Source organism: Mycobacterium sp. SMC-19 (genome assembly GCF_045310815.1).
Lineage (GTDB): Bacteria > Actinomycetota > Actinomycetes > Mycobacteriales > Mycobacteriaceae > Mycobacterium.
In genome coordinates this window covers 403,097-460,767 of record NZ_JBJIAM010000004.1, presented here as the reverse complement: position 1 = coordinate 460,767, position 57,671 = coordinate 403,097, and the positions used below count along the sequence as shown (strand labels likewise).

Here is a 57,671-nt window from a genome sequence, read left to right as displayed (position 1 = left end):
CCTGCTGCAGCTGCGGGATCGGCTGGTCGAGACGGGCGGTGCGACGATCACTCCGTTCGTGCTGATGCTGCGCCTGCTGGTCATCGCCCTGACCCGCCACCCGGTGCTCAACGCGACATGGGTCGAAGCACCGGAGGGTCCGATGATCCGCACCCATCGCGGCGTACACTTGGGCTTCGGGGTGGCCGCGCCCCGCGGCCTGCTGGTGCCGGTGGTGTTCGACGCGCACCGCAAGACCACCCGCGAACTTGCCGACACCGTTGCGCGGCTGATCGCCGAGGCAAGGGCCGGCACACTCAAACCTGCCGAGATGCAGGGTTCGACCTTCACGGTCTCCAACTTCGGGGCGCTCGGCCTCGACGACGGGGTGCCGGTGATCAATTACCCGGAGGCGGCCATCCTGGGGATCGGTTCGCTCAAACCACGGCCGGTGGCGGTGGGCGATGCCGTCGTCGTACGTCCGCAGCTGACCTTGACGTGCGCGTTCGACCATCGCGTCGCCGACGGTGCGCAGACCGCCGAATTCCTGTGCGCGCTTCGCGATCTGATCGAACAACCGGAGATCGCGCTGCTGGATCTGTAGCCGGGTGCCGCTACTTGCGCTGCGCTGCGGCCAGCCGTGCGGCGAAGTCCGGCGACTCGACGGAGGCTGCCTGCGGGCCCAGCTCGGTCCGCTTGGCGAACTCGTGTTGGTCGCCCTCGATCGCCCCGGGGCTGGCGGTGGCGCGCAATGTTTCCTTGGTCGCCAAGACCACCTGCCGAGGCGCCGACGCCGGTCCGGCGGCCAGCTTCATCGCCGCGACGACCGGGTCGTCGTCGATCTGCAGCGCCAAGCCGTGCCGCACCGCGGCCTCGGCGTCGAAACGCATGCCGAACAACAGGGCGGCCCGCGCCACCTGAGGCCCCACCGCCCGGTGCAACATCCAGGTGGCGCCGCCGCCGGGATGCAGACCCAGCTGCTGGAACCGGGCATCGAACAGCGCCGCCGGACCGGCGATACGCACGTCGGCGGCCAGCGCCAGGTTCAAGCCCGCACCCACCGCGGCGCCGTTGACGGCGGCGATCGTGGGCAACGTGCACTGCGCGACCGCCATGAAACCGTCGTACAGCGCCAACAGTCCGTCCTCGGTCGCCACACCGAGGGCCGACAGGTCGGCTCCGGCGCAGAACGCCCGGCCCGCGCCGGTCACCACCACCGCGTGCACATCGGGGTCGGCTTCGGCCCGCTCCACAGCGGCCCGCAGCTGCACCGACATCGTGCCGGTGACGGCATTACGCCGGTCCGGATCGTTGACGGTGATCAGCGCCACGCGGTCGGTGACGCTGTATAAGACGAGGTCGGGAGGTGTCATAGGGCGATGACGCTACCGCGGTGGGGAGCGTTCAGCCGATCCAGGTGACGACCCCTGCGGTCACCCCCACCATCGCGATCATGAACATGGTGAAGAAGATGAGCGCCCGTTCGTGGCTCATGGATCTGCCTTTCGCGATTTGCCCGGTCTCCTTGTCGTTCCGCGCGACGGGGTGTCATGCGAACCGGGCTTCTGGCGTTCCGCTGCGGCTGACGCGCCGCTGTTCGGCGGCGGTCGATGCGTTGACGGATCGTCCTTGATTGATCGTTGACGCTCCAGAGTAGTGGCTAGCCCGGCTGCTTGCCGAATCCCCGGTGTTAATCGCCGAGGCGCAGTGCCCGCAAGATGGTCGCGTGGCGTAGCAGGAACGTGCGTTCGTCAAGCTTCTTGCGACGAAGCCACTCGGTGACCTCGCCGTTGTGTTTGCTTGCGTTGCAGGAAGCGCAGGCAGGGACCACGTTTTCGAGGGTGTAGCGGCCGCCACGCGAGATCGGAACAACGCAGTCGCGCTGCAATGCCGGGCTCGTCATTTGGCAATATGCGCACCCGCCCCACGCGTCGAGGAGGGTGTCCCACTGGGCTGCGGTGAGGTCATTGTCGACGCGAGCGAGCCGCCGTCGTCGTCGAGTCGCGTAACGCGCGCGAGCCGCCCCTGAGGTTTTGGCAGACGGAAACCTGCGTCGAGGTGGCATTGGAGTAACGGTAGCCGGGCCGATCGCCTCTGCTCGAGCGCTTCGCCCCGGGTTGACGCGCCCCCGGCAGGACTCGAACCTGCGACCACAAGATTAGAAGTCATGTGCTCTATCCACCTGAGCTACGGAGGCAATGCGGGTCCAGTTTATCCGCTGGTAGGGGTGGATCCGCGCCGACCGAGAAAAGCCGCAAGCCGGACTCATGCGGCGCTTCCAGCTTCGCCTGCCCTTCGTCGATCCTCGCTAAACCGCCGGTTTCCAATTCAACCGGCCAACACAGTATTTCGATTTGTCGGCAGGGATCCTGATCTGCGCCAATCGACACCCGTCGCCCTGGGCAAACAACTAGCGTTGAATGATGGCCGTGACGTCTGTGAATCAGGAGTGGTGTGTGGTGACAGCCGTGGTGTGCCGATCAGGGCGGGGCCGCGCTGCGGCATGGGGAGTTCGGCGTGGGTGACCTCGTCGACGCCGACGGCCTGCCCACCGAACTCGGTGCTCTCGACTACCTGTTGCACCGCGGGGAGGCCAATCCGCGTACCCGCTCGGGGATCATGGGCCTAGAGCTGCTCGACACCACACCGGACTGGGACCGCTTCCGGAACCTGTTCGAGAACGTCTCGCGGAAAGTGCTGCGGTTGCGCCAGAAGGTGGTGGTGCCCACGCTGCCGACGGCGGCGCCGCGGTGGGTGGTGGACCCCGACTTCAACCTCGATTTTCATGTCCGGAGGGTCCGGGTGCCCGAACCCGGGGGCTTGCGCGAGGTGCTCGATCTGGCCGAGGTCGCCCTGCAATCACCGATGGACATTCAGCGCCCGCTGTGGTCGGCGACGCTGGTGGAGGGGCTGGCCGACGGGCGTGCCGCCACCTTGATGCATCTGAGTCACGCGGTCACCGACGGCGTCGGCGGTGCCGCGATGTTCGGCCGGATCTACGACCTAGAGCGCGATCCGCCGGCCCGGTCGATGCCCCCGCAACCGGTACCGCAGGACCTGTCGGCCAACGATCTGATGCGCGACGGCATCAACCACCTGCCGATCGCGATGCTCGGCAGCACCCGCGATGTGCTGTTGGGAGCGCTGTCGATGGCGACCCGCACCGTGCGTGACCCGCTGTCGGCGGTCACCGGCGCCATCACCTACGCGCGGTCGGGCGCGCGAGTGATGAGTCAGGCCGCCGAACCCTCGCCACTGCTGCGCCGGCGCAGCCTGGCCAGCCGGACCCAGGCGATCGACGTGCGACTGTCGGATCTGCATCGGGCCGCCAAGGCCGGCGGCGGATCCATCAACGACGCCTACCTGGCAGCCGTGTCCGGTGCACTGGGGCGCTACCACCGGGCGCTGGGGGTGCCGATCGCGACGCTGCCGATGGCGATCCCGGTGAACCTGCGCGCCGACGCCGATCCCGCCGGCGGCAATCGGTTCACCGGGGTGAACCTGGCCGCCCCGGTCGGAGTCGCCGACCCGGTGGAGCGGATCAAGCGGATTCGGTCTCAAATGACCCAGCGCCGTGACGAGCCGGCGATGGACGTGCTCGGCTCCATCGCGCCGCTGCTGAGCGTCTTTCCGTCGCCGGTTCTGGAGAAGATGACCGAGTCGGTGGTCAGCGCCGACGTGCAGGCCAGCAACGTGGCGTTCTATCCCGGCGAAACCTACATCGCGGGAGCGAAGGTGCTGCGGCACTACGGAATCGGCCCGTTGCCGGGCGTCGCGATGATGGTGGTGCTGATTTCCCGTGGTGGTGAGTGCACCATCACGGTCCGCTATGACCGCGCAGCCGTCCGCGACGAAAAGCTGTTCACCACGTGTCTGGTGGAGGGCTTCGACGAAGTGCTCGCGCTCGCCGGTGACCCGGCGCCGCGCTGCGTGCCGGCTTCCTTTGCCACCGGTGGTGAGTCATGACCGACGACGCGAATTCGCGGCCGCCGCGCGACATGCGGTTGCCCGGCTCGGTGGCCGAGATCGCCGCCAGCCCGCCCGGACCCAAGATCGGCGCGTTCTTTGACCTCGACGGCACCCTGGTGGCCGGCTTTACCGCCGTCATCCTCACCCGGGAGCGCTTCCGCAGCCGCGATATGGGGCTGGGGGAGTTGTTCGGCATGATCCAGGCCGGACTCAACCATCAACTGGGCCGCATCGAGTTCGAACAGCTCATCACCACGGCGTCCTCGGCGCTGCGCGGCCGCTCGATCACTGATCTCGACGAGATCGGTGAGCGGCTGTTCGTTCAGAAGATCGCCAAACGCATCTACCCGGAGATGCGCGAAGTGGTGCGGGCGCACCAGGCGCGCGGACACACGGTGGTACTGAGTTCGTCGGCGCTGACCATCCAGGTCGAACCGGTGGCCCGTTTCCTGGGCATCACCAACACACTCACCAACGCTTTCGTGACCGATGAGGACGGGGCGCTCACCGGCGAGGTGGTCGAACCGATCCTGTGGGGGCCGGGCAAGGCGGCCGCGGTGCAGAAGTTCGCCGCCGAACACGACATCGACCTGCAGGACAGTTACTTCTATGCCGACGGGGACGAAGACGTCGCGCTGATGCACCTGGTCGGCAATCCGCGACCGACGAACCCCGAGGGCAAGATGGCCTCGGTGGCCCGCAAGCGCGGCTGGCCGATCCTGCAGTTCAGCAGCCGCGGCAGTGGCGTGGTCGGCCAACTGCGGAACCTGGCCGGACTCAGCTCGATCGTCCCGGTGGGCGCCGGAGCGATTGGGCTGGGCCTGTTGAGTGGCAGCCGCCGTCGGGGCGTCAACTTCTTCACCGCGCTGTTCCCGCAGGTGCTGTTGGGCCTCAATGGTGTGCGGCTCAACGTGATCGGCAAAGAGAACCTCACCGCAACCCGGCCGGCGGTGTTCATCTTCAACCACCGCAACCAGGTCGATCCGGTGATCACTGCCTCACTGGTGCGTGACAACTGGATCAGCGTCGGCAAACGGGAGCTGGAGAGAGACCCGATCGCCGGTCCGCTGGGGAAACTGACGGAGATGGTGTTCATCGACCGCGACGACGCGGCGGCGGCCGTGGAGTCCCTGCAACAGGTCGAGGAACGCGCCAAGCGGGGCCTGTCGGTGGTGATCGCACCGGAAGGCACTCGGGTGGACACCACCGGGGTGGGCCCCTTCAAGAAGGGGCCGTTCCGGCTCGCGATGGCGGCCGGGATTCCGATCGTGCCGGTGATCATCCGTAACGCCGAGGTGGTCGCCGCCCGGGACTCGATCAGCGCTCACCCCGGCACCGTGGACGTCGCGGTGTTCCCGGCCATCTCGGTCGAGGACTGGACGGTGGACTCGCTGCCCGAGCGGATTGCGGAGGTCCGCCAGCTGTATCTGGACACACTGGCCGACTGGCCGGTCGACGAGTTGCCGGCCTGGTCGCCCAAGCCGTCCGCCCCGGCCAAGAAGGCAGCGGCCAAGAAAGCCCCGGCCAAGAAAGCCCCGGCCAAGAAGGCACCGGCGAAGAAGGCTCCGGCGAAAAAGGTTCCGGCCAAGAAGGCGGCCGCCAAGAAAGCCCCGGCCAAGAAGGCACCGGCCAAGAAGCCGCCGGCCTCAAAGGAGGAGCAGTGACGACATCACCGGCCACTGGCGCCTCGGGGGCCACCACAACCACTGACACGCTGGTCTTGGCCTATGTGTCGTCGCCGGTGGAGGCCGACCTCGTTCACGAGTGGCTGGAACGGTACCGGGACGGCCGGCCCGGCGACCGTATCGAACTGCTGGAGCTCGACCCGTCGCAGCGCTCACCCGGGGCGATGGCTCGGCTGGTGGGGCATCTCGAACGCGACGAGCGGCGGTCGATCCTGCCGGTGCGGGTCTTCTGGATGCCCCGTGCCGAAGCCTCCGCCCTGAAGCGGGTGGCCGCCTTGCTGCCCGGCCGCAATCCCTATCGGCCCAGCGAACGCCAACAGCGCCAGATCCTGCGTACCGAGTCGTCGCTGGCCCGCGTGGTGGTCGGCGAGCCCGCCAGCGTCGCCGACCTGCGCAGTCAGTGGAGTGAGAACACCGTCGGTGAGAATCCCCGGGACTTCGCGCATTTCGTCACGCGCCGGGCGGTGCTGGCGCTGGAGCGCGCCGAGAACCGGATCCTGGGCCCGCAGTACAAGTCGCCACGGCTGGTGAAACCGGAGATCTTGGCGTCCACCCGGTTTCGCGAGGGACTGGAAGCCATCCCGGGCGCCACCGTCGACGAGGCCGGCAAGATGCTCGATGAGCTGTCCACCGGCTGGAGCCGGGTGTCGGTAGACATGGTCGCCGTCTTGACCAGGATGCTCAGCCGCGGTTTCGACCCCGAGATCGACTACGACGAGTACCAGGTCGCTGCGCTGCGCACCGCGCTGGAAAACCATCCCGCGGTGCTGCTGTTTTCGCACCGGTCCTACATCGACGGCGCCGTCATGCCGGTGGCGATGCAGGAGAACCGGCTGCCGCCGGTCCACGTCTTCGCCGGCATCAACTTGTCGTTCGGATTGATGGGGCCGTTGCTGCGCCGCTCGGGGGTCATCTTCATCCGCCGCAGCATCGGCAACAACCCGCTCTACAAATACGTGCTCAAGGAGTACGTCGGCTATGTGATGGAGAAGCGATTCAATCTGAGCTGGTCCATTGAGGGCACCCGGTCACGCACCGGCAAGATGCTGCCGCCCAAGCTCGGTCTGATGACCTACGTCGCCGACGCCTACCTGGACGACCGCACTGAAGATGTTCTCCTGCAGGGCGTTTCGATCAGCTTCGATCAGTTGCACGAGACCGACGAGTACGCCGCCTATGCCCGGGGCGGAGAGAAGACCCCGGAGGGCATCCGCTGGCTCTACCACTTCATCAAGGCGCAGGGCGAACGCAACTACGGCAAGATCTACGTTCGTTTTCCCGAGGCCGTGTCGATGCGCCAGTACCTTGGTGCCCCTGACAGTCAGACCGCGACCGATCCGGACGCCAAGCGGCTGGCCATGCAGAAGATGGCCATCGAGGTGGCCTGGCGGATCCAGCGCGTCACTCCGATCAGCGCGACCGGTCTGGTGTCGGCGTTGCTGTTGACCACGCACGGGCTGGCATTGACGCTGGACCAGATCCACCATTCGCTGCAGGCCGGCCTGGATTACCTGGAACGCAAGCAGACTCCGATCTCCACCAGCGCGTTGCGGCTGCGCAGCCGTGACGGGGTACGCGCGGCGGTGGATGCGCTGTCCAACGGGCATCCGGTCACCCGCGTCGACGGCGGGCGGGAGTCGGTGTGGCGAATCGCCCCCGAAGACGAGCACGCCGCGTCGTTCTACCGCAATTCGGTGATCCACGCCTTCCTGGAGACCTCGATCGTCGAACTGGCCCTGGCGCACGCCGGCCGCGGCGAAGGCGACCGGCTGGACGCGTTCTGGACGCAGGCGATGCGGCTACGGGACCTGCTGAAGTTCGACTTCTACTTCGCCGACTCCGCGTCGTTCCGCGACAACATCGCCGAAGAGATGTCCTGGTTCGGTGACTGGCAGACGCGGGTAGGCGCGGGTGGCGCCGAGATCGACGGGATCTTGTCCGAGAAGACTCCGGTGACCTCCGACGTCATGCTGCGGGTGTTCTTCGAGTCCTACGCGATCGTCGCCGACGTGCTCTGCGACGCGCCGGACGACATCGGTGAGAACGAACTGACGCAGTTGGCCCTGGGGGTCGGCCGCCAGTACGTGGCGCAGGGCCGCGTCCGCAGCAGCGAATCGGTGTCCACCCTGCTGTTCGCGACCGCATGTCAGGTGGTCGCCGACCAGGGTCTGCTGGAACCCGCGCCGGATCTGGCGGGACGCCGCAAGGCGTTCCGGGCTGAACTGCGAGCGATCCTGCAAGACTCCGACCACATCGCCCGCATCGCCCGGGAGGCGTTTGCCGCCCGGGACGTGGAGGTGCGGCGGCATTGGCGGGGATTGAACAGGTAGCGGGGCGGGCCGCGGCGTCGCCCGCCTGGTATGCGGCGCGGCGGGCACGCACCATACGCTGGAAGCCATGACGGCTCTTTCGGCGAACCGCGGCCGCGCGGCGATCTTGGTGCCGATGTTGGCCGGGTTGGCAATCCTGGCCGGGTGTATCGCCGCCGGGATCGGGGCGCTGTCGTTGGCCGACGCCCTGACCGCGACCGGTCTGCCTGACCCGGGACCAGTGACCACGCTGGGGCTGCCGTTCGTGCGGGCGGCCGGCGAGATGGCCGCGGTGCTGGCGGTGGGATCGTTTCTGCTCGCGGCGTTCCTGGTGCCGCCGCAGCAAAGCGGGGTACTCGACGCCGCCGGCTACCGCGCGCTGCGGTTGGGTACCGCGGCGTCGGGAGCCTGGGCGGTGTGCGCCGCGCTGCTGGTTCCGCTGACCATCTCCGACGTCTCCGGACACCCGTTGACCGAGTTCCTCGACCCGGCAACGGCCTGGTCGTTCGCCGGACTGGTCGACACCGCGTCGGCCTGGCGGTGGACCGCGCTGCTGGCCGCGGTGGTGACGCTGGTGAGCCTGCCCGTGCTGCGCTGGTCCTGGACACCGGTGCTGCTGGCGGGTTCGCTGCTGACCCTGATCCCGTTGGGGTTGACCGGGCATTCGGCCGCCGGCGGATCCCACGACCTGGCCACCAACAGCCTGCTCATCCACCTGATCGCCGCGGGCCTGTGGGCCGGTGGCCTGCTGGCGCTGCTGGTGCACGCGATTCGCGGCGGAGAACACGCTGACCTGGCAGCACGGCGATTCTCCACCGTGGCGCTGTGGTGCTTCGTGGCGATGGGCCTGTCGGGAGTGCTCAACGCGCTGGTTCGGCTGGCCCCCGCCGACCTGCTGACCACCCCCTACGGCCAACTGGTGGTGGCCAAGTTCGTCGCCCTGTGTGCGCTTGGCGCGCTCGGTGCCTGGCAGCGGCGCCGCGGGGTGGCCGCGCTGCAGGAAGACCCGAACAAGCGCGCCCCACTCATCCGGCTGGCGCTGACCGAGGCCGTCATCTTCGCGGCCACCTTCGGCGTCGCGGTCGGGCTGGGCCGCACCCCTCCACCGCCGCCGACGGTGCTCAACCCGTCGGTCCCCATGGTCAAGATCGGCTACGACTTCGCCGGCCCGCCGACGGTGGCGCGGATCCTGTTCGACTGGCGATTCGACGTCGTCTTCGGTACCGCCGCGATAGTCCTGGCCGGGGTGTACCTGGCCGGTGTGTTGCGGCTGCGGCGCCGCGGCGACGTCTGGCCGGCGGGCCGCACGACCGCCTGGATGCTGGGCTGTCTGACCTTGTTGTTCGCCACCTCGTCGGGAACCGGTCGCTACATGCCGGCGATGTTCAGCATGCACATGGCCGTGCACATGCTGCTGTCGATGCTGGTGCCGATCCTGCTGGTGCTCGGCGGGCCGACCACGCTGGCGCTACGCGCGCTGCCGGTCGCCGGTCGCGGCGAGCCTCCGGGCATGCGGGAATGGCTGCTCGCCGCGCTGCACAGCCGGGTCTCGCGGGTCCTCACCAACCCGATCATCGCGGCGGTGATCTTCGTCGTCGGCTTCTACGGGCTCTACTTCAGCAGCCTGTTCGACTCGATCGCCGGCAGCCACGCCGGACACCTCGCGATGAACATCCACTTCATCCTCAGCGGCTACCTCTTCTATTGGGTCGTGATCGGTGTGGATCCCACCCCCCGGCCCATCTCACCGCTGGCCAAACTGGCGGTGGTGTTCGCCTCGTTGCCGCTGCACGGCTTCTTCGGGGTCTTCCTGATGGGGATGCACAAGGTGCTCGGGGAGTGGTTCTACGGTGCGCTCGGTTTGCCCTGGCACACCGACTTAGCCGGCGACCAGCACCTGGGCGGCGGCATCACCTGGTCGGCAGGCGAATTGCCCCTGCTCATGGTGATGATCGCGCTGCTGGTGCAGTGGCATCGCAGTGACCGGCGCACCGCGAAGCGACTCGACCGCGCCGCCGACCGAGACGACGACGCCGACTTGGCCGCTTACAACGCGATGCTGGCCGAGATGGCCCGCCGCGACGGGACCGTGCAGCACTGAGCCCATCCCCGGCGGCCGGGCTAGGAGCTCTGACCGGCCGCGGCGCGTGAGTAAGCGCCGTTGACATCGGCGGCGTTATGGTGACGAATCGAAGGAGACCTTGCAGTGACCTCACCCCGAACGATCGTGATCACCGGCGCCAGTGACGGCATCGGCGCCGTCGCGGCGCGCGCCTTGGCTGGACCGGAGGTCAACCTCGTTGTCGTCGGCCGCTCGGCCCAGAAATTGGCGCCGGTCGCTGCCGATGCCGGTGCCACCGCACTGACCGCTGATTTCGCCGATCTGGACCAGCTTCGCGCGCTGGCGCAACAGATCCGCGAACAGGTCGGCGCCATCGACGTCCTGCTGAACAACGCAGGGGGCACGTTCGCGCCGGGTCTGCGTACTGCGCAGGGGCATGAACCCAACTTCGGGATCAACCACCTCGCGCCCTTCCTGCTTACCCACCTGCTGCGCGATCGGCTGGCCGCCGCTGGTGGCGCGTTGGTGCTGAACACCTCCAGCGTCGGCAACCGGTTCGGACACGTCGACCTCGATGACCTGGACTACCGGCGCCGGCGTGCCTTCGAGACGCGGGCCTATGGGACAAGCAAGCTGATGAACATCCTGTTCACCCGCGGCATCGCCCAGCGCTGGGCTGACGACGGGATCGTCTCGGCCGCAGTGCATCCCGGTCCGGTCGCGACCAGCTTCGGCCGGGACTCCTGGTTTGTCGGCCTGCTCTACCGCACGCCGCTGCGCCACCTCGCGACCATCACCCCGGCCCAGGGGGCCACGCCGTTGATCGAACTGGTCAACCGCGGCGCCGACCCCGAGATCAACGGCGTCTACTTCGACCGACACCGCGCCAACGGCCGCGAGAATCGGCAGGCCCACGACCCCAAGCTCATCGACGGGCTGTGGACCGCGTCCGTCGATCTCGTTGGCCTGGCCTGATCGCTGGGGCGGGCCGTATCGCAGGCGAGCCCACCCGATCGGGATGAGGCACACCGGCACCTGCTCGGGCGGCAGACGGCTATTCGGGTAGCCCCGCTTCGGCGATCGCCTCGGCCTCCTGCTCGGTGGCCACCGACGGCCCCGAACCGGGCAGGCGCTGGCCAGCGGTCTCCGGGGTGAACCACAGCGTGATCGCACCCACGATGCCCGCGCACATCAGGATGTAGGCCGGCAACATCACGTTGCCGGTGCCCGACACCAGGGTCTCGGCGACCAGGGGAGTGGTGCCTCCGAACACCGAGACCGAAATGTTGAATCCGATCGCCACCGCGAAAAAGCGAACTTTGGTGGGGAACAAGGCGGGCAGCGTCGAGGGTGTGGTGCTGTAGAAACACACCAGCATCACGCCGATCAGCAGCACGCCCAGGAGCCGTAGCGGATAGTTTCCGCCGTGCCGTATCAACAGGAACGCCGGCACGGAGCCGACAATCAGCAGGGCACTACCGGTCCACAGCAACGGTTTGCGGCCGATTCGATCGGACAGCTTGGCCAGTGGCATCACCGCGACCAGCATCACCACCAGTGCCACCACGATCATCGTCAGCCCGCGGCTGCCGCTGATGCCACCGACCTGCTTGAAGTAGGTGGGCAGATATCCGGTGAGCATGTAGTTGGTGACGTTCTCCGCCAAAACCAGGCCCATGCAGATCAACAGTCCTCGGCGCTGCCCCACCACGGTCTGCTGGAACTGCTGCCATCCGCTGCTGCGGGCCGTGTCCTCGCTCTCGTCGAGCTGTTCTAGCCCTTCAAAGGCCGGCGACTCATCGATGCGCAGCCGCAGGTACAGCGTGACGATCGCCAGCGGGACTCCCAGCAGGAAGGGTACGCGCCAGCCCCAGTCCAACATGTCCGAGACAGGCAGTTGGGACTTGAGCAGGGTCACCACACCGGCGCCGGTGATGTAGCCGCCTAGTGTGCCCAGCGGCAGGAATCCGGTCAGCGCGCCGCGGCTGCGGTCCGGGGCGTGTTCGCTGACGTAAGTCATGGCGCCGACGTATTCACCGCCGGTGGAGAAGCCCTGCATGATCTTGGTGACGATCAGCAGGACCGGAGCCCAGAATCCGATCTTCTCGTACGACGGCAGCAATCCAGTGATCGTGGTGCCTACCGCCATCAGCGTGACGGTCATGATCAAGACCCGCTTGCGACCGATCCGGTCACCGAGCGCGCCGAAAACGATGCCGCCCAACGGCCGCACAGCGAACGCGGCGGCCAGGGTGCCGAACGTCGCGATCAGGCCCACCGCGCTGGAGCTGTCACTGGGGTAGAACACCTGCGCGATGGTGGTGGCCAGGAAGCCGTAGATGCCGAAGTCGTACCACTCCATGAAGTTGCCGACAGCGGTGCCCGCGATCGACCGATGCATCGATTTGGGATCCGAGACCCGGATATCGTCACGTGCCCATGTTGTGCGGCTTGTGTGTTCACCGCTGCCGGGCCGGCCTTTGGTATCCACCGCAAGCAACGTATACCAATCGGCCGCCTACTTCTCGTTGTCGCAGCGGGACCTGCCCCGATTGATCGGGTGGCCCTCTACGATGGCGGGCATGCGCAGGCTCCCAGCCGTCCTGTCCGTTGTGAGCGCCGCCGCCCTGGTTGCCGGTTGCTCATCGGCCCCGTCTTCACCGGCCCCCTCGTCGACCACTGTTCCCTTGTCGAGCACCGCTCCGACGGTCTCCCCGTTACCCGCACCGGAGTCCCCGCCGCCGTCATCGACCGCATCCTCGTCGTCCACGGCGCCCACGTCGCCCAAGAAGTCCACCGAGCCCCTGCCGGACGCCGCGGCGATCTTGAAGGAGTCCAGCGCCACCACCGCCGAACTCGGCAGCGTGCACCTGTCGATGGCCGTGACCGGCAGCATGGAGAACATGCCGGTCACGGCGCTCGACGGGGACGTGACGGAGCAGCCTGGCCCCGCGGCGAAGGGCTACGCCAAGATCGCCTACCGGGGCGCTCCGGCTTATGTCGCGTTCATCGTGTTCGGCGGCGACTTCTACGTGTCGCAGGATCGCGGCCGTTGGGTCGACTATGGCCCCGCCTCGAAGTTCTATGACGCGGCGAGCATCCTGAGCCCCGACACCGGGCTGGCCGGCATCCTGACCGATTTCATCGATCCCGAGGTCGAGGGGCGCGAGACGATCGGCGAGGGTGACGACGCGGTGCACACCGTCCGGATCCGCGGCGAGGTGTCGGCCAACGAGGCAAAGAAGATCGTGCCGCAGCTGCAGGCCACCAAACGGACCGCGTGCACGGTCTGGATCGAGGAGACCGGCGATCACCATCTGGTCGCGCTCAAACTGGCCTCCGGCGACGACGACGCCGTGGACTTCACCTTCTCGAATTGGAATGCGCCGGTGACTGTCGGCAAGCCGCGGACCTAAGTAGCCGCCGGGGGTTATCCCCAATCCGCTGTTCTTCCCCAGTTGCCGTTGTGCGCGGCGGCCGGCTCGACGTCCGTGTCGGGCCCGCCGGGCCCAATGGGTGCAGCACCGGCGAGCCCGTCTGGCCCGCCGCAACCAGGAAGGAAACACCCCATGTTCGAGACAACGCTGACCGTGATCGGCAACATCGCCTCGGAACCGCTCCGCCGCCGGGTGGGCGACCACGAGCTGATCAAGTTCCGGGTCGCCAGCAATTCGCGCAAGCGCAATGCCGACGGCAGCTGGGAGAGCGGTAACTCCCTGTTCGTGACGGTCAACTGCTGGGACAGGTTGGTCACCGGAGTCGGGGCGTCACTGAGCAAGGGGCTGCCGGTGGTCGTGGTCGGGCACGTCTTCACCAGCGAGTATGAGGACAAGGACGGGGTCCGCCGGTCGTCGGTGGAGCTGCGCGCGACCGCGGTCGGACCCGATCTGGCGCGGTGCGCGGCCCGGGTGGAGAAGATCATCGCCGCCGGACCGGAAAATCCGCCGGTCGCCGCCGGTAGCGACGACGCCGATGGCCCGGACTGCGCGGACGGCGAATCCGACGCCAGCGACGATATGGCCGAGATGGCGTTGACGCCCTGACAGCAGCCGACAGCGCTGCCGGACGACCCCCTAGGATGGTTGGCGAGCAAATTCGCGAGACCAGGAGGCGACACCCCGGCATGGCTGAATTCATCTACACGATGAAGAAGGTGCGCAAAGCACACGGCGACAAAGTCATCCTCGACGACGTCACGCTGAACTTCCTGCCCGGCGCCAAGATCGGTGTCGTCGGCCCCAACGGTGCTGGTAAGTCCAGCGTCCTGCGGATCATGGCCGGGTTGGACAAGGCGAACAACGGCGACGCGTTCCTCGCGCCGGGCGCCTCGGTCGGCATCCTGCTGCAGGAGCCGCATCTGGACGAGACCAAGACCGTCCGGGAGAACGTCGAAGAGGGCGTGCCGATCAAGGCCAAGCTCAACCGGTACAACGAGGTCGCCGAGCTGATGGCCACCGACTACACCGACGAGCTGATGGAAGAGATGGGCAAGCTCCAGGAAGAGCTTGACTCCGCCGACGCCTGGGACATCGACTCGCAGCTCGAACAGGCGATGGACGCGCTGCGCTGCCCGCCGGCCGACGAGCCCGTCACCCACCTCTCCGGTGGCGAGCGCCGGCGGGTGGCGCTGTGCAAGCTGCTGCTGAGCAAGCCCGACCTGCTGCTCCTGGACGAGCCGACCAACCACCTGGACGCCGAGAGTGTGCTGTGGCTCGAGCAGCACCTGGCCTCCTACCCGGGCGCGATCCTGGCCGTCACCCACGACCGCTACTTCCTCGACAATGTGGCCGAGTGGATCCTCGAACTCGACCGGGGCCGCGCCTACCCCTACGAGGGCAACTACTCCACCTACCTGGAGAAGAAGGCCGACCGCCTCGAGGTGCAGGGCAAGAAGGACCAGAAGCTGCAGAAGCGGCTCAAGGACGAACTCGCCTGGGTGCGCTCGGGTGCCAAGGCCCGCCAAGCCAAGAACAAGGCCCGCCTGCAGCGCTACGAGGAAATGGTTGTCGAGGCGGAGAAGACCCGCAAACTCGACTTCGAGGAGATCCAGATCCCGGTCGGCCCACGCTTGGGCAACACCGTCGTCGAGGTGGAACACCTGGACAAGGGCTTCGACTCCCGCCAGCTGATCAAGGACCTGTCGTTCACGCTGCCGCGCAACGGCATCGTCGGCGTGATCGGCCCCAACGGCGTCGGCAAGACGACCCTGTTCAAGACGATCGTCGGTCTGGAGGAGCCGGACAGCGGCACGGTCAAGGTCGGCGAGACGGTCAAGTTGAGCTACGTCGACCAGAATCGCGCCGGCATCGACCCGAAGAAGACGGTTTGGGAAGTGGTCTCCGACGGCTTGGACTACATCGAGGTCGGACAGACCGAGATCCCGTCGCGGGCCTACGTCTCGGCGTTCGGGTTCAAAGGCCCCGATCAGCAGAAGCCCGCGGGGGTGCTCTCCGGTGGTGAGCGCAACCGGCTGAATCTGGCGTTGACTCTCAAGCAGGGCGGCAACCTGATCCTGCTGGACGAGCCGACCAACGACCTCGATGTCGAGACCCTCGGTTCGCTGGAGAACGCCCTCGAACAGTTCCCGGGCTGCGCCGTGGTCATCAGCCACGACCGCTGGTTCCTGGACCGCACCTGCACCCACATCCTGGCGTGGGAGGGCGACGACGACAACGAGGCCAAGTGGTTCTGGTTCGAGGGCAACTTCGGTGCCTACGAGGAGAACAAGGTGCAACGACTCGGTGCCGAAGCGGCGCGTCCGCATCGAGTGACCCACCGCAGGCTCACCCGCGACTAATGTTGGCCCGGTAGCGGCGCTGCCGGAGCTGACACACAGTCAGGAGGGGTGGGATGACGAAGTCCACCAAAGAAACGACCGCGTGGACAACATTTCCCGATCCCTCTGAGCCGCAAGGCATTCCTGCCTGGGTCTCGACCGCCTACATCGAGACCTATCGCGGCTCGCACAGCGACTCGCTGGTCAGCGACGAACCATCGGACGCCGATCCGGCCAGCCGGGCCGCCGCCACCGCCGTCGTGACCCCGGCGCTGCCGGCCGCGCATGCCCGGCTGGCGCGGCATCGGCTCGCCGGTGAGACCCGGGTTGCGGTGTATGCCGCCGACGACCCGGCTGGTTTCGGGCCGGCACTGCAGGTGGTCACCGAGCACGGCGGCATGCTGATGGACTCGGTGGCGGTGTTGCTGCACCGGCTCGGGGTGGCCTACGTCGGGATCATGTCGCCGGTGTTCACCGTCCAGCGCGATGCTGCCGGGGAACTACGCTCGGTGGAACCGAAATATTCGCACGTGGAGCCGGGATCCGCGGACGGCTCGGCCGGGACCGAGGCCTGGATTCATGTCCAGCTCTCACCGACGGTCAACCGCAACACCCTCGCCGAGACCGAACGCCTGCTACCCGATGTGATGGCCGACGTCCGCCAGGTCGCCCTCGATTCCACCGCGATGCGTGACGCCCTCAACGAGCTCGCCGCCGATGTTGAGGCCAATGCACAAGGCCACTACACCGCGCCGGATCGCCATGATGTCGCCGCGCTGCTGCACTGGCTGGCCGACGGGCATTTCGTGCTGCTGGGTTATCAGAGCGGGGTGGTGCGAGACGGGCAGGTTCACGTCGAAGACGCCGCCCGGCTGGGAGTGCTGCGCCTGCGTAAGTCCTTGCGGCCCCGGCTCACCGGTGACAATCTGCTGACCCTGGCGCAGGCCACCGTGCCAAGCTACATGCGGTTCAGCTCGCACACCTATGTGGTGGCGATCCGGGAGGACACCGGCGACAGCATCGTTGCGCACCGCTTCGTCGGGCTGTTCACCGCCGGCGCCATGAACGCCGACGTGTTTGAGATCCCGGTCATCTCGCACACCGTCCGCCACGCCTTGGCGCTGGCAGAGAAGGAGCCCGGCCACCCCGGCCAGCTGCTGCTCGACATCATCCAGACCGTCCCGCGCTCAGAGCTTTTCGCGATCGATGCCGAGCAGTTGTTGAACATGGCGATGGCGGTGTCCGATCTGGGTGCGCGGCGCGGAACCCTGCTGTTCCTGCGCGGCGACCGGACCGGGCGCTTCGTGTCCTGCCTGGTGTACCTGCCACGCGACCGTTACACCACCCCGGTGCGGTTGCACATGGAGGACATCCTGATCCACGAGTTCGGTGGGGTAGGACTGGAATACAGTGCCCGCGTCAGCGAAGCGCCCTGGGCGCTGCTGCATTTCATGGTCCGGATGTCCGACGATCCCGACGCCCGTCCGGCCGATACCGGCGAGGCCAACCGGGTGCGGATCCAGGCGCTGCTGGCCGAGGCCACCCGCACCTGGGGGGACCGGCTGCTCGAGACGGCGGCGCAGGACTCCATCGACGCCGAGGTGGCCGAACACTACGCCGTCGCATTCGACGAGATCTACAAGCAGGCCGTCCCTCCGGCGGAGGCGGTCGGCGACATCGCGATCATCGAGCGGCTCACCGCCGACTCGGTCAAATTGGTGTTCTCCGACTACGGCGCCGCCGACGGAAGTCAGTTGGCCTGGTTCCTGGGCGGGCACGGCGCGTCGCTGAGCCACCTACTGCCGATGCTGCAATGCATGGGAGTGGCAGTGCTCGAAGAGCGGCCGTTCACCGTCACCCGGGCGGACGGCCTGCAGGTGTGGATCTACAAGTTCAAGGTGTCCGCGCACCCCACCATCGAGATCCCGGCGAGCGGAGCCGAGCGCGAAGATGCGCAGCAGCGGTTCGCCGACGGTGTCACCGCGATCTGGGAGGGCCGCGTCGAGCCCGACCGATTCAACGAGCTGGTGCTGCGCGCCGGACTGAACTGGCAGCAGGTGGTGGTGCTGCGCGGCTACGCCAAATACCTGCGGCAGGCCCGGTTCCCCTACAGCGAGAACCACATCGCCTCGGTGCTCAACGACTATCCGAGCATCGCGCGGGCCCTGGTGGCACTGTTCGAGGCGCTGTTCGACCCGTCGCGCACACAGCGCAGCCGTGACGCACAGGCGGCGGCCGCGGACGTCGCGGCGGGCATCGACGCGGTGGTGAGCCTGGACACCGACCGAGTGCTGCGCGCGTTCGCCTCCCTGATTCAAGCCACCCTGCGTACCAATTACTTTGTCACCTGCGCTGATTCGGCTCGCGCACGTAATGTGCTGGCGCTCAAGCTGGATGCCGGCCTGATCGACGAGTTGCCGCTGCCCCGGCCGAAGTTCGAGATCTTCGTCTACTCACCCCGGGTCGAGGGCGTGCACCTGCGGTTCGGCTTCGTCTCGCGCGGCGGGCTGCGCTGGTCGGACCGCCGCGAGGACTACCGAACCGAGATCCTCGGACTGGTCAAGGCCCAAGAGGTCAAGAACGCTGTCATCGTCCCAACCGGAGCCAAAGGCGGGTTCGTGGTCAAACACCCACCGACGCCCACCGGCAACCCGATAGCCGACCGCGAGGCGGCCCGCGACGAGGGGATCGCCTGCTACACGCTGTTCATCTCCGGGCTGCTCGACGTCACCGACAACGTCGACCACGCCACCGGTGCGGTCAGCGCGCCGCTGCAGGTCGTGCGCCGGGACGGCGACGACGCCTATCTGGTGGTGGCCGCCGACAAGGGCACCGCCAGCTTCTCCGACATCGCCAACGGCGTGGCGAAGTCCTACGGCTACTGGCTGGGCGACGCGTTCGCGTCCGGCGGGTCGGTCGGCTACGACCACAAGGAGATGGGCATCACCGCCAAGGGTGCCTGGGAGTCGGTCAAGCGGCACTTCCGGGAGATGGGAATCGATACCCAGACACAGGATTTCGCCGTCGTCGGGGTCGGGGACATGAGTGGCGACGTGTTCGGCAACGGCATGCTGCGCAGCGAACACATCCGGCTGATGGCCGCCTTCGACCATCGGCACATCTTCCTCGATCCCGACCCCGATCCCGCCCGGTCCTTCGCCGAGCGTCAGCGGATGTTCGATCTGCCCCGATCCAGTTGGGACGACTACGACAAATCGCTGATCAGCGCCGGTGGTGGCGTCTACCCGCGGGACCTGAAATCCGTTCCGATCAGCCCTCAGGTCGCCGCCGTGCTGGGCCTCGACGAGGACGTCACGGAGCTCACGCCGCCGGTGCTGATCCGGGCGATCCTGCGGGCCCCCGTCGACCTGCTGTTCAACGGCGGCATCGGCACCTACGTCAAGGCCGAGTCCGAATCCGACGCCGATGTGGGCGACCGCGCCAACGACCAGGTCCGGGTCAATGGAAACCAGGTGCGCGCCAAGGTGATCGGCGAAGGAGGGAACCTGGGCGTCACGCCGCTGGGGCGCGTGGAATTCGACCTGGCCGGCGGGCGCATCAACACCGACGCCCTGGACAACTCCGCCGGAGTCGACTGCTCCGATCACGAGGTCAACATCAAGATCTTGATCGACGCCCTGGTCACCGTCGGCAAGGTCGACGCCGCCGACCGGCCGGAGCTGCTGGCGTCGATGACCGACGAGGTCAGCGCGCTGGTACTCGCCGACAACACCGCCCAGAACGATCTGATGGGCACCAGCCGGGCCAACGCCGCGAGCCTGCTGCCGGTGCACGCCGATCAGATCCGCCACCTGGTGGCCGACCGCGGCCTCAACCGTGAACTGGAGGCACTGCCCTCGGAGAAGGAGATCGCCCGACGTGCCGAGGCCGGGCTGGGGCTGGCGTCACCGGAGTTGGCCACCCTGATGGCGCACGTCAAGCTGACGCTGAAGGCGGCGGTGCTGGCCACCGACCTGCCGGAGCAGGACGTGTTCGCCGCCCGGCTCCCGCAGTACTTCCCGCGCGTATTGCAAGAGCGCTTCGGCGCCGAGATCCGCCAGCATCAACTGCGCCGCGAAATCGTCACCACGATGCTGATCAACGATGTGGTGGACACCGCGGGCATCACCTACGCCTTCCGGATCACCGAGGACGCGGGCGTGGAACTGATCGACGCGGTGCGGGCCTACGTTGCGACCGACGCCATCTTCGGGGTGGGCGATCTGTGGCGGCGAATCCGTGTCGCCGGTGAACAGGACGGCCTGCCGGTGGCGGTGACCGACCGGATGACGCTGGACCTGCGGCGGCTCATCGACCGGGCCGGCCGTTGGCTGCTGAACTACCGCCCGCAACCACTGGCGGTGGGCGCCGAGATCAATCGGTTCGCCGAGCAGGTCGCCGCACTGTCGCCGCGGATGTCGGAATGGCTGCGCGGCGACGATGCCGACATCGTCGCCAAGCACATCGGCGAGTTCGAGGCTCAGGGCGTGCCCCGGGCACTGGCTTCCGACGTCGCCCTGGGCCTGTACCGCTACAGCCTGCTCGACATCATCGACGTCGCCGACATCACCGAACGCGACGCCGGCGAGGTTGCGGACACCTACTTCGCGCTGATGGATCGCCTCGGTACCGACGGGCTGCTGACCGCGGTCGCTCAGCTGCCGCGCGATGACCGCTGGCATGCCTTGGCGCGGTTGGCGATCCGCGACGACATCTACAATTCGGTGCGGTCGCTGTGCCTGGATGTGCTGGCGGTCGGGGAACCGGACGAGGACGGGATGCAGAAAATCACCGAATGGGAATCGACCAACGCCTCACGCGTGGAGCGGGCGCGGCGCACGCTGACCCAGATCTACGAATCCGACCAGCGGGATCTGGCCACCCTGTCGGTGGCGGCGCGCCAGATCCGCAGCATGACGCGCGGCGCGGCGTCGTGAATCCGGCAGGCGAATCCGCCGGGGCACCGGTGGGCTTTGTGGCAGCGGTTCCGGTGCGCTGGTCGGACATCGACATGTACCAGCACGTGAACCACGCGACCATGGTGACGATGCTCGAAGAGGCGCGAGTGCCCTTCCTGTCGCCGGCGTTCGCGGTCGACATCACCAGCGTCGGTCTGCTGATCGCCGAGGTCAAAGTCACCTACAAGGGGCAGCTGCGGCTGACGGACTCACCGCTGCAGGTGACGATGTGGGTGTCGCGGCTGCGTACGGTGGACTTCACCATCGGCTACGAGGTGCGCTCGGTGCACGCCGCCCCGGATTCGCGGCCGGCGGTGATCGCCGAGACGCAGTTGGCCACCTTCAGCATCGACGAGCAGAAGCTGGTGCGACTGTCCGCGGACCATCGCGCCTATCTGGAGAAATTCATCCGCTGAGTGCGCTGATGCTTTCCATCAGCCCCCGGTGAGCATGGCGTCGAGCAGTCGTTGAATGACGATGCTCACGTCGGCACGCGTCTGCTCGGGATCGTCGGCCGTCGCGATCAGCATCGCTGCTTCGTCGAGCGCGCCGATCAGAACGTGGGCCAGCGCGCGGACCGGCTGGTGGGGGAGTTGTCCGGCCTTCATCGCTTCGCTGAGCAGCTGCTCGGTCATGCCCAGGCTGTAGCGCTGGGCCACGTCGCGAAAACCGTCCCAACCCAGCACGGTGGGGGCATCGAGCAGGAGGAGTTGGCGCACCTCCGGATCGTTGGCCACCACCAGCCAGTTTTCCGCCGCTGCCCGTAACGCGGCGGCCGGGGTGGTTGCCGCGGAGGCGGCCACCGCTTCGCCGAGTCGCGCCATCACGTCGGCTTCCACCGATTCCACGACGGCCAGGAAAAGCGCTGCCTTGTCCGGGAATTGGTGGTACATCGCCCCTCGGGTCACGCCGGCGGACTCGGCGATCTCGGGGGTCCCCACCGCTGCGTAGCCGCGCGCGCCCCACAGTTTGCGGGCCGCGCTCATCAGGGCAGCACGGGTGGCGGCGGAACGCTCGGCTTGCGTCCGACGCTTGATTTCCGTACAGGCTGTCGGTAAGTTATCGGCAGGTTGCACGTAACTATGTTAGGAGCTTCCAATGCCCACCGTTGACATTGACGCCGGAACCATCCACTACGACACCACGGGTCCCCTGGACGGCCGGCCGGTGCTGTTCGTCCACGGCTACGCCATGGGCGCCTCGCTGTGGGGGCCGCTGAGCTCCCGCCTGGCAGCGCGAGGTCTGCGCTGCATCGCCCCGAATTGGCCGCTGGGCGCGCATCCGACGGCGTTGCGGACCGGCGCGGACAGAACGCTGCCGGGGATCGCCGCCATGGTTGACGCGTTCATGGGCGCGCTCGGCCTCGAGGACGTGGTGTTGGTCGGCAACGACACCGGCGGCCTGGTCAGCCAATTGGTCGCGGTCAACCACCCGGACCGACTCGGGGCGCTGGTGCTGACCAGCTGCGACGCCTTCGAACATTTCCCGCCGCCGATTATCAATCCGTTCATCGTCGCGGCTAGGACCGCAACCACCTTTCGTGCTGCGCTCCAGCCGATGCGGACGCGGATGTTCCGTAACTACGGCTACGGGAAGCTGGCGCACCGCGACATCGACCAGCTGGTGAAAGAGTGGGTCAAACCCGCTCTGCGTGATTCGGCAGTCGCCGAGGACCTCCGTCAGCTCACCAAGTCGCTGAACCAGCAGACCTCCCTAGATGCCGGTGCGCGACTTCGCGGGTTCACCAAGCCGGCCCTGGTGGCCTGGTCCGTCGACGATCTGTTCTTTCCCATCGAGGACGGCAGGCGCTTGGCCGAGGTGCTGCCCAACTCTCGCTTCGAACTCATCGACGGTGCGCGCACCTACTCGATGATCGATCAGCCGGACCGGCTGGCCGATCTGGTCGCCGAATTCGCCAGTGCCGCAAGCGGTCCAGGAGTCCGTGGTCGGCTGTGAGGTGACCGGCCGCTCAGACCAGCCACGCGGCGGTGTTGGGTGGCAAGACACCGCCGGTCGCCGGCGCGCTGGCCAGGATCAGCTGCCCCTCCGGGAGATCTACCGGACGGTCGCCGGCGTTCAGCGCGCATACCAGCCCGCCGCGCCGGAAGATCAACATTCCCGGCAGCGCGTCGAGCCAATCGACCTGTGATCCGGTGAGTTCGGTTCTGCTCCTGCGTATCTCGAGAGCCTGCCGGTACAGCGAGAGTGTCGAGCTGCGGTCGCTGCGTTGTCTGTCGACAGTCCGCTGTGCCCAGTCCGCCGGCATCGGTAGCCAGGTGTCGGGGTTGTCGGAGAACCCGAACGCCGGCGCATCGCCGGACCAGGGCAGGGGCACCCGGCAGCCGTCGCGGCCGCGTTCGGTGTGCCCGGAGCGCTCCCACACCGGGTCCTGCAGAGCCGAATCGGGCAGCTCGACGTTGGGCAGGCCCAGCTCCTGGCCGTTGTAGACGAACACCGCGCCGGGAAGGGCCAACAACACCAGGGCCATGGCCCGCGCCCGGGCCAGCCCCAAGGCGCCGCCACCGTAGCGGGTGACCGCCCGCTCGACGTCGTGATTCTCCAGCGCCCAGGTGGCGCTGGCGCCCACCAACGCCACCGCGGCCAGCGAATTGTCGATCGCACTGCGGATCTGAGTCGCATCGAAGTCGGCTTGCAACAGCCGGAAGTTGAAGGCCAGGTGCAGTTCGTCGGGCCGGAGGTACTCGGCGAACTGATGGTTGTCGTGTACCCAGATCTCACCGACGCTCACCGCGTCCGAATAGTCGTCGAAGACCCGGCGAATCGCCCGGTGGATCGGGTGGACTCCGGGCCGGTTGAATCGCGGGTCGTCGTCCTGGTGGGCCAGCAGCTTCACATCGGTGACCGGCATGTCCGGCAGACCGGCAGGCTTGGCCATGCCGTGGGAGACATCGATGCGGAAGCCGTCCACGCCACGGTCCAGCCAGAACCGCAGGGTTCGCTCGAAGTCGGCGAAGACCTCCGGGTTGTCCCAGTTCAGATCCGGCTGTGACACATCGAACAGATGCAGGTACCACTGGCCCGGGCCGTCCGGCTCGGTGACCCGCGTCCAGGCCGGGCCGCCGAAGACCGACACCCAGTTGTTGGGTGGCAGCCCGCCGTCGGGTCCGCGGCCGTCACGGAAGAAGTAGCGGTCGCGCGCGGCACTGCCCGGCTTGGCGGCCAGCGCCTCGACGAACCACGGGTGCGCCGAACTGGTGTGGTTGGGCACCAGGTCCATGGTCACCTTGATGTCCCGCTCGTGTGCGGCGGCCACCAGCCGATCTAGTGCGGCGAGGTCGCCGAAGAGCGGATCGATGTCACGCGGGTTCGCCACGTCGTAGCCGTGGTCGGCCATCGGCGACACCATCACCGGGTTGAGCCACAGCGCCTCGACCCCCAGCCACGCCAAGTAGTCCAGGTGTGCGGTCACCCCGTCCAGGTCGCCGACCCCGTCGGAGTTGCTGTCGGCGAACGAGCGGGGATACACCTGGTAGAACGCACTGTCGGCCCACCACGGGGTGTGACCGGGGCGGTCGCGGGTGGCCATCAGATCGGCGCGTTGACCAGGAAGTCGGCCGCCGAATGCAGGTACTGCAGCAGCTCGCCGCGGTGTGCATCGTCGAGGGTGTCGCTGTCGATCTCGTTGATGGCCGTCACCATGCAGCGCAGCCAGGCGTCGCGCTGAATGGGGCCGATCCGGTAGGGGATGTGGCGCATCCGCAACCGTGGGTGCCCGCGAAGTTCGGTATAGGTGCGCGGTCCGCCCCAGTACTGCTCGAGGAACATCCGCAACCGTTCCTCGGCGCCGTCCATGTCGTCGGCGGGGTACATCGGGCGCAGGATCGGATCCTGGGCGACCAATTGATAAAACCGCGACACGATGGCGTGGAAGGTCTCCGCACCGCCGACGGCGTCATAAAACGAGGGTTCTTCTATCGGCTGCATCGCCCCCCATTGTGGGGCATCGTCGATGCCTGCCGGTGAACACACAGGAAATAGGCGTGCGACCAGCGCCGAATCATGGTGAACTGTTCGGCGGAGGTCAATGGTGCGACATCTAAACCGGCTGCAAGACCGGATATGAAACGTCGGGGCCACCGCACCCCCGGTGCCCCACCGGCGAGCCTGAGCGGGCTTGCCGCCGCCCCATGCCTGCATTCGGTCGCCACTTCGAATGCCGCGACCAACAATGAAGCCGCATCGATCTGGACCCGCCGGCGGGTATTGCTGCTGAACTCCACCTTCGAGCCGTTGACGGCGCTTCCGCTGCGTCGTGCCGTAGTCATGCTGATCTGCGGTAAGGCCGACATCGTGCACGACGATCCGGCCGGGCCGGTCATCCACTCGGCGACCCGGTCGGTGCCGGTGCCGTCGGTGATCCGGCTGCGGAACTACGTGCGGGTGCCCTACCGGGCCCGGATCCCGTTGACCCGGGCTGCGCTGATGCACCGCGACCAGCACAGCTGCGCGTACTGCGGCGGCAAAGCCGACACCGTCGATCACGTGGTGCCGCGCAGCCGTGGCGGCGACCACTCCTGGGAGAACTGTGTGGCCGCCTGTTCGACCTGCAATCACCGCAAGGCGGACCGGTTGCTGGCCGAGATCGGCTGGACGCTGCGATTGGTGCCCACCTCGCCCAAGGGCCAGCATTGGCGGCTTCTTGCGGTGATCCACGATCTCGACCCGGTGTGGATGCGCTACCTCGGTGAAGGCGCCGCCTGAGCGCTAGCCTCGACCGAGCCAACCGGCGACGAAGCCGGCCAGCAGCACGCCAAAACCGCCCATCTCACCGACGATGAGCAGCACCATCGACACATGCATTCCGGCTGTGGGGTGCTCGAACTGGTTGGTGGTGTCTTGTAGGGCGCCGTGCACGATGTAGCTGACGATGGCGGCCAGGAAATAGAACACGACCACCATGGCTGCCGTCAGATTCACCCAGGTCGGCCAGACGCTGAGCTCGACGAAGACCGCTAACAGCAGCGTGGCGAAGGAATACAGCAGCGCGGCACGGTGTGCGATGTCGACGTAGGGATGGGCGAGGCGCTCCGGCCGCGTGACCATCTGCCGGTACTTCCAGATGCCCAGTCCCAGGGCGAGCAGGAAGGTCAGGCCCGCTGCCAGCAGCGTTGTCAGCGTGTCGGTGCCCAGTGCTCCGCCGGTCCAATCCACGATGGTGCCTCCTCAGACGTTCTGTGCGACGTTGTTCCGGTACCAGCGCCGCCCATGCCAGCGTTGGTAGTGCCACACCGCGGTGGGCAGCGTCCCGCGGCGATGCAGCCAGAAGCCGGCCGGCGGCGCGAGTCGAGCCGGCTGCCGGCCGGGCGTGATCTCGGCAAGCACGATCCCTTCGCCTTGATCGGCGCGCCGTTCGGCGATGACGGTGCCGTCCGCGGTGGCGATCAGCGTGGCGCCTTCGAAGTGACCGCGGTACCGCAGGGGCAGCCACGGCATCGCGCAGGTCAACGCACCCGCGTGGGCGGCGTGCACCACCGGGGCGCCGACATACTGGGCAAACGACGCCGCGGCCCGGCGCGCGGTACCGGCGTTGTTGCGTTCGAGGCGGTCGAACAGGACGTGCGGCGACCAGCGTGGAATCGACCACCAGCCCGAGCCGGTCATCACCAGGTCCACCCGGCCGCGCAGTCGGCGCACCGTCTGGGTGCGCATCAGCTCCCAGCACACCGCCGCCCCGACCGTGTGTTCGCCTGCCGCGAGCACCCCGTCGTCGTCGCCGGTGGTGTAGAACGCGTTCTCCCACATGGTCGGCAGATCCTTGTCGTGGCGCCCCACCACACCGCCGGCGGGACCTGCGAGTAGATAGGCGTTGCGGACGTGGCCGTCGGTATCGCGGCACAGAAAGGACCCACCGACCAGCGCGCGGTGCCGGCGAGCCAGCCTGGTGAGCAGTTCGGTGGCCGCACCGTCGGGCGGCAACGCCGCCGTCGCCAGTGCCGGCTCGAAGCCGATACCGGTGGTGAAGAACTCCGGCAGGGCGATGATCCTGGCGCCGGCACCGCCCGCCTCGTCGGCCAGCCGCTCACAGGCGGCAAGGTTGGCCGGAATGTCGCCGAGTACCGCATCCAGCTGGACAGCCGCAGCAAGAACCATGGTCATCGCCTTTCCGGAACGACGGCGCAGCCCTGGACCTCGAGCAACGCCTGGGGCAGGGACAGGCGTGCGACTCCGATCGAGGTGAGAGCCGGTCGGTGTTCTCCCACCCATGGTGCATAAACGCGCGCCAGCGCGGCCGACACGTCGTCGATCGCGGTGCTGTAGATGGTCATGCTCACGATCTGCGTCCGATCGGAGCCGACGGAGGCAAGCATGGCGTCCAGCTTGTCCAGGATGAAGGTGAGCTGACCGGTGACATCGGCTGCCGGAATGCTGATTCCCTCCGGGTCAGCCTGTGCCGCAACGATTCCCGACCAGTGCATCAGCCCTGCGGTGATCACCAGTTGCGAGAGTCCCAACGCGTCGAACATTGCCGGCGGCAGGTAGCCGACGTCGGGGGTGAGCCGCTGAATCATGGTGTGTCCTCCTTGCCTAGTTGGTTTTTGACTCGAATCGGACGGGGTCGCCTACCCGAACCGGTCCCGTCGCCGTCACGGTGGCGTAGACCCCGGCGCATGCCAGCCGCCCGAAGTCTCCGATGATCTTGCTGTTGTGTTTGGCGATGGTTCGCAGGGTCGCCCGGTCCAGCGGCACGTCCTTGCCGTGCGCGAGCGTGGACATCACACAACGCGGCGTGCATAAGTCGACGCTGGCCGAGACCGCCGCACCGATGCTGAGCCGTCCGCCCACCCAGGCGTCTTCGACGAGGCCGGGCGCTGGGGTGTCGATGACCATCGTCGGCCGATAGCGGCGAGGGTTGAATCTCGCGGCGGGTTCCAGCCGCTGAAAATGGTTGAGCGTCGAGGTGGTGATGAAGTGCAGCGGCGTCAGGTCGAAGAACCTGTTGGCTTGTAGCGGGCCGTAGGTCAAGACCTCGTCGCCGTCGGCATTCGTGGTGGTGTGGCTGTACACGCCTTCCTTGGGCAGACCGGTCGCCGCGTCCCAGACCAACTCGGTCTTCGCGTCGCTGGGCACCGCCGCGGCGAGGCGTACCGTGCGGCCCAGATAGCGCGACATGGCGTCGTCGAGGTCGGTGCCGACGTTGCGGTGAGCCCTGCCGTCCGGGAAGACGACTTCCAGGGTGGGCAGCGGCCGTCCGGGCCGTGGTTCGTCGAGGTAGTAGGCCCGACAGGCCAGCATGCTGCCGTACTTGCGCGGATTCTTCGCGTTGCACAGATTGCCGGTCTCGACATCGATGAAGGCGTACCGGTGATCGCCCAGACCGCCGTGCGTGTCGATGTAGGTGTGGGTGATGCTTCGGCCGCCGACCGATTTGATGGGGAAGCGGAAGATGGTCTTGATGCGGCCGACCACGCTGTCGGCGCGCAATTCGTCGTTCATGGGACTCCCACTGGCAGGACCCCTGCTGCCCGACGGCGCGCCTACCTCGCGAAGGAAGAAGGCGTTGCCGCACGGCAGCAACGGGTGATGGTGCTATCTCCGAGGCCCGTGGGCCTCCCATGACTGCCGGGGCAGCCCTTCCTCACGCTGACTGCCAGTGCGAAGGTATGGCGTCACCATAATCGATGGCCGTTCAGCAGGCGCAAGGCAGCCCCGTCGCGCCCGTGCTCGGTCGCTCGCCCCGCGGCGGCGCCCCATCGGGCCGGGTTCCCGCACCGCCCGATCAGCGGTGGGATACCGTCTACGGCGTGAGCGTGTTGGAAACCCTCGGCATCTTCATTGGCATCCCGGCGGCAATGTTCGCACTGCTGGCCGCCCGGACCCTGTCGCAGAAGGGGCCGCGCGCGGCCACCTACCAGATGTCCGATCGGTGGACACACCCGCCGATTCTGTGGGCGGCGACCGACGAGGCCATTGGCGGACACGGCCACGGCCATTCCGAGTTCAGCGTGGGGGGTGGAACCAGTGGCAACTGGTGAAGTCGTAACGATCGATCCGGCGGACCTGCCCTACGGCTTTGTGGTCACCAACAGCGGTCGGGTCTCCGGGGTTACCGAGCCCGGCGAGGCGTCGACGCACTACCCGTTCCCGGTCAAGGAACTGGTGGCCCTCGATGACGCACTGACCTACGCGTCGCGTGCCACCCAGGCCCGGTTCGCCACCTACATCGGCGACCTGGGGGCGGACACCGCCGCGCGGGCCCGCGAGATTTTGGCCAAGGTGCCCACCCCCAACGATGCAGTGCTGATCGCGGTGTCGCCGGACCAGAAGGCCATCGAGGTGGTCTACGGCGCCGGCGTGGCTGACCGCATTGCCCCGGCAGCGGCACCGCAGGGTGTGGCCGCGGCGGCTGCGGCTTTCCGCGACGGCAACTTGATCGATGGTCTGGTCAGCGCGGTGCAGGTGGTCAGCGCCGGCGTCACCCCGGCCTAGCGGCTGCTCTTACTGGTTCGGCGATCGTGCGGCAGGTGTTCCCAGCTCACACTGCCGCCGTGTCGGGTTCCCCGGCGCACCGAGCCTGGCTGTCGAACATCGACCGGCGCGCCGTCGGCCCGCAAGCGGTGACCGAAATCGTTCGCGCGCAGGGCATCACGCGGGACACCTTCCGGTCGCTGGACGTGATGGAGCAGGTCACCGACCCGGACGGCAAGAGCTTTTTCGTCATCCCCCGAACAGCCGGCGGCGATGCCGTGCGGCGCGCGGTGCTGCTGACCTACCTTCTCAATGCGGGCACCGGTTACGGCCGGCGTGGCGCGTGCAGCGACTTTCCCGAGACGCCGTACGGCGCGGCCGAGATGCGACGGATCATCGACCGTCAGCGCGCGAACCGCTGGAGCTACGCGGTGGTCCGAGGTATCTGCAACGCCGGCGGCTGTGTGGCCGCCACCCCTAACGGGGTGCTGATGGTCGTGGGCGGCAATCGGATTCACGGTTCGTTCAGCCACCGCGGCGGCACCATGTGGGGAGATCTGTTCCTGGTCAACTCCCAGCAGGCCTGCGACCCCGCCGGACGGGTGCGCGAGATCATCAAATCTGGACGCCTCGGCTCGGGCGGACCTGACCTGGACGCGCTGTTGCATCACGAGGAGATTCACGCCCAGCAATGGGCTGCGCTGGGGCCGGTGCGGATGCCGGCGCGCTACCTCGCCGAGGAGGCGAGGGCGCGGATCTTCGGTGGTGTCAACAGTTTCGAGAAGGATGCCGGCCTGCGCGACGGGGGATACCGCTGATCAGGCGGTATCAACGGTGCGTGCCCGCAGCGACCGCTCCACTCCGGCCCGGCCCTCGGTGACCAGCCTCCGCAGCGCCGGCGGCACCGAAGGATCGGCCAGGAAAGCGTCGGCGGCGTCCAATCCCGCCTGGCTGACATCCCACCCGGGGTACAGGCCCACCACCACGGTCTGCGCCACCTCGCTGGATCGCCGTTCCCACACACCGGAGATCGCCTCGAAGTAGCGCGCGGTGAACGGCGCCAACAGCTCGCCCTGACCGGGCTGCACGATCCCGCCGATGATCGCGCGACCGGTGATGTTGGCCAACGTGTCGTCTTCGATCACCTGCTGCCAGGCCGCTTCCTTGACCGCGGCCTGCGGGCGGGCCGCTGACGCCTGTGCGCCCTGGCGTTTGCCGGCCGCGGTGGGGTCACGCTGGATCTCGGCGTCGATCGCCGCAGAGTCCAGCGCGCCGCCGCGGGCCAGCGCCACCACGATCCGCCAGCGCAGGTCGGTGTCGACGGCCAGCCCGGCCAGCCCCTGAGCGGCCGGGTCCGCGTCCAGCAGCGCGGCCAGTACCGCGGTGTGCCGCTCGGCGAGCACCGACGTGCACAGCGCGTTGACATAGGCCAGCTGGTGATCTGAGCCGGGGTCCGCGCCGCGGGCCAACTCCAGCAGCCGATCGGCGAACGCCGGCCAACCCTGCTCGGCGGCCCAGGCCGGCTCGGCGTAGAAGCCCAGCGCGGTCTGCGCCTGCAGCAGCAGCCGCGAGGCCACGCCGACCTCGGTCTCGGCGCCGATACCGCGCTGCACCAGCGCCAGGAAGTCCCGGGCGCGCAGCTCGGCTTCGCGGGTCATCTCCCAGGCCGCCGACCACACCAGGGTGCGCGGCAACGGCTCGGCGATGTCGGCGATCCGCTCCGTCGCGGCGGCCAGCGACTGCGGGTCCAGCCGCAGCGCGCAGTAGGTCAGGTCGTCGTCGTTGACCAGGATCAGCTTTCCGCGCGAAACCCCGACCAGGCCAGGCACTTGGGTGCTGGGCCCGTCGATGTCCAACTCCTCGCGGTGCACCCGCACCAACCGGCCCGAACCGGAGGGGTCGTCGTCGTAGATGCCGATGGCCAACCGGTGCACCCGGGTCTCGCCGGCCCCCGGAGCGGCGCCGCTCTGCGTCACCGCGAACCGGGTAAACCGGCCGTCGCCGTCGACATCGAAGTCTGCCCGCAGCGTGTTCAGGCCGGTGGTCTTCAGCCACTGCCGGCCCCAGTCGGACAGATCCCGGCCGGACGCCTTCTCCAGCGCGGCCAGCAGGTCGTCAAAGGTGGCGTTGCCGAACGCGTGCGCGGCGAAGTAGTCGCGCAGACCGGCCAGGAAGTGGTCCAAGCCGACATAGGCCACCAACTGCTTGAGCACGGATGCGCCTTTGGCGTAGGTGATCCCGTCGAAGTTGACCTCTACGGCGGCCAGGTCGGGGATGGCGGCGGCGATCGGGTGCGTCGACGGCAGCTGGTCTTGGCGATAGGCCCACGACTTCTCCGCGTTCGCGAATGTCGTCCAGGCGCTGGTGTATTCGGTTGCCTCGCTTTGGCACAGCACCGACGCGAACGTCGCGAACGATTCGTTGAGCCACAGGTCGTCCCACCACCGCATGGTGACCAGGTCGCCGAACCACATGTGCGCCATCTCGTGCAACACGGTCTCGGCGCGTCGCTCATAAGACGCCCGGGTCACCTTGCTGCGAAAGACGTAGTCCTCCAGGAACGTCACCGCTCCGGCGTTCTCCATGGCGCCGGCGTTGAACTCCGGCACGAACAGCTGGTCGTACTTGCCGAACGCATACGGCACACCGAAGTTGCTGTGGTAGAAGCCGAATCCCTGCTTGGTCTCGGTGAACAGCCGCTCGGAGTCCATGTGCTCGGCCAGCGAAGCCCGGCAGAACAGGCCCAGCGGGATCTCGCTGTGCTCGTCACGGTAGACGTCGTCCCAACGGGCATACGGTCCGGCGATCAGCGCCACCAGATACGTGCTCATCTTGGGCGTGGTCTCGAAGCTGTGCACTCCGTCGCGTACGGAGGTCGTGGCGCCATTGGAGATCACCTGCCAGTGCGACGGCGCGGTGACGGTGATGTCGAAGGTGGCCTTGAGGTCTGGCTGGTCGAAGCAGGCGAACATCCGCTTGGCGTCGGCGGTTTCGAACTGCGAGTACAGGTACACCTCGTCGTCGACCGGGTCGACGAAGCGGTGCAGACCTTCGCCGGTGTTGGAGTAATAGCACTGCGCGTCGATCTCGGCGGTGTTGTGCTCGGCCAACCCGGTCAGCACCACACCGACGGACTCGTCGTAGGCCGAGACATCCAGAGCGCGGCCGTTGAGGGTGGCACCGTGGATCGTCTCGGCGGCGATGTCGATGACGGTGTCACTGCCGGCCAGGGCGTCGAAGGTGACGGTGGTGGTGGAGCGGAAGGTGCGCTCGCCCGGATTGCCGCTGCCATCGGTCAGGTCCAGCGCGATCCGGTAGTTGACGACGGTGACCGAAGCGGCCCGCACGGCGGCCTGGTCGCGGGTGAGGTTAGGAAGTGCCACGCCCGCCTACAGTAGCCGCCAGACCGTGCGGGCGGGCGCCGGACCGAGTTTAATGAGGCCATGCTCATTGCCGGTCTGACCTTCGCCGTGCTGGCCGCGGTGTTGCACGTCTACATCTTCGCGCTTGAGTCGCTGAGTTGGACCTCACCGCGCACTCGGGCCGTCTTCGGCACCACCGTGGCGGAGGCTGAGGCCACCAAGGAGCTGGCCTTCAACCAGGGTTTCTACAATCTGTTCCTGGCCATCGTCACGGTAGTGGGTGTCGCCGCGGTTTCGTTGGACCACAACACAGTTGGGCTTGCGCTGATCTTTGCCGGCGTCGGGTCCATGCTGGCTGCGGCGCTGGTTCTGGTGACGTCGTCGCCCGACAAGGCCCGCGCGGCCGTCGTCCAGGGTGCCTTCCCGGCGGTTGCGGTCGTGCTGCTGGCCCTGAGCCTGTAACCGCGCGGTGGGCATAGATGTGTCCGGTGCCGCGTTAGACGTTCTAAACGTGTCCGTTGTTGGCTGAGAGGATCGCCCATGCCCGTGAAATCGCACGCCGCGCTCTGGTTCGACCCGCTGTGCCCGTGGTGCTGGATCACCTCCCGGTGGATCCTGGAGGTCGAGAAGGTCCGTGACATCGACGTCACCTTCCACGTGATGAGTCTGGCCGTCCTCAACGAGGGGCGCGACGATCTTCCCGAGCAGTACCGCGAAGGCCTCAAGCACGCGTGGGGTCCAGTGCGGGTGGCGATCGCCGCCGAACAGTTGCGCGGCAACGAGATCCTGCGGCCGCTGTACACCGCGATGGGAACCCGGATCCACAACCAGAACAACAAGGACTTCCCCGACGTCATCGCCGGTGCGCTGGCCGAGGTGGGTCTGCCGGCTGAACTGGCCGACGCCGCCACCAGCGACGCCTACGACGAGGCGCTGCGCGCGAGCCACCACGCCGGCATGGACGCCGTCGGCAAGGACGTCGGGACCCCGACCATCCATGTCAACGGGGTGGCGTTCTTCGGGCCGGTGTTGTCCCGCATTCCCCGCGGCGAGCAGGCGGGGGAGCTGTGGGACGCGTCGGTGACCTTTGCGTCCTACCCGCACTTCTGGGAGCTCAAGCGCAGCCGCAGCGAGGCGCCGGAGTTCGACTGATGGATAGCGAGCGCATCCTGGTGCTCGGTGCCGGGGAGCTCGGGATGGCGGTGTTGCAGGCCTTAGCGGGCAGTGCCGGTCGGTCCGGGACCGCCACGGTGTCGGTGCTGCTGCGCCCGACGACCGTCGAATCGAGTGATCCGGCCAAGCAGCACGAGCTCGCGCGGATTCGGCAGTGGGGCGTCGCGATCGAGCCGGGCGACGTGGTCGCCTGGACATCTGCCCAGCTGGCGGAGGTATTCAGCGGTTTCGACGCGGTGATCAGCTGCGTCGGCTTTTCGGCGGGTGAAGGCACGCAGCTGAAGCTGGCTCGCGCCGCACTGGCCGCGGGTGTGAGGCGTTTCGTGCCCTGGCAATTCGGCGTGGACTACGACGTCATCGGCCGGGGCAGTCCGCAGGACCTCTTCGATGAACAGCTCGATGTTCGCGACCTGTTGCGAAGCCAGAGGGATACCGAGTGGTTGATCATCTCCACCGGCATGTTCACCAGCTTCCTATTCGACCCGTCATTCGGCGTGGTCGATGTCCCCGGCCGAACGGTGGCCGCGCTGGGCAGCTGGGATACCGCCGTCACGGTGACGACGCCGGAGGATATCGGGGCGCTGACGGCGCGCATTTTGTTCGCCGTCCCGAGGTTTGCCAATGAGGTGATCTACCTGGCCGGTGACACACTCACGTACGCCGATCTCGCCGACCTTGGCGAGGATGTGCTTGGGCGCAAGGTCGATCGCGTGCTTCGGCCGTTGTCCAGCTTGATCGAGGAATCCGAGCACGATCCCGACGACTCGATGAAGAAATACCGCGCAGTTTTCGCGCAGGGAAAGGGAGTGGCGTGGGACATCGGCGACACGTTCAACGGGCGGTACAACATCGCCACCACGACCGCCGCTCAGTGGGCTCGGGACAACCTGAAACCCGCGCAGGTGTGCAGACGAGGCTCTGAGAGAATGGCGCCATGCGCGTCTACCTCGGCTGCGACCATGCCGGTTACGAACTCAAAGAAACGATCGTCGAGCACCTGAAGAAGGCCGGCCATGAGCCGGTCGACTGCGGGGCCTTCAGCTACGACGCCGAGGACGACTACCCGGCGTTCTGCATCGCGGCGGCGGCCCGCACGGTGGCCGACCCCGAGAGCCTGGGGATCGTGATCGGTGGGTCCGGCAATGGCGAGCAGATCGCGGCCAACAAGGTGCCCGGGGCGCGCTGTGCGCTGGCGTGGAGCACCGAGACCGCGCAGCTGGCCCGGGAGCACAACAACGCCCAGCTGATCGGCATCGGCGGCCGGATGCACACCACCGCCGAAGCCCTCGCGATTGTCGACGCGTTCCTGAGCACGCCGTGGTCGGAGGCCGAACGGCACCAGCGGCGCATCGACATCCTGGCTGCCTACGAGCGCAACCACGAGGCACCTGCGGTGCCCGGCGCGCCCGCCTGACCCGAGCACAGATTGGCCTGACATGCCGGAGGGGCACATCCTGCACCGGCTGGCCCGGCTGCATCAGCGCCGTTTCGCAACCGCGCCGGTAGCGGTGTCCAGTCCGCAGGGCCGCTTCGAATCCGGTGCTGCCCTAGTCGACGGGCAGCCGCTGCTGCGGGCCGAGGCGTGGGGCAAGCATCTGTTCCACCACTACGCGCGCGGGCCGATCGTGCACGTGCACCTGGGGATCTACGGCCAGTTCACCGAGTTCGACCTGGCCGACGGTGGCCTGCCCGAACCGGTCGGCCAGGTCCGGATGCGCATGGTGGGCGCCGCTTACGGCACCGATCTGCGCGGCCCGGCGGCATGCGAGGTGATCGACGAGGCCCAAGTCGCCGATGTGCTCGCGCGACTGGGGCCCGACCCGCTGCGGGGCGACGCCGATCCATCGCTGGCCTTCAAGAGAATTGCTAAGTCCCGCAAGACTATTGCTGCGCTGCTGATGGACCAGTCGGTGCTGGCCGGGGTGGGCAACGTCTACCGCAGTGAGGTGCTGTTCCGGCACCGGATCGACCCCTACCGGCCCGGCGTCCAGATCGGCGAAGCCGATTTCGCCGAGATCTGGGCCGACCTGGTGGCGCTGATGAAGGTCGGCCTGCGGCGCGGCAGCATCGTCGTCGTCCGGCCCGAGGACGACCACGGCGCCCCGGCGTACGCGGCCGGCAAGCCGCGCACCTACGTCTACCGGCGTGCCGGTAACCCGTGCCGGGTGTGCGGGACTGCCGTGCGCACCGCTGAACTAGAGGGCCGCAATGTGTTCTGGTGTCCGTCCTGTCAGTCCTGATGTCCGGGCCGGACAGTCAGTCCCCAGTGAAAGCCCGTGATTTTCAATCGGTTTGAGCGTTTCGGCGGCAGCTGGTCCGGCTATAACCGATCGCATGGAATCGCTCAGCAGGATCTCCGCTGCCACCTTTGCCCTTGCCGCGGGTACGGGGCTGATCGGCCTCGGTGTCGCCGCCCAGGCTCGCGCCCTGCCGGCGCCGGTCTACCACTGGTGTCCCGGCCAGACCTGGGACTCGACGTGGGGCATGAACTGGGAGAAGAACGAATGCCACGACGATCACCACCGCGATCGCGACGGCAATGACCACAGTCGCGACTTCCATGGCGAGCAGCGCGGCCCCGGAGGCGTCGACCAACATGGCCCACAAGGGCCCCACCCGCAAGGGCCCGGTGGGCCTCAACACCCCGGTGACTACACCCACCCGGGTAGCCCCGGACAGCCCGGTTCGGGCCACGGCTGACCCCCGGCCGCGGGCTGTGGCTCAGTCGTCGTACACCGTCTCGCGGCGGGGCCTAAGTGCCACCCCGAGCGCCCGGTAGATCTCATTGGACAACACCACGCTGCGCGGGTCGGCATTGGCCTGGGTGTGGTCGAACCGGTTCATCACATAGCCGTAGCCGATCCGGTGCTCCAGATCGGCGAACGCGAACGATCCGCCCAGGCCGCCGTGACCGAAGATCCGCCGGTTGGGCCCATTGACCCCCTGGGCGTTGAGCATGTAGCCCATGCCCCATCCGTGTTCGGCGACTCGGGGGCCGAGCACCAGATCGGTCTCGGTGCCGCCCTGCAGCACGCGCAGGCGGTCCATCGTTGCCCGGCTGAGCAGCTTCTCCTGCACCAGTGCGTTGTAGAAGGTGGCCATGCCCAGGGCGGAGACCTGAGCGTTGGTTCCGGGGAACTCCAGTTGGCGCCAGAGGGTCAGGTCGTTGGTGGCGATCTCGTCGTCGGGGGCGAACCCCATCGCGACCGCCAGTCCCGCCTTGGGGTGGTCGTCCAGCGAAGTCGGGCGTTTCGGCGCGCCGGCCGAGGACAACATCTCCCGGATCGTGGGCTTGCCCACCGGATCGGCGCAGCGGTACGGCTGTTGGTCGGCGGGCACCCCGATGTGCACCTCGGCGCCGAGCGGGCCGGCGACCTCGGTGCGCAGGTACTGGCTCACGGTCAATCCGGTCACCCGCCGGACGACTTCGCCGATGATGAAGCCGTAGGTCGTCATGTGATAGCCCTGCGCGGTGCCCGGACGCCACCACGGTTCGGCGGCGGCCAGCCGCTGGCAGACCAGGTCCCAGTCGGTGACGTCGCGCCAGTGCATCGGTTCGCGCGGGCCGATCGCCCCGGAACGGTGCGCCAGCACCATCGCCAGGGAGATGTCGCCCTTGCCGGCCTGGCCGAACTCCGGCCAGTAGTGGGCCACCGGGATCCGCAGGTCCAGTTCGCCGGCTTCGGCGAGCCGATGAACGCAGGTGCTGGTCAGGCCCTTGCTGCCGGACAGCACGGTGCTCAGGGTGTCTTCCTGCCAAGGCCGCTGGCCCTCGACGTCGACGGAGCCGGCCCACAGATTGACCACGAGTTCGCCGTCGACATAGGCCGCGACGGCTGCGCCGAGTTCGTCGCGCTCGGTGAAGTTGCGTTCGAACTCGTGCCGCACCTTCTCAAAGCGCGGGGAGCACGTCCCATGAATTTGGACGTGCCGTGTGCCGCCCATGGCGTGCCTTCCTGCTAGGGAATATCCCCTTACGCGGGGGTGACGGGGCGATCGAACCCGCGTAGCTTGCTTGGAAGGATAAGTCCGCGGCGTCGCGTGAGTACAGCAGGCCCGGCACCCGGTCCGGCGGCGCCGGTGACCTGGCGCTGGTTATGAGGTAAGACCGTTGCGGGAGTCCGTCGAACCGCAGGTCGACGGACTCCACGCTGGTCCTTGCAGAGCGGGCGACGGGAATCGAACCCGCGTAGCTAGTTTGGAAGACTAGGGCTCTACCATTGAGCTACGCCCGCATGAATAGCTAGAGCGAGACTGTACCGGCGTGGCGGACCCGAAATCCAATTGCCCCGTCGCGGTGCCTTCGTGGGGCGTTGGCAGCAGGTCATTGTGATCACCGATATGCCGGGCCGTAGGATCGCCTGGTCAGTGCGGGGTGTAGCGCAGCTTGGTAGCGCATCCGCTTTGGGAGCGGAAGGCCGCAGGTTCAAATCCTGTCACCCCGACCAGCAGCGCGCGCCGCACCGGCACGACCGACCACGTCAACGATATCGAGGAGTACACCCGTGAAGAGCACCGTCGAGCAGCTGACCCCGACCCGGGTTCGCATCAACGTTGAGGTGCCGTTCACCGAGCTTCAGCCGGACTTCGAGCGGACCTACAAGGAGCTGGCCAAGCAGGTGCGGTTGCCGGGCTTCCGGCCGGGTAAGGCTCCGGCCAAGCTCATCGAGGCTCGTTTCGGTCGTGCCGCAGTGTTGCAGCAGGTGGTCAACGAGGCGCTGCCGAGTCGCTACAGCGAGGCAGTCACGACGTCGGACCTCAAGCCGCTGGGCCAGCCCGACATCGAGGTCACCAAGCTCGACGACGGTGAGCAGATCGCCTTCACCGCCGAGGTCGACGTGCGCCCGGACATCGCCCTGCCCGACCTGGAGCAGCTCAAGATCACCGTGGACCCCATCGAGGTCAACGACGACGAGGTCGACACCCAGCTCGACGCGCTGCGCGCCCGGTTCGGCACCCTGACCGGTGTCGAGCGCCCGGCCGCGAAGGGCGACTTCGTCTCGATCGACCTGGACGCCACCGTCGATGGGGAAACCGTTGAAGGGGCTGCCACCGAGGGGCTGTCGCACGAGGTCGGATCGGGTCAGCTCATCGAGGGCCTCGACGACGCCATCGTGGGGCTGTCCGCCGGTGAGAGCAAGTCCTTCACCACCAAGCTGGCCGCCGGCCCGCAGGCCGGTAAGGACGCCGAGGTCACGGTCACGGTTCAGTCCGTCAAGGAGCGCGAGCTGCCCGAGGCCGATGACGAATTCGCGCAGCTGGCCAGCGAATACGACACCATCGGCGAACTGCGCGAGAACCTCGTCGAGCAGGTGAGCCGGACCAAGCGCATCCAGCAGGCCGAGAAGGTCCGCGAGGCGACGCTGGAGACCCTGGTCGAGCAGGTCGAGATGCCGCTGCCCGAGGCCGTGGTGCAGGCGCACATCGACAACGCCCTGCACAACGCCCTGCACGGTCTGGACCACGACGAGAACAAGTTCGCCGAGTCGCTGGCCGAGAAGGGCTCCTCGCGGGCCGAGTTCGACGCCGAGACCCGCAGTGAGGCCGAGAAGTCGGTGAAGACCCAGCTGCTGCTCGACGCGCTCGGCGACAAGCTGGAGATCCAGGTGGGGCAGAACGACCTCACCCAGCACCTGGTGCTGATGGCACGTCAATACGGCCTTCCGCCGCAGCAGCTGGTTCAGTTCCTGCAGCAGAACAACCAGCTGCCGGCCGTCTTCGCTGACGTGCGTCGCGGCATGGCGTTGGCAGCAGCGGTGCGTGCCGCCGCAGTCAGCGACACCGCGGGCAACGAGATCGACACCGCCGAGTTCTTCGGCGCCGAATCCGACGAGGCGAACGAAGCCGCCGACGCGGCCGCCGAGGCTTTGGCCACCGCCGACGAAGCGGTCGAGGCCGAGGCCGCCACCGACGAGTGACGCTGTAAGCGAACGAAGCCGGTTCGGACCTACTTCAGCCGCGCCGGTTGGTTAGGGTCGGTGCATATGAATCTCGAGAAAGCAGGTATCCCACTGTGAGCCAGCCCGGACTGAATCTCGTCGACTCGGTATACGAGCGGCTACTGCGAGAACGCATCATCTTCCTGGGGTCGCAGGTGGACGACGACATCGCCAACCGGCTGTGCGCCCAGATCCTGTTGTTGGCCGCCGAAGACCCGACCAAGGACATTTCGCTCTACATCAACTCCCCGGGCGGTTCGATCAGCGCGGGGATGGCGATCTACGACACGATGGTGCTGGCACCGTGTGACGTGGCCACCTACGCGATGGGCATGGCCGCCTCGATGGGCGAGTTCCTGCTCGCGGCGGGCACCAAGGGCAAGCGCTACGCCTTGCCGCACGCCCGGATCCTGATGCACCAGCCGTTGGGTGGGGTGACCGGCAGCGCCGCCGATATCGCCATCCAGGCCGAGCAGTTCGCGGTCATCAAGAAGGAGATGTTCCGGCTCAACGCCGAGTTCACCGGCCAGACCATCGAGCGCATCGAGGCCGACTCCGACCGCGACCGCTGGTTCACCGCCGCCGAAGCGCTGGAATACGGCTTCGTCGACCACATCATCACCCGCGCCCACGTCAACGGAGATGCATCATGAACCCCGAAACCTTGCGAGCCATCGCGCCGCAGGCGCGCTACATCCTGCCGTCGTTCGTGGAGCACTCCAGCTGGGGCGTCAAGGAGTCCAATCCGTACAACAAGCTGTTCGAGGAGCGGATCATCTTCCTGGGCGTCCAGGTCGACGACGCCTCGGCCAACGACATCATGGCCCAGCTGCTGGTCCTGGAGTCGCTGGACCCGGACCGCGACATCACCATGTACATCAACTCCCCGGGTGGTTCCTTCACCTCGCTGATGGCGATCTACGACACCATGCAGTACGTGCGGGCCGACATCCAGACCGTGTGCCTGGGTCAGGCCGCGTCGGCCGCGGCGGTGTTGCTGGCGGCGGGTACGCCGGGCAAGCGGATGGCGCTGCCCAACGCCCGGGTGCTGATCCACCAGCCGTCGCTGTCCGGCGTAATCCAGGGCCAGTTCTCCGACCTGGAGATCCAGGCCGCTGAGATCGAGCGGATGCGGACCCTGATGGAGTCCACTCTGGCTCGCCACACCGGCAAGGACCCCGAGGTGGTCCGCAAGGACACCGACCGCGACAAGATCCTGACCGCGGCCGAGGCCAAGGAGTACGGGATCATCGACACCGTGCTGGAGTATCGGAAGCTGTCGGCGCAGACCGCCTAGTTTTCTCCACACCGAACGTGCACTCAGCGCGAATTTCCGGCCGGATTTTCGCGCTGAGTGCACGTTCGGCGTTTTAGCGGGAGACTGCGGCGGCCAGCTCGCTGATATCTGCCGGGCTGACCCGGCAGCAACCGCCCACGATGCGTGCGCCCGCGGCGACCCACTGCGGCACCAGCGCGGGGGAGAAGCGCACCGGCCCGTTCCACCCTCCAGAGCTCCAGTGCTCGCCGCTGTTGGGGTAGGCAACCACCGGCTTGCCGGTGACCTCGGCGGCAATCTCGATCGCCGGTAGGACGTCGTCCGGCACACAGCAGTTCACTCCCACAGCGACGATCTGCGGCACCCCGGCGGCCACCGCGAACGCTTCGGCCAGTGGCTGGCCGGCGCGGGTCGCCGTGCCGTCAATCGTGTAGGTAAGCCACGCCGGCACATTCGCCTCCTGGACCAGACCCACCAGGGCCGCCGCCTCGTCGAGGTCCGGCACGGTCTCCAGCGCGAGCAGATCGGCGCCGGCACCGGCCAGCACCTCCAGCCGCGGTCGGTGCCAAGACGACAACTGCGCGATCGAAAGACCGTAGCGCCCAACGTATTCCGAGCCGTCGGCGCGGGCGGCGCCGTACGGGCCGACCGACGCGGCCACCCAGCGACCAGGCACGTCGCCGCCGGCGTTGCGGGCCAGGCCCACGCTGCGGCGCAAAAGCCCGTCGGCCGTGCGTCGGTCGATCCCGCGGGTGGCGAACCCGTCGAAGCTCGCCTGATAGCTGGCGGTGGTCGCGATCTGGGCGCCTGCGGCGAAGAAGGCGGCGTGAACGGCCGCAATCTCTTCGGGGTGCTCGACGAGCAACCGGGCAGACCACAGCGGGTCGGACAGGTCGGCCCCGCGGGCCTCCAGTTCCGTGGCCAGCCCCCCATCGGCGACGAGGACGGTATCGTCGGGCACGGCGAACCCCACGTTGGCCACTGTAGGGCTGGAAGGCTCTGCCTGTCTCACGGCCGGGCAACGCCCCCGAAACGCTCACGCCACGCCAGCGCGTCACACACCGGGCGCGGCGCCTTGGACGATATGTTCTTGGAGCAGGCAGATGGGCCCTGATGAATACCAACGACGCGATTCGGCCTTATCGGTCGCCTCGCACCGGAATGAACGGGTAGCGTCGGAGCAGACACCGGCACCCCGACGACAGACGGCGAACAGGAAGTAGGTCCTAACGCACTATGGCGCGCATTGGAGACGGCGGGGACCTGCTGAAATGTTCGTTCTGCGGTAAGAGCCAGAAGCAGGTTAAGAAGCTCATCGCGGGTCCGGGCGTCTACATCTGCGACGAGTGCATCGACCTGTGCAACGAGATCATCGAAGAAGAGCTGGCCGACGCCGACGACGTCAAGCTCGATGAACTGCCCAAGCCCGCGGAGATCCGCGAATTCCTGGAGGGCTACGTCATCGGCCAGGACACGGCCAAGCGCACCCTGGCGGTGGCGGTCTACAACCACTACAAGCGGATCCAGGCCGGCGAGAAGAGCCGGGATTCCCGCTCCGGTGAGCCGGTTGAGCTGACCAAGTCCAACATCTTGATGCTCGGGCCCACCGGCTGCGGCAAGACCTACCTGGCCCAGACCCTGGCCAAGATGCTCAACGTGCCGTTCGCGATCGCCGACGCCACCGCGCTGACCGAAGCGGGCTACGTCGGTGAGGACGTCGAGAACATTCTGCTCAAGCTGATTCAAGCGGCCGACTATGACGTCAAGCGCGCCGAGACCGGCATCGTCTACATCGACGAGGTCGACAAGATCGCCCGCAAGAGCGAGAACCCGTCGATCACCCGCGACGTTTCCGGCGAGGGCGTGCAGCAGGCGTTGCTGAAGATCCTGGAGGGCACCCAGGCCTCGGTTCCCCCGCAGGGTGGCCGCAAGCACCCGCACCAGGAGTTCATCCAGATCGACACCACCAATGTGCTGTTCATCGTGGCCGGGGCTTTCGCCGGACTGGAGAAGATCGTTTCGGATCGGGTTGGCAAGCGAGGCTTGGGTTTTGGTGCCGAGGTCCGGTCCAAGGCGGAGATCGACACCACCGACCACTTCGCCGAGGTCATGCCCGAGGACCTGATCAAGTTCGGATTGATCCCGGAATTCATCGGCCGGTTGCCGGTGGTGGCCTCGGTGACCAACCTGGACATGGAGTCGTTGGTCAAGATCTTGTCGGAGCCGAAGAACGCTCTGGTCAAGCAGTACACCCGGCTGTTCGAGATGGACGGGGTGGAGCTGGAGTTCAGCCCGGACGCCCTGGAGGCCATCGCGGATCAGGCCATCCACCGCGGCACCGGCGCGCGCGGTCTGCGGGCGATCATGGAAGAAGTCCTGCTGCCGGTCATGTACGACATCCCGAGCCGCAACGATGTCGCCAAGGTCGTCGTGACCAAGGAAACGGTGCAGGACAACGTGTTGCCGACCATCGTGCCGCGCAAGGCATCCCGCGGCGAGCGTCGCGACAAGAGCGCCTGATCCGGGGGCGGCGCTCGTCGCCGCGCAAAGTTACTCGCCAGTACCGAACTTCTCTTAGAGTTGGCGTGCGAGCGAACGTGATGAAAACCACATTTCCGGCTCAAGTTGACCGCTAACCCCGGTGTGACATCGACATTTAACACTGAGTAACCCGAATTTCGACACGGTGTGGCGTCGTATGGTCTATAAGAGCGGTGCAATAATCGGTACTGCCAGTGACAGAAAAACTTGTGGGTGCGCCAGCCGTGTTGCGCGGGCCCGGGTGGACAGTGATGGAAGGCGGGGCCGTGGGGCCGAGTGGTAACGGAGTCGGGTCGGCACCCGGGCGCCAAAAACTCGAGAAGGTCGTCATTCGTTTCGCCGGTGACTCCGGCGACGGTATGCAGCTCACCGGCGATCGCTTCACCTCTGAGGCGGCCCTGTTCGGCAACGACCTGGCCACCCAGCCGAACTATCCGGCCGAGATCCGCGCACCTCAGGGCACCCTGCCCGGTGTCTCGTCGTTCCAGATCCAGATCGCCGACTTCGACATCCTGACCGCCGGTGACCGCCCCGACGTGTTGGTGGCGATGAACCCGGCGGCGCTGAAGGCCAACATCGGCGACCTGCCGCGTGGCGGCATGGTGATCGTCAACTCCGACGAGTTCACCAAGCGCAACCTGGCCAAGATCGGCTACGAGGCCAACCCGCTGGAGACCGAGGAACTCTCCGACTACGTCGTCGTTCCGGTCGCGATGACCTCCCTGACCCTGGGTGCGGTCGAGGCGATCGGCGCGACCAAGAAGGACGGTGCCCGGGCCAAGAACATGTTCGCCCTCGGCCTGCTGTCCTGGATGTACGGCCGGGAGCTGGAGAGCAGCGAGCGCTTCATCAAGGAGAAGTTCGCCAAGAAGCCCGACGTGGCCGACGCCAACGTCCTGGCGCTGAAGGCGGGCTGGAACTACGGCGAGACCACCGAGGCGTTCGGCACCACCTACGAGATCGCACCGGCCAAGCTGCCGGCGGGCGAGTACCGCCAGATCTCGGGCAACACCGCGATGGCCTACGGCGTGGTCGTCGCCGGTCAGCTGGCCGACACCCAGGTGGTGCTGGGGACTTACCCGATCACCCCGGCCTCGGACATCCTGCACGAGCTGTCGAAGTACAAGAACTTCAACGTGCTGACCTTCCAGGCCGAAGACGAGATCGCCGGCATCGGTGCGGCGATCGGCGCCTCCTACGGCGGCGCGCTGGGCGTCACCAGCACCTCCGGTCCCGGCTTGGCTCTCAAGGCCGAGGCGCTGGGCCTGGCCGTCATGACCGAGCTGCCGCTGCTGCTGATCAACGTCCAGCGCGGTGGCCCATCCACCGGTCTGCCCACCAAGACCGAGCAGGCCGACCTGATGCAGGCGCTCTACGGACGCAACGGTGAGTCCCCGGTGGCGGTGCTGGCGCCGTGCACGCCGTCGGACTGCTTCGACGCGGCCATCGAGGCCGTCCGGATCGCGGTGACCTACCGCACCCCGGTGGTGCTGCTCTCCGACGGCGCGATCGCCAACGGTTCGGAGCCGTGGCGTATCCCGGACGTTGCCGCGATGGCGCCGATCGACCAGAACTTCGCCAAGGCCGGCGAGGACTTCGCGCCGTATGCGCGCGACCCGGAGACCCTGGCCCGGCAGTTCGCCATCCCCGGCACCCCGGGCCTGGAGCACCGGATCGGTGGCCTGGAGAAGGCCAACGGCTCAGGGGCGATCTCCTACGAGCCGGCCAACCACGATCTGATGGTTCGGCTGCGTCAGGCCAAGATCGACGGCATCGAGGTTCCGGACTTGGTGGTCGACGACCCGTCCGGGGACGCCGAGCTGCTGATGCTGGGCTGGGGCAGTTCCTACGGCCCGATCGCCGAGGCCTGCCGGCGGGTCCGGCGTGGCGGCGTCAAGGTTGCGCAGGCGCACCTGCGCAACCTCAACCCGCTGCCGGCCAACCTGGGTGAGGTGCTGCGGCGCTACCCCAAGGTGGTGCTGCCGGAGATGAACCTGGGCCAGTTGGCGCTGCTGCTGCGCGGCCGCTACCTGGTCGACATCCAGTCGGTGACCAAGGTGACCGGCCAGGCGTTCCTGGCCGACGAGGTCGAGGGAATCATCGACGACGCATTGGCCGGCACGCTGGCCGACCGGGAGAATGAGAAGGCGTCGCTGGCCAGGGCCGCGGCGGTCACCATTGCGGGTACAGCAGGAGCGAACTCATGACCACCACCGAAGCTGTCGGCTCGCTTGTCGGAACCGACCTGGGACTGACCGCGTTGAGCGGGGTCCCCACCACCGACGAGCCGCAGAAGTCCAAGGACTTCACCTCCGACCAGGAGGTGCGCTGGTGCCCGGGCTGTGGCGACTACGCCATCCTCAACTCGGTCCGCAACTTCCTGCCCGAGCTGGGGGTACGGCGGGAGAACGTGGTGTTCGTCAGCGGGATCGGCTGCTCGAGCCGCTTCCCGTACTACATGAACACCTACGGCGTGCACTCGATCCACGGCCGTGGCCCGACGTTCGCCACCGGGCTGGCGACCGCCCGCGAAGACTTGAAGGTGTTCCTGATCACCGGTGACGGCGACGCGCTGTCGATCGGCGGCAACCACCTGATCCACACGCTGCGACGCAACGTCAACATCACCATCCTGCTGTTCAACAACCGGATCTACGGACTGACCAAGGGCCAGTACTCGCCGACGTCGGAGACCGGCAAGGTCACCAAGTCGACGCCCTACGGTTCGCTGGACAACCCGTTCAACCCGATCTCGCTGGCGATCGGTGCCGAGGCGACGTTCGTCGGGCGTGCCCTGGATTCCGACCGCAAGGGCCTCACCGAGGTCCTTCAAGGTGCCATGGAGCACCGCGGTTCGGCGCTGGTGGAGATCCTGCAGGACTGCCCGGTGTTCAACGACGGGTCTTTCGACCTGCTGCGTAAGGACGGTGCGGAGAACCGCATCATCAACGTCCGCCACGGCGAGCGGGTCGTGTTCGGCGCCGAGGACGAGTACTGCGTCATCAGGTCCGGCTTCGGGCTGGAGGTCGCCAAGACGGCCGATGTCGCGGCCGACCAGATCGTGGTGCACGACGCCACCCAGGCCGACTCCTCGTACGCCTTCGCACTGTCGCGGCTCTCCGAACAGGACCTGTCGCACTTCCCGATGGGTATTTTCCGCAAGGTCAGCAAGCCCACCTACGACGACCTGGCGCGCGCGCAGGTTGCCGAGGCCCGGCAGTCGACCGCCAACGACACCGCCGCACTGCAGGCGCTGCTGCGTGGTCGCGACACCTGGACTGTCGACTGACGCCATGACTGCCGGTCGGTTGGCCGGTGTGGTGCTGGCCGGCGGCGCATCGCGTCGGATGGGCCGCGATAAGGCCACTCTGACCGTGCCGGGTCGGTTCGCCGGTCTGACCCTGGTGGAACACCTGGTCTCGGTGCTGGCGCAGCGCTGCGATCCCGTCTTCGTGGTGGCTGCCCAGGGCCAGGAGTTGCCCGATCTTGCTGCGCAGGTGCTGCGCGACGAAGTGCCCAGGCTGGGTCCGTTGCCCGCTATTGGGCTGGGGTTGCGAGCGGCGGCACAGGACGGCGCACGACGCGCCTTCGTCTGCGCGGTCGACATGCCTTTTCTGACAACGGAATTGATCGATGCGGTCGCTGCTGTCACTGCTGACGTCGTGTTGCCGCACGCCGACCGGGACCACTATCTGGCCGGGGTGTATCGCACCACCTTGGCCGACACCGTCGATGCCTTGGTCGCTGCCGGCGAACGTCGAGTGGGCGCGCTGATCGACGTGGCCGACGTCCGGCGGATCGTGCTGGCCGACGCGTCAACGCTGGCCAATCTCAACTCTCCCGATGATGTCACCGGCTTGCGCTGAGTCGCGCATCAGCAAATGTGATTGTGGGCCGTAAATAAGGCGTCAAACTACGTGCATGAATGGTGAGATAAATCATCGTATTATCTGCGCGAGATGCAACAAATATTGGCGTGACGCGGAATTGGCGGCGGGATCGCCTGGCTGCCGGTAGCCGGAAGCGTTTGGGGCGCAAGGCAATTGGATTAAGGCTCGCGGCGCACTGGGCGCCGAGTCCGGCTGGGGCGCGAAGCCGTTTGTGCATGCCCAATTGCGTGTGGATTCCGGCCGGCGCGGATCTATCGCCTGCGTACGGGCGTTTGGTCCCGCCCCGGCCCGATGACCTGCGACGAGTGGGGTAGATGATGCTGCTGGGGCCCCTGTAACGGGCCATTTTCGGCGCGGCCAGCGCTGGAACGACGTCAAATCGCGCCATTTCCAGTGGTCCAGCCCACAAAAAGCTGGTGATCTGACTCACGCTCGGCAATGTGTGCTGTGACGTCGACGGATCGCCCAATTCTGGCGCTGACCTGCTATAACCATTCTTGACGGCGGCGTGATGGTTTCGTTATCTGCCCGAAATATTCGCGTCATGCGGTTGGACTTGTCGTATGAACGTTTCGTAAGTTTCCCCTCGCCCTAATGCAAGGCAAACAAATTGAATCGACGGAACCGCGTGTGAGCGGGGCCGCGGGCGGCCCCTCGAACGCCTCCGCGGTGCCGGGTGCCATCCCGGCGGGCGATCTGCCCCCTGCTGTCGTGCCTGACCTAGACGGCACGTCTCGAAGAACACTCCCGCCTGAAGACCAGGCATGCCGGCCCACTGCCGTGGGCGCACTTCGGAGCGCGCACTGCGAAAGGAAGCATGTTGAAGAACGTCCGCAAGCCCCTCACCCTGGCCGCGATCGCCGGCGCCCTGATCACCGGCGCCGTCGCCCTGTCCGACGCCACCGCCAAGGCGGACAGCGTCAACTGGGACGCCATCGCGGCCTGCGAGTCGGGCGGCAACTGGTCGATCAACACCGGCAACGGCTACTACGGCGGACTGCAGTTCAACGCCGGCACCTGGCGTGCCAACGGCGGCAGCGGCATGCCGCACAACGCGAGCCGTGCCGAGCAGATCCGGGTTGCCGAGAACGTTCTGCGCAGCCAGGGCATCGGTGCCTGGCCGGTGTGCGGCCGTCGCGGCTGAACATCCCTCTAGCGCTAGCGACGACGGCGCCGGGCGAGCAGCCCGGCGCCGTCGCCGTCGGTACAGGATCCGGCCGGCGAGTAGCGTCGGACGCGTGCCTGACACGCCTCGCGAGCTCGACATCATCCTCTACGGAGCCACCGGTTTCGCAGGGAAGCTGACCGCCCAGTACCTGGCTCGCGCCGGCGGCGCCGCCCGGATCGGGTTGGCCGGCCGCTCGGCGGAGCGGTTGCGCCAGGTCCGCGACGAACTCGGATCGCCAGCTCAGGACTGGCCGATCGTGCTGGCCGACGCCGATAAACCCACAACCCTGGACGCGATGGCGGCCCGCGCCCGAGTGGTGATCACCACCGTCGGCCCCTACACCCGTTATGGAATGCCCCTGGTCGCGGCCTGTGCCGCGGCGGGCACCGACTACGTCGACCTCACCGGCGAAGCGCTGTTCGTGCGGGAGAGCATCGACCGACACCACAAGCAGGCCGCCGACAACCGGGCCCGCATCGTGCATGCCTGCGGATTCGACTCCCTTCCGTCGGACATGAGCGTGTATGCCCTGTATCGGGCGGCGCGCGACGACGGCACCGGCGACCTGCTCGACACCGACTACGTTGTGCGAGGTTTCTCCGCCGGGGTGTCCGGAGGGACGCTGGCCTCGATGATCGAGGTTCTGAGCGCCGCGGCCAACGACCCGGAGGCCCGGCGGCAGCTGTTTGATCCCCACACGCTCAGCTCCGATCGGTCCGCCGAACCGCGATTGGGCCCCGAGCCGGACCTGTCCTGGCGGCGGGGCCAAGACATCGCGCCGGAACTGGACGGAATCTGGACCGCCGGCTTCGCGATGGCGCCCGTCAACACCCGCATCGTGCGGCGCAGCAACGGACTGCTGGACTGGGCCTACGGTCGGCGGTTCCGCTACGCCGAGCACATGAGCGTCGGCTCGTCGGCCGCGGCGCCGGTGCTGTCTGGACTGGCGACCGGGATAGGCAAGGTGACCTTCGCGGTCGGCGGCCACCTCTTGCGGCTGGTGCCGGATGGACTGTTGGAGCGGGTGTTGCCCAAACCAGGCACCGGCCCGAGCCGCAGCCGCCGCGAGAACGGCTACTACCGCATCGAGACCTACACGACTACCAGTAGCGGAGCCCGCTACCGGGCGGACATGGCGCAGCGCGGCGACCCCGGCTACCAGGCCACCTCGGTGCTGCTGGGCGAGAGCGCCCTGGCGCTGGCGCTGGACCGCGACGCCCTGCCCGACCACTACGGTGTGCTCACCCCGGCAGCCGCGATGGGCGATGTGCTGCTGACCAGACTGCCCGCGGCGGGAGTGACGCTAGAGGTATCCCGGCTGCGCTGATCGGGGCTCAAATTGCTCGGTGCCGGCCACTGATCTTTCCGCTAATGTCGTTTTCGACCGCTGCCGCAAGCAGCACCCAGCAACGAAGGTGGAATCATCATGGCCGGCCTCGACGATCTCTTCGCTCAGATCCCCATCCAGGACATCGCCAACCAGCTTGGCGCCGACTCGGGTGAAGTGGACAGCACCATTCGTACCCTGGTGCCGGTGCTGGTCGGCGGGTTGAGCCAGAACGCCCAAGACCCCGGTCAGGCCGACAGCATCGTCAACACCGCCGCCACCTTCGCGGCCCAGGGACTGCTGGACAACGCGTTGGGCGCCAGCCAGTCCGAAGGCCAGCAGGTGATCTCCACCATCTTCGGCGGCAACGACACCAGCCAGGTTGCCTCGGCGCTGTCGGGTGCCGGCGCGGGCAACAACGACCTGCTGCAGAAGCTGCTGCCGATCATCGCGCCGATCGTGCTCGCCTACATCGGCAAGCAACTGACCGGCCAGAAGTCCGAGCCGGCCCAGCAGCAGGCCTCCGGCGGCGGCCTCGGTGACGTCCTGGGCAGCATCCTGGGTGGTGCAGCCGGCGGTGGCGGTAACAAGTCGATGGGCAGCATCCTGGGCAACGCGCTGGGCGGCAAGACCGGGGAGGCGATCGGCGGAATCCTCGGCGGGCTGCTCGGCAAGAAGTAGCCCACAGCAGTCATAGCCAAAGCCCCCGGATCAGACCTGATCCGGGGGCTTTTCGGCAGTGTCACCTCCCTCGGACACCTCCCTGCGGGGATCACCTGGCCATCCTTCCTAGAATTGACCGGTGACTGACACTCCCAACGCCGCCAACACCGATCACCTGCCCAAGTCATGGGAGCCGGGTGCGGTAGAGGACGCGATCTACCAGCGTTGGGTGGATGCCGGCTACTTCACCGCCGATCCCACCAGCGAAAAGCCCGGCTACTCGATCGTGCTGCCCCCGCCGAACGTCACCGGCAGCCTGCACATGGGGCATGCGCTCGACCACACCCTGATGGACGTGTTGACCCGTCGCAAGCGGATGCAGGGCTACGAGGTGTTGTGGCTGCCCGGCATGGACCACGCCGGCATCGCCACCCAGAGCGTGGTGGAACGCCAGCTGGCCGCCGACGGTAAGACCAAGGAAGACTTCGGCCGCGAACAGTTCATCGAGAAGGTGTGGGACTGGAAGCGGGAGTCCGGCGGCACCATCGGCGCCCAGATGCGCCGGCTCGGCGACGGTGTGGACTGGAGTCGCGAACGGTTCACCATGGACGAGGGGCTGTCGCGGGCGGTCCGCACCATCTTCAAGCGGCTCTACGACGCGGGTCTGATCTACCAGGCTGAACGACTGGTCAACTGGTCGCCCGTGCTGGAGACCGCGATCAGCGACCTCGAGGTCAAGTACGAAGACATCGAGGGTGAGCTGGTGTCGTTCCGGTACGGCTCGCTCGATGACGCCGAACCCCACATCGTGGTGGCCACCACCCGACTGGAGACCATGCTCGGTGACACCGCGATCGCGGTGCATCCCGACGACGACCGCTACCGCGACCTGGTGGGCAGTTCATTGCCGCACCCGTTCTCCGACCGTCAGATCGTGGTGGTGGCCGACGCCCACGTCGACCCCGAATTCGGCACCGGCGCGGTGAAAGTCACCCCCGCCCATGACCCCAACGACTTCGAGATCGGTCTGCGACACCAGCTGGACATGCCGACGATCCTGGACAAACGCGCCCGGATCACCGGCACCGGAACACAGTTCGACGGCATGGACCGCTTCGAGGCGCGCGTCGCGGTGCGCGAAGCGCTGGCCGCCCAAGGCCGCATCGTCGCCGAGAAGCGGCCCTACCTGCACAGCGTCGGGCATTCCGAGCGCAGCGGCGAAGTCATCGAACCGCGGCTGTCCATGCAGTGGTGGGTAGACGTCTCCTCGTTGGCCAAGGCCGCCGGTGACGCGGTCCGAGACGGCGACACGGTCATCCATCCGAAGAGCCTGGAGCCGCGCTGGTTCGCCTGGGTCGACGACATGCACGACTGGTGCATCTCGCGGCAGCTGTGGTGGGGGCACCGCATTCCCATCTGGCACGGGCCCAACGGCGAGAAGGTCTGCGTCGGCCCGGATGAGACCCCGCCGCAGGGCTGGGAGCAGGACCCCGACGTGCTGGACACCTGGTTCTCCTCGGCGTTGTGGCCGTTCTCCACGATGGGCTGGCCGGACGCCACGCCGGAGCTGGAGAAGTTCTATCCGACCAGCGTTTTGGTGACCGGCTACGACATCTTGTTCTTCTGGGTGGCCCGGATGATGATGTTCGGCACCTTCGTCGGTGGCGACGCTGCGCTGCCCGACGCCCATGTTCCGTTCCGCAACGTGTTCCTGCACGGCCTGATCCGCGACGAACACGGCCGCAAGATGAGCAAATCGCGTGGCAACGGGATCGACCCGCTGGACTGGGTCGAGACGTTCGGCGCCGACGCGCTGCGGTTCACCCTGGCGCGCGGCGCCAGCCCCGGCAGTGACCTGTCGATCGGTGAGGACCATGCCCGCGCGTCGCGCAACTTCGTCACCAAACTGTTCAACGCGACCAGGTTCGCGCTGATGAACGGCGCCTCGCCGGCGCCGCTGCCGGCGCTCGATGAGCTGACCGACGCGGACCGCTGGATTCTGGGACGGTTGGAAGAGGTTCGTGCCGAGGTGGATTCGGCGTTCGAAGACTACGAGTTCGGTCGGGCCTGCGAGGCGCTGTATCACTTCGCCTGGGACGAGTTCTGCGACTGGTACGTCGAGCTGGCCAAGACCCAGCTGGGACAGGGCCTTACGCACACCACAGCCGTGCTCGCGGCGGTGCTGGACAACCTTCTGCGGCTGTTGCACCCGGTGATCCCGTTCGTCACCGAAACCCTGTGGCAGGAGCTCACCGGTGCGGAGTCGCTGGTGATCGCGGACTGGCCGGCGTCGTCGGGCATCGCACTCGACCAGGTTGCCGCGCAACGGATTACCGACATGCAGAAGTTGGTGACCGAGGTGCGTCGGTTCCGCAGCGACCAGGGCCTGCGTGACCGGCAGAAGGTCCCGGCCCGGCTGACCGGTATCGGCGACGCCGACCTGGCCACCCAGGTGGCAGCGGTGGCCTCCCAGGCTTGGCTGACCGAGCCCGGGGACGACTTCACGCCGTCGGCCACCGTCGAGGTGCGGCTGCAGCACGGCACCGTCGTCGTCGAACTGGACACCTCCGGCACCGTCGACGTCGAAGCCGAGCGTCGTCGGCTGGAGAAGGATCTGGCCACCGCGCGCAAGGAACTCGAGGCCACTTCGGCCAAGCTTGGCAATGAGGCATTCCTGGGCAAGGCGCCCGAAGCGGTGGTCGACAAGATCCGAGGCCGCCAGCAGCTGGCCAGCGACGAAGTGGAGCGGATCACGGCACGCCTGGCAGGCCTGGCGTGACCGATCAACCGATCGGCACCACAGAGCCCACCCCGGACGAGATTGCGGCGCTGCTGCAGGTTGAGCACCTTCTTGATCAGCGGTGGGGCGAGACCAAGATCGAACCGAGCCTGACCCGGATCAACGCCCTGCTCGAGCTGCTCGGTTCGCCGCAGCGCACCTACCCGTCCATCCACGTCGCCGGCACCAACGGCAAGACCTCGGTGGTGCGGATGATCGATGCGTTGCTGACGGCGTTTTCTCGCCGCACCGGACGTACCACCAGCCCGCACTTGCAGTCGGCGGTCGAGCGCATTGCGATCGACGGCCAGCCGATCAGCCCAGGCCGGTATGTGGAGACCTACGCCGAGATCGAGCCCTTCGTGCAGATGGTCGACGCGTCCTCGCAGGCTGACGGGGGACCGGCCATGAGCAAGTTCGAGGTGCTCACCGGGATGGCGTTCGCGGCCTTCGCCGACGCTCCGGTCGATGTCGCCGTGGTGGAAGTCGGCCTGGGCGGCCGCTGGGATGCCACCAACGTGGTCGAGGCTCCGGTCGCTGTCATCACCCCGATCGGTATCGACCATGTCGACTATCTCGGCGACGACATCGCCGGGATCGCCGCGGAGAAGGCCGGGATCATCCATCGCTCGTCGGACGAACTGACCGACACCGTGGCGGTGATCGCCCGCCAGGCGCCCGAGGTGATGGAGGTGTTGCTGGCGCAGTCCGTTCGCGCCGATGCCGCGGTGGCACGGGAGAACTCGGAGTTCGCGGTGCGCAGCCGCCAGCTCGCGGTCGGCGGGCAGGTGCTGGAACTTCAGGGCTTGGGCGGGGTGTACTCCGACATTTTTCTGCCGCTGCACGGCGAGCATCAGGCCCACAATGCGGTGCTGGCGCTGGCGGCGGTCGAGGCGTTCTTCGGGGCCGGCGCCGATCGGCAGCTCGATGTCGACACCGTTCGGGCGGGCTTCGCCGCGGTGCGCAGCCCTGGCCGGCTGGAGCGGATGCGCAGCTCGCCTACGGTGTTCATCGACGCCGCACACAACCCGGCCGGAGCCGCCGTGCTGGCCCAGGCCCTGGCCGAAGATTTCGACTTCCGATACCTGGTCGGTGTGGTCAGCGTGCTGGGCGACAAGGACGTCGACGGCATCTTGGCGGCGCTGGAGCCGGCATTCGACCGAATTGTGGTGACCCATAACGGTTCTCCGCGAGCGCTGGACGTCGAAACGCTGACCGTGGCGGCGGCGAAGTGGTTCGGTGACGACCGGGTGGTCACCACCGAAACGCTTGAAGATGCGATCGACACCGCTACGGCGCTGGTCGATGAATTCGACTCCGAGGGCGAAGCCTCCGGGGCTGGCATCGTGATCACCGGCTCGGTGATCACCGCCGGCGCGGCTCGCTCTCTGTTCGGGAAGGACCCGGCATGACCCAACAGTCAGACGCTCCCGATCCGTGGCGAGGCTTTCGCGGCGTGATGGCCGCGACACTGATACTCGAAGCCATCACGGTGCTGCTGGCTCTGCCGGTGGTCAGCGTCGTCGGGGGAGGTCTGACACCGTTCTCGCTGGCGTACCTGCTCGGCCTGGCATTGGTGCTGCTGCTGTTCGCCGGTATCCAGGGCCGCAGCTGGGCGATCTGGGCCAATCTGGCGCTGCAACTGGTGCTGGTGGCCGGATTCGTGATTTACCCCGGCGTGGGCATCATGGGCCTGGTGTTCACCGCGGTGTGGGCACTGATCGCTTATTTCCGTGCTGTGGTCTTGCGACGCTCGTGACGGATCCGGTCGCCGGGCCGGTACGCTATCGCCCGTGCCGCTGGCGATGACGCAGGGCGGAACGATGGGACAGGAGCGGCGCTGCATGACTGAGCGGACTTTGGTACTGATCAAGCCGGACGGCGTGAACCGTCGACTGGTTGGCGAGATCATCAACCGCATCGAGAAGAAGGGCCTGACGTTGGCGGCCCTGGAACTGCGGCCGGTGCAGCAGGCCGTGGCCCGGCAGCACTACGCCGAGCACGACGGCAAGGCGTTCTTCGCTTCGCTGCTGGACTTCATCACCTCAGGCCCCGTGGTCGCCGCCGTGGTGGAAGGACCGCGCGCGATCGAGGCGTTCCGGCAGCTCGCCGGTGGCACCGACCCGGTGGCCAAGGCCACCCCTGGCACCATCCGTGGCGATTTCGGCCTGGAGACCCAGTTCAACTTGGTGCACGGCTCGGACTCGCCGGAGTCGGCCGAGCGGGAGATCGCGCTGTGGTTCCCCGACCTGAAGCCGTCGGCGTCGGCCACTCCGATGACCCTGGCCTGACGCCGGAAGTTAGTGCCTTTCGTCCGGCTCCTGTGGATTGTGTGGGATACTGACTAACGGGTGAACGTCACCGGACCGGTGTCCGACACCCGAATGAAGACTTCGGCGAGTGCGACGGTCGCGATATGTGATGCGGCGCCGATCGCCGGTTCTCATTCAGCCAGGCACCGAGTCGGTTCAACCCGAGCCCCTCGGAGCGAGACCACCACAAGCCCGGGTAAGTGAGCCGGGCCCATAACGAGAAGTCCTCGCGTGGCCGCGTCGCAACGACGCGCCCGGGGGCTTGAGGAGACGTACGTGTCAGACCCCTCTCTATTTAAAGGCCCCGATTCAGACGCTTCAGCAGCGCCGCATGAACACGAGGAGTTGCCCGATCGACTGCGGGTGCACTCGCTGGCGCGGGTTCTGGGCACCACCAGCAGGCGGGTCTTGGAAGCGCTGACCGAGCTGGACGGCCGGACGCGCAGCGCCCATTCCAGCGTGGACCGTGTCGAGGCGGTGCGAGTCCGCGACCTGCTCGAGTCGGTCGCCGCACCCGCTGTGGGCGGGTTGTTCCAGGAGGCCGGCGAAGCCGAGGGGACCGGCGAGGTCCCTGACGAGCCCGAGTCCCGGCTGCTGCTGGAGACGGCCCCGGAGCCGGTCGCCGCGCGCGCCGACTACATGCCGTTGTTCGTGGCGCCGCAGCCGGTCGCCTTCGAGCGCCCGGTGCCCCGTGTCGCCGACGCCGATGCCGACGATGACGATGACGACGACGACCTCGGCGGCTCCGACGCCGACGCCGACGACGAGAACGGGGACCGGCCGGCCAACCGGCGTCGGCGCCGTGGTCGCCGCGGCCGTGGCCGGGGTCGCGGGTCCGAGGGGGCGACAGCCGAGGACTCCGACGACGAGGCCGAGGACGATGACTCCGCCACGGAATCAGAGGAGGCCGGGGACGCCGAGGACGCCGCTGACGAGGAGGGCGGTTCGGCTGAGGACGCGGGCAACCGTCGTCGTCGCCGCCGCCGTCGGCGCAAGGCCGGGGCGGGCGAGGAAGAGGACGCCGCGTCGTCGGACGACCCACCCAACACCGTCGTGCACGAACGGGCGCCGCGCGCCAAGACCAGCCGGTCCGCCAAGAGCGACCGGGGCACCGGCGACGACGAGATCCAGGGCATCACCGGGTCGACCCGGCTGGAGGCCAAGCGGCAGCGTCGCCGTGACGGCCGTGACGCCGGACGCCGCCGCCCGCCGATCCTGAGCGAGGCCGAGTTTCTGGCCCGCCGCGAGGCGGTCGAACGCCGGATGGTGGTCCGCGACCGGGTCCGGACCGAGCCGCCGCATCAGGGCGCCCGCTACACCCAGATCGCCGTGCTGGAAGACGGCGTGATGGTCGAACACTTCGTGACGTCTGCCGCATCGACCTCACTGGTGGGCAACGTCTACCTGGGCGTTGTCCAGAACGTGCTGCCCTCGATGGAGGCCGCCTTCGTCGACATCGGCCGGGGCCGCAACGGCGTGCTCTACGCGGGTGAGGTGAACTGGGAAGCCGCCGGGCTCGGCGGCGCCAACCGAAAGATCGAGCAGGCGCTCAAACCCGGCGACTACGTCGTCGTGCAGGTCAGCAAGGACCCCATTGGGCACAAGGGTGCCCGCCTGACCACCCAGGTTTCGCTGGCCGGTCGCTACTTGGTCTACGTCCCGGGCGCGTCGTCGACCGGCATCAGCCGCAAGCTGCCCGACACCGAACGTCAGCGGCTCAAGGAGATCCTGCGCGAGGTGGTGCCCGCCGACGCCGGCGTGATCATCCGCACCGCGTCGGAGGGCGTCAAGGAATCCGACATCCGCTCCGACGTCGAACGCCTCCAGGAACGCTGGACCCAGATCGAGGCCACCGCGGCCGAGACCAAGGGGAAGGCGGCCGGTGCCGCGGTCGCGCTCTACGAAGAGCCCGACGTGCTGGTCAAGGTGATCCGAGACCTGTTCAACGAGGACTTCTCCGAGTTGGTGGTCTCCGGTGACGACGCGTGGGCCACGATCAACGAGTACGTGGGCTCGGTGGCGCCCGAGTTGGTGTCGAAGCTGACCCGCTACTCCGCGCCCACCGGCCCGGAGGGG

General features: G+C 67.5%; 50 protein-coding genes, 3 tRNA genes and 1 pseudogene (2 of these 54 running past the window's edge). 38 read left to right on the top strand and 16 right to left on the bottom strand.

Annotation, left to right across the window (positions count from 1 at the left end):
• Window positions 1-583 carry the end of a dihydrolipoamide acetyltransferase family protein gene (locus tag ACJH5R_RS12170; protein ID WP_406782016.1) on the top strand. It extends 605 nt beyond the left edge of the window, so only the last 583 of its 1,188 coding nucleotides appear in the window; the start codon falls outside the window, past its left edge; it ends in the stop codon at window positions 581-583.
• Window positions 584-593: 10 nt separating this feature from the next.
• Here the strand turns inward: ACJH5R_RS12170 and ACJH5R_RS12165 are convergent, their stop codons facing one another.
• The 3 genes from ACJH5R_RS12165 to ACJH5R_RS12155 all read right to left on the bottom strand — a co-directional run bounded on the left by ACJH5R_RS12165 (window position 594) and on the right by ACJH5R_RS12155 (window position 2,176).
• On the bottom strand, window positions 594-1,352 hold the full coding sequence (locus ACJH5R_RS12165) for an enoyl-CoA hydratase (protein ID WP_406782015.1): 759 nt from the start codon (window positions 1,350-1,352) through the stop codon (window positions 594-596).
• Between the two features lie 317 nt (window positions 1,353-1,669).
• Window positions 1,670-2,044 (bottom strand): HNH endonuclease, encoded by a 375-nt coding sequence (locus ACJH5R_RS12160; RefSeq protein ID WP_406758470.1) that lies wholly within the window; start codon window positions 2,042-2,044, stop codon window positions 1,670-1,672.
• Between the two features lie 58 nt (window positions 2,045-2,102).
• Window positions 2,103-2,176, bottom strand: a tRNA-Arg gene (locus ACJH5R_RS12155).
• A 320-nt stretch (window positions 2,177-2,496) separates the two neighbouring features.
• Here ACJH5R_RS12155 and ACJH5R_RS12150 point away from each other — a divergent pair.
• The 5 genes from ACJH5R_RS12150 (at window position 2,497) to ACJH5R_RS12130 (ending at window position 10,979) form a co-directional block, all read left to right on the top strand.
• A complete protein-coding gene (locus ACJH5R_RS12150) occupies window positions 2,497-3,945 on the top strand; it encodes a wax ester/triacylglycerol synthase family O-acyltransferase (RefSeq protein WP_406758471.1) in 1,449 nt (482 codons plus the stop codon).
• Window positions 3,942-5,612: an HAD-IB family hydrolase gene (locus tag ACJH5R_RS12145; protein ID WP_406782014.1), complete on the top strand. Its 1,671-nt coding sequence runs from the start codon at window positions 3,942-3,944 to the stop codon at window positions 5,610-5,612. The genes ACJH5R_RS12150 and ACJH5R_RS12145 overlap by 4 nt, the downstream gene beginning before the upstream one ends.
• Window positions 5,609-7,963, top strand: a complete 2,355-nt coding sequence (locus tag ACJH5R_RS12140; protein WP_406782013.1) for a glycerol-3-phosphate 1-O-acyltransferase — start codon at window positions 5,609-5,611, stop codon at window positions 7,961-7,963. Before ACJH5R_RS12145 ends, ACJH5R_RS12140 begins: the two co-directional genes overlap by 4 nt.
• A gap of 67 nt (window positions 7,964-8,030) precedes the next feature.
• Window positions 8,031-10,043 (top strand): cytochrome c oxidase assembly protein, encoded by a 2,013-nt coding sequence (locus ACJH5R_RS12135; protein ID WP_406782012.1) that lies wholly within the window; start codon window positions 8,031-8,033, stop codon window positions 10,041-10,043.
• A 105-nt stretch (window positions 10,044-10,148) separates the two neighbouring features.
• The gene (locus tag ACJH5R_RS12130) at window positions 10,149-10,979 is read left to right on the top strand and encodes an SDR family NAD(P)-dependent oxidoreductase (RefSeq protein ID WP_406758475.1); all 831 of its coding nucleotides are present in this window, start codon (window positions 10,149-10,151) and stop codon (window positions 10,977-10,979) included.
• Window positions 10,980-11,058: 79 nt separating this feature from the next.
• Here ACJH5R_RS12130 and ACJH5R_RS12125 read toward each other — a convergent pair whose 3' ends face one another.
• Window positions 11,059-12,405 (bottom strand): MFS transporter, encoded by a 1,347-nt coding sequence (locus tag ACJH5R_RS12125; RefSeq protein ID WP_406758476.1) that lies wholly within the window; start codon window positions 12,403-12,405, stop codon window positions 11,059-11,061.
• A gap of 117 nt (window positions 12,406-12,522) precedes the next feature.
• Window positions 12,523-12,918, bottom strand: coding sequence for a hypothetical protein (locus ACJH5R_RS12120; protein WP_406758644.1), 396 nt, complete (start codon window positions 12,916-12,918; stop codon window positions 12,523-12,525).
• Between ACJH5R_RS12120 and ACJH5R_RS12115 the strand changes: the two genes are divergently transcribed.
• From ACJH5R_RS12115 to ACJH5R_RS12095, 5 genes are all read left to right on the top strand, one after another.
• Entirely contained in the window at window positions 12,869-13,420 is a 552-nt protein-coding gene (locus tag ACJH5R_RS12115) for an LppX_LprAFG lipoprotein (protein ID WP_406758629.1), read from the top strand. The genes ACJH5R_RS12120 and ACJH5R_RS12115 overlap by 50 nt on opposite strands.
• A gap of 153 nt (window positions 13,421-13,573) precedes the next feature.
• Window positions 13,574-14,047 carry a single-stranded DNA-binding protein gene (locus ACJH5R_RS12110; protein ID WP_406758477.1) on the top strand — a complete coding sequence of 158 codons (474 nt, stop codon included), beginning with the start codon at window positions 13,574-13,576 and terminating at the stop codon, window positions 14,045-14,047.
• A gap of 80 nt (window positions 14,048-14,127) precedes the next feature.
• Window positions 14,128-15,801 carry an energy-dependent translational throttle protein EttA gene (gene ettA / locus ACJH5R_RS12105; protein WP_406758478.1) on the top strand — a complete coding sequence of 558 codons (1,674 nt, stop codon included), beginning with the start codon at window positions 14,128-14,130 and terminating at the stop codon, window positions 15,799-15,801.
• A 53-nt stretch (window positions 15,802-15,854) separates the two neighbouring features.
• On the top strand, window positions 15,855-20,717 hold the full coding sequence (locus tag ACJH5R_RS12100) for an NAD-glutamate dehydrogenase (protein WP_406782011.1): 4,863 nt from the start codon (window positions 15,855-15,857) through the stop codon (window positions 20,715-20,717).
• 29 nt (window positions 20,718-20,746) lie between these two features.
• Complete coding sequence (locus ACJH5R_RS12095) at window positions 20,747-21,154, top strand: acyl-CoA thioesterase (protein WP_406758630.1); 408 nt, start codon at window positions 20,747-20,749, stop codon at window positions 21,152-21,154.
• Window positions 21,155-21,172: 18 nt separating this feature from the next.
• On the opposite strand, the gene ACJH5R_RS12090 is transcribed toward ACJH5R_RS12095, so the two are convergent.
• Window positions 21,173-21,724 (bottom strand): helix-turn-helix domain-containing protein, encoded by a 552-nt coding sequence (locus ACJH5R_RS12090; protein ID WP_406758631.1) that lies wholly within the window; start codon window positions 21,722-21,724, stop codon window positions 21,173-21,175.
• A 112-nt stretch (window positions 21,725-21,836) separates the two neighbouring features.
• Here ACJH5R_RS12090 and ACJH5R_RS12085 point away from each other — a divergent pair, with 112 nt between their 5' ends.
• The gene (locus ACJH5R_RS12085) at window positions 21,837-22,694 is read left to right on the top strand and encodes an alpha/beta fold hydrolase (protein ID WP_406758480.1); all 858 of its coding nucleotides are present in this window, start codon (window positions 21,837-21,839) and stop codon (window positions 22,692-22,694) included.
• 13 nt (window positions 22,695-22,707) lie between these two features.
• Here the strand turns inward: ACJH5R_RS12085 and ACJH5R_RS12080 are convergent, their stop codons facing one another.
• Window positions 22,708-24,285, bottom strand: coding sequence for an alpha-amylase family glycosyl hydrolase (locus ACJH5R_RS12080; protein ID WP_406782010.1), 1,578 nt, complete (start codon window positions 24,283-24,285; stop codon window positions 22,708-22,710).
• Window positions 24,285-24,683, bottom strand: coding sequence for a globin (locus tag ACJH5R_RS12075; RefSeq protein WP_406758482.1), 399 nt, complete (start codon window positions 24,681-24,683; stop codon window positions 24,285-24,287). Before ACJH5R_RS12075 ends, ACJH5R_RS12080 begins: the two co-directional genes overlap by 1 nt.
• A gap of 135 nt (window positions 24,684-24,818) precedes the next feature.
• On the opposite strand from ACJH5R_RS12075, the gene ACJH5R_RS12070 reads away from it, so the two are divergent.
• Window positions 24,819-25,460 (top strand): HNH endonuclease, encoded by a 642-nt coding sequence (locus ACJH5R_RS12070; protein ID WP_406758483.1) that lies wholly within the window; start codon window positions 24,819-24,821, stop codon window positions 25,458-25,460.
• A 3-nt stretch (window positions 25,461-25,463) separates the two neighbouring features.
• Here the strand turns inward: ACJH5R_RS12070 and ACJH5R_RS12065 are convergent, their stop codons facing one another.
• From ACJH5R_RS12065 to ACJH5R_RS12050, 4 genes are read right to left on the bottom strand one after another with little or no spacing between them, the layout of a single operon-like run.
• Window positions 25,464-25,889, bottom strand: coding sequence for a hypothetical protein (locus tag ACJH5R_RS12065; protein WP_406758632.1), 426 nt, complete (start codon window positions 25,887-25,889; stop codon window positions 25,464-25,466).
• A gap of 33 nt (window positions 25,890-25,922) precedes the next feature.
• Entirely contained in the window at window positions 25,923-26,849 is a 927-nt protein-coding gene (locus tag ACJH5R_RS12060; protein ID WP_406758484.1) for a carbon-nitrogen hydrolase family protein, read from the bottom strand.
• A 2-nt stretch (window positions 26,850-26,851) separates the two neighbouring features.
• Window positions 26,852-27,268 (bottom strand): RidA family protein, encoded by a 417-nt coding sequence (locus ACJH5R_RS12055; protein ID WP_406782009.1) that lies wholly within the window; start codon window positions 27,266-27,268, stop codon window positions 26,852-26,854.
• A gap of 16 nt (window positions 27,269-27,284) precedes the next feature.
• Entirely contained in the window at window positions 27,285-28,193 is a 909-nt protein-coding gene (locus tag ACJH5R_RS12050) for an MOSC domain-containing protein (RefSeq protein ID WP_406782008.1), read from the bottom strand.
• 317 nt (window positions 28,194-28,510) lie between these two features.
• Between ACJH5R_RS12050 and ACJH5R_RS12045 the strand changes: the two genes are divergently transcribed.
• The 3 genes from ACJH5R_RS12045 to ACJH5R_RS12035 are packed head-to-tail and all read left to right on the top strand — an operon-like array spanning window position 28,511 to window position 29,983.
• Window positions 28,511-28,732 carry a hypothetical protein gene (locus ACJH5R_RS12045; RefSeq protein ID WP_406758633.1) on the top strand — a complete coding sequence of 74 codons (222 nt, stop codon included), beginning with the start codon at window positions 28,511-28,513 and terminating at the stop codon, window positions 28,730-28,732.
• Window positions 28,719-29,186 (top strand): DUF5130 domain-containing protein, encoded by a 468-nt coding sequence (locus ACJH5R_RS12040; RefSeq protein ID WP_406782007.1) that lies wholly within the window; start codon window positions 28,719-28,721, stop codon window positions 29,184-29,186. The genes ACJH5R_RS12045 and ACJH5R_RS12040 overlap by 14 nt, the downstream gene beginning before the upstream one ends.
• Window positions 29,187-29,245: 59 nt before the next feature.
• Window positions 29,246-29,983: a hypothetical protein gene (locus tag ACJH5R_RS12035; RefSeq protein WP_406782006.1), complete on the top strand. Its 738-nt coding sequence runs from the start codon at window positions 29,246-29,248 to the stop codon at window positions 29,981-29,983.
• Here ACJH5R_RS12035 and pepN read toward each other — a convergent pair whose 3' ends face one another.
• Entirely contained in the window at window positions 29,984-32,548 is a 2,565-nt protein-coding gene (pepN, locus tag ACJH5R_RS12030) for an aminopeptidase N (protein ID WP_406782005.1), read from the bottom strand. It lies immediately after the preceding gene.
• A 60-nt stretch (window positions 32,549-32,608) separates the two neighbouring features.
• Here pepN and ACJH5R_RS12025 point away from each other — a divergent pair, with 60 nt between their 5' ends.
• The 6 genes from ACJH5R_RS12025 to ACJH5R_RS12000 all read left to right on the top strand — a co-directional run bounded on the left by ACJH5R_RS12025 (window position 32,609) and on the right by ACJH5R_RS12000 (window position 36,400).
• On the top strand, window positions 32,609-32,989 hold the full coding sequence (locus ACJH5R_RS12025; protein WP_406758490.1) for a DUF1304 domain-containing protein: 381 nt from the start codon (window positions 32,609-32,611) through the stop codon (window positions 32,987-32,989).
• A 78-nt stretch (window positions 32,990-33,067) separates the two neighbouring features.
• Window positions 33,068-33,679, top strand: a complete 612-nt coding sequence (locus tag ACJH5R_RS12020; protein ID WP_406758491.1) for a DsbA family protein — start codon at window positions 33,068-33,070, stop codon at window positions 33,677-33,679.
• Entirely contained in the window at window positions 33,679-34,701 is a 1,023-nt protein-coding gene (locus ACJH5R_RS12015; RefSeq protein WP_406758492.1) for an aromatic alcohol reductase, read from the top strand. Before ACJH5R_RS12020 ends, ACJH5R_RS12015 begins: the two co-directional genes overlap by 1 nt.
• Window positions 34,635-35,114: a ribose-5-phosphate isomerase gene (locus ACJH5R_RS12010; protein ID WP_406782004.1), complete on the top strand. Its 480-nt coding sequence runs from the start codon at window positions 34,635-34,637 to the stop codon at window positions 35,112-35,114. The genes ACJH5R_RS12015 and ACJH5R_RS12010 overlap by 67 nt, the downstream gene beginning before the upstream one ends.
• A 22-nt stretch (window positions 35,115-35,136) precedes the next feature.
• Window positions 35,137-35,940, top strand: coding sequence for an Fpg/Nei family DNA glycosylase (locus tag ACJH5R_RS12005; protein WP_406782003.1), 804 nt, complete (start codon window positions 35,137-35,139; stop codon window positions 35,938-35,940).
• A 94-nt stretch (window positions 35,941-36,034) separates the two neighbouring features.
• Window positions 36,035-36,400 carry a hypothetical protein gene (locus tag ACJH5R_RS12000; RefSeq protein ID WP_406758495.1) on the top strand — a complete coding sequence of 122 codons (366 nt, stop codon included), beginning with the start codon at window positions 36,035-36,037 and terminating at the stop codon, window positions 36,398-36,400.
• A gap of 21 nt (window positions 36,401-36,421) precedes the next feature.
• Here ACJH5R_RS12000 and ACJH5R_RS11995 read toward each other — a convergent pair whose 3' ends face one another.
• Both ACJH5R_RS11995 and ACJH5R_RS11990 read right to left on the bottom strand, forming a co-directional pair.
• Window positions 36,422-37,645, bottom strand: coding sequence for a serine hydrolase domain-containing protein (locus tag ACJH5R_RS11995; RefSeq protein WP_406758496.1), 1,224 nt, complete (start codon window positions 37,643-37,645; stop codon window positions 36,422-36,424).
• A 219-nt stretch (window positions 37,646-37,864) separates the two neighbouring features.
• Window positions 37,865-37,935, bottom strand: a tRNA-Gly gene (locus tag ACJH5R_RS11990).
• A gap of 136 nt (window positions 37,936-38,071) precedes the next feature.
• Between ACJH5R_RS11990 and ACJH5R_RS11985 the strand changes: the two genes are divergently transcribed.
• The 4 genes from ACJH5R_RS11985 to clpP2 all read left to right on the top strand — a co-directional run bounded on the left by ACJH5R_RS11985 (window position 38,072) and on the right by clpP2 (window position 40,936).
• Window positions 38,072-38,148, top strand: a tRNA-Pro gene (locus tag ACJH5R_RS11985).
• 57 nt (window positions 38,149-38,205) lie between these two features.
• Window positions 38,206-39,618, top strand: a complete 1,413-nt coding sequence (gene tig, locus ACJH5R_RS11980) for a trigger factor (protein ID WP_406758497.1) — start codon at window positions 38,206-38,208, stop codon at window positions 39,616-39,618.
• 95 nt (window positions 39,619-39,713) lie between these two features.
• Entirely contained in the window at window positions 39,714-40,292 is a 579-nt protein-coding gene (clpP1, locus tag ACJH5R_RS11975) for an ATP-dependent CLP protease proteolytic subunit ClpP1 (protein ID WP_046187628.1), read from the top strand.
• The gene (clpP2, locus tag ACJH5R_RS11970) at window positions 40,289-40,936 is read left to right on the top strand and encodes an ATP-dependent CLP protease proteolytic subunit ClpP2 (RefSeq protein ID WP_406758499.1); all 648 of its coding nucleotides are present in this window, start codon (window positions 40,289-40,291) and stop codon (window positions 40,934-40,936) included. Before clpP1 ends, clpP2 begins: the two co-directional genes overlap by 4 nt.
• Before the next feature lie 73 nt (window positions 40,937-41,009).
• On the opposite strand, the gene mmuM is transcribed toward clpP2, so the two are convergent.
• A complete protein-coding gene (gene mmuM, locus ACJH5R_RS11965; RefSeq protein ID WP_406782002.1) occupies window positions 41,010-41,888 on the bottom strand; it encodes a homocysteine S-methyltransferase in 879 nt (292 codons plus the stop codon).
• A 263-nt stretch (window positions 41,889-42,151) separates the two neighbouring features.
• Here mmuM and clpX point away from each other — a divergent pair, with 263 nt between their 5' ends.
• The 12 genes and pseudogenes from clpX to ACJH5R_RS11905 all read left to right on the top strand — a co-directional run.
• Window positions 42,152-43,435, top strand: coding sequence for an ATP-dependent Clp protease ATP-binding subunit ClpX (gene clpX / locus ACJH5R_RS11960; RefSeq protein ID WP_406758501.1), 1,284 nt, complete (start codon window positions 42,152-42,154; stop codon window positions 43,433-43,435).
• 287 nt (window positions 43,436-43,722) lie between these two features.
• Entirely contained in the window at window positions 43,723-45,663 is a 1,941-nt protein-coding gene (locus ACJH5R_RS11955) for a 2-oxoacid:acceptor oxidoreductase subunit alpha (protein ID WP_406758634.1), read from the top strand.
• Window positions 45,660-46,745, top strand: coding sequence for a 2-oxoacid:ferredoxin oxidoreductase subunit beta (locus ACJH5R_RS11950; protein WP_406758502.1), 1,086 nt, complete (start codon window positions 45,660-45,662; stop codon window positions 46,743-46,745). The genes ACJH5R_RS11955 and ACJH5R_RS11950 overlap by 4 nt, the downstream gene beginning before the upstream one ends.
• A gap of 4 nt (window positions 46,746-46,749) precedes the next feature.
• Window positions 46,750-47,322 carry a molybdenum cofactor guanylyltransferase gene (gene mobA, locus ACJH5R_RS11945; RefSeq protein WP_406782001.1) on the top strand — a complete coding sequence of 191 codons (573 nt, stop codon included), beginning with the start codon at window positions 46,750-46,752 and terminating at the stop codon, window positions 47,320-47,322.
• A gap of 934 nt (window positions 47,323-48,256) precedes the next feature.
• Window positions 48,257-48,490 (top strand): annotated as a pseudogene (locus ACJH5R_RS11940) (transglycosylase family protein); the annotation flags it as partial.
• Window positions 48,491-48,584: 94 nt separating this feature from the next.
• Window positions 48,585-49,841, top strand: a complete 1,257-nt coding sequence (locus ACJH5R_RS11935) for a saccharopine dehydrogenase family protein (protein ID WP_406758504.1) — start codon at window positions 48,585-48,587, stop codon at window positions 49,839-49,841.
• A 99-nt stretch (window positions 49,842-49,940) separates the two neighbouring features.
• On the top strand, window positions 49,941-50,522 hold the full coding sequence (locus ACJH5R_RS11930; protein WP_406758505.1) for a DUF937 domain-containing protein: 582 nt from the start codon (window positions 49,941-49,943) through the stop codon (window positions 50,520-50,522).
• A 121-nt stretch (window positions 50,523-50,643) separates the two neighbouring features.
• Complete coding sequence (locus ACJH5R_RS11925) at window positions 50,644-53,283, top strand: valine--tRNA ligase (RefSeq protein ID WP_406782000.1); 2,640 nt, start codon at window positions 50,644-50,646, stop codon at window positions 53,281-53,283.
• The gene (folC, locus tag ACJH5R_RS11920; protein WP_406781999.1) at window positions 53,280-54,695 is read left to right on the top strand and encodes a bifunctional tetrahydrofolate synthase/dihydrofolate synthase; all 1,416 of its coding nucleotides are present in this window, start codon (window positions 53,280-53,282) and stop codon (window positions 54,693-54,695) included. Before ACJH5R_RS11925 ends, folC begins: the two co-directional genes overlap by 4 nt.
• Window positions 54,692-55,042 (top strand): DUF4233 domain-containing protein, encoded by a 351-nt coding sequence (locus ACJH5R_RS11915; RefSeq protein WP_406758508.1) that lies wholly within the window; start codon window positions 54,692-54,694, stop codon window positions 55,040-55,042. The genes folC and ACJH5R_RS11915 overlap by 4 nt, the downstream gene beginning before the upstream one ends.
• 85 nt (window positions 55,043-55,127) lie before the next feature.
• A complete protein-coding gene (gene ndk / locus ACJH5R_RS11910; protein ID WP_406758509.1) occupies window positions 55,128-55,574 on the top strand; it encodes a nucleoside-diphosphate kinase in 447 nt (148 codons plus the stop codon).
• 366 nt (window positions 55,575-55,940) lie between these two features.
• Window positions 55,941-57,671, top strand: partial view of an Rne/Rng family ribonuclease gene (locus ACJH5R_RS11905; protein ID WP_406781998.1) — the 5' portion only. It continues 1,128 nt past the right edge of the window; 1,731 of the gene's 2,859 nt are visible here — the first part of the coding sequence; it begins with the start codon at window positions 55,941-55,943; its stop codon lies beyond the right edge, outside the window.

Excerpts from the sequence above, each read along its gene's own strand:
- ACJH5R_RS12165 (WP_406782015.1), bottom strand. The coding sequence starts at position 1,352 with ATGACACCTCCCGACCTCGTCTTATACAGCGTCACCGACCGCGTGGCG.
- ACJH5R_RS12160 (WP_406758470.1), bottom strand. The coding sequence starts at position 2,044 with ATGCCACCTCGACGCAGGTTTCCGTCTGCCAAAACCTCAGGGGCGGCT.
- ACJH5R_RS12145 (WP_406782014.1), top strand. The coding sequence starts at position 3,942 with ATGACCGACGACGCGAATTCGCGGCCGCCGCGCGACATGCGGTTGCCC.
- ACJH5R_RS12135 (WP_406782012.1), top strand. The coding sequence starts at position 8,031 with ATGACGGCTCTTTCGGCGAACCGCGGCCGCGCGGCGATCTTGGTGCCG.
- ACJH5R_RS12125 (WP_406758476.1), bottom strand. The coding sequence starts at position 12,405 with ATGCATCGGTCGATCGCGGGCACCGCTGTCGGCAACTTCATGGAGTGG.
- ACJH5R_RS12110 (WP_406758477.1), top strand. The coding sequence starts at position 13,574 with ATGTTCGAGACAACGCTGACCGTGATCGGCAACATCGCCTCGGAACCG.
- ettA (WP_406758478.1), top strand. The coding sequence starts at position 14,128 with ATGGCTGAATTCATCTACACGATGAAGAAGGTGCGCAAAGCACACGGC.
- ACJH5R_RS12100 (WP_406782011.1), top strand. The coding sequence starts at position 15,855 with ATGACGAAGTCCACCAAAGAAACGACCGCGTGGACAACATTTCCCGAT.
- ACJH5R_RS12090 (WP_406758631.1), bottom strand. The coding sequence starts at position 21,724 with ATGAGCGCGGCCCGCAAACTGTGGGGCGCGCGCGGCTACGCAGCGGTG.
- ACJH5R_RS12085 (WP_406758480.1), top strand. The coding sequence starts at position 21,837 with ATGCCCACCGTTGACATTGACGCCGGAACCATCCACTACGACACCACG.
- ACJH5R_RS12080 (WP_406782010.1), bottom strand. The coding sequence starts at position 24,285 with ATGGCCACCCGCGACCGCCCCGGTCACACCCCGTGGTGGGCCGACAGT.
- ACJH5R_RS12075 (WP_406758482.1), bottom strand. The coding sequence starts at position 24,683 with ATGCAGCCGATAGAAGAACCCTCGTTTTATGACGCCGTCGGCGGTGCG.
- ACJH5R_RS12070 (WP_406758483.1), top strand. The coding sequence starts at position 24,819 with ATGAAACGTCGGGGCCACCGCACCCCCGGTGCCCCACCGGCGAGCCTG.
- ACJH5R_RS12060 (WP_406758484.1), bottom strand. The coding sequence starts at position 26,849 with ATGGTTCTTGCTGCGGCTGTCCAGCTGGATGCGGTACTCGGCGACATT.
- ACJH5R_RS12055 (WP_406782009.1), bottom strand. The coding sequence starts at position 27,268 with ATGATTCAGCGGCTCACCCCCGACGTCGGCTACCTGCCGCCGGCAATG.
- ACJH5R_RS12050 (WP_406782008.1), bottom strand. The coding sequence starts at position 28,193 with ATGAACGACGAATTGCGCGCCGACAGCGTGGTCGGCCGCATCAAGACC.
- ACJH5R_RS12025 (WP_406758490.1), top strand. The coding sequence starts at position 32,609 with ATGCTCATTGCCGGTCTGACCTTCGCCGTGCTGGCCGCGGTGTTGCAC.
- ACJH5R_RS12020 (WP_406758491.1), top strand. The coding sequence starts at position 33,068 with ATGCCCGTGAAATCGCACGCCGCGCTCTGGTTCGACCCGCTGTGCCCG.
- ACJH5R_RS12015 (WP_406758492.1), top strand. The coding sequence starts at position 33,679 with ATGGATAGCGAGCGCATCCTGGTGCTCGGTGCCGGGGAGCTCGGGATG.
- ACJH5R_RS12010 (WP_406782004.1), top strand. The coding sequence starts at position 34,635 with ATGCGCGTCTACCTCGGCTGCGACCATGCCGGTTACGAACTCAAAGAA.
- ACJH5R_RS12005 (WP_406782003.1), top strand. The coding sequence starts at position 35,137 with ATGCCGGAGGGGCACATCCTGCACCGGCTGGCCCGGCTGCATCAGCGC.
- ACJH5R_RS12000 (WP_406758495.1), top strand. The coding sequence starts at position 36,035 with ATGGAATCGCTCAGCAGGATCTCCGCTGCCACCTTTGCCCTTGCCGCG.
- ACJH5R_RS11995 (WP_406758496.1), bottom strand. The coding sequence starts at position 37,645 with ATGGGCGGCACACGGCACGTCCAAATTCATGGGACGTGCTCCCCGCGC.
- clpP2 (WP_406758499.1), top strand. The coding sequence starts at position 40,289 with ATGAACCCCGAAACCTTGCGAGCCATCGCGCCGCAGGCGCGCTACATC.
- clpX (WP_406758501.1), top strand. The coding sequence starts at position 42,152 with ATGGCGCGCATTGGAGACGGCGGGGACCTGCTGAAATGTTCGTTCTGC.
- ACJH5R_RS11950 (WP_406758502.1), top strand. The coding sequence starts at position 45,660 with ATGACCACCACCGAAGCTGTCGGCTCGCTTGTCGGAACCGACCTGGGA.
- mobA (WP_406782001.1), top strand. The coding sequence starts at position 46,750 with ATGACTGCCGGTCGGTTGGCCGGTGTGGTGCTGGCCGGCGGCGCATCG.
- ACJH5R_RS11930 (WP_406758505.1), top strand. The coding sequence starts at position 49,941 with ATGGCCGGCCTCGACGATCTCTTCGCTCAGATCCCCATCCAGGACATC.
- ACJH5R_RS11915 (WP_406758508.1), top strand. The coding sequence starts at position 54,692 with ATGACCCAACAGTCAGACGCTCCCGATCCGTGGCGAGGCTTTCGCGGC.
- ndk (WP_406758509.1), top strand. The coding sequence starts at position 55,128 with ATGACTGAGCGGACTTTGGTACTGATCAAGCCGGACGGCGTGAACCGT.